39 protein-coding genes are annotated in these 47,308 nt (G+C 69.1%); 21 read left to right on the top strand and 18 right to left on the bottom strand.

Features of this window, described 5'->3' with window-relative positions; translation table 11 throughout:
* Positions 1–72 precede the first annotated feature (72 nt).
* A complete protein-coding gene (locus VM221_07110; GenBank protein ID HUT74587.1) occupies positions 73–381 on the top strand; it encodes a transposase in 309 nt (102 codons plus the stop codon).
* Between the two features lie 327 nt (positions 382–708).
* On the opposite strand, the gene gltA is transcribed toward VM221_07110, so the two are convergent.
* Positions 709–2,112 (bottom strand): NADPH-dependent glutamate synthase, encoded by a 1,404-nt coding sequence (gene gltA / locus VM221_07115; protein HUT74588.1) that lies wholly within the window; start codon positions 2,110–2,112, stop codon positions 709–711.
* The gene (locus VM221_07120) at positions 2,087–2,932 is read right to left on the bottom strand and encodes a sulfide/dihydroorotate dehydrogenase-like FAD/NAD-binding protein (GenBank protein ID HUT74589.1); all 846 of its coding nucleotides are present in this window, start codon (positions 2,930–2,932) and stop codon (positions 2,087–2,089) included. The genes gltA and VM221_07120 overlap by 26 nt, the downstream gene beginning before the upstream one ends.
* 404 nt (positions 2,933–3,336) lie before the next feature.
* Between VM221_07120 and VM221_07125 the strand changes: the two genes are divergently transcribed.
* From VM221_07125 to VM221_07140, 4 genes are all read left to right on the top strand, one after another.
* A complete protein-coding gene (locus VM221_07125) occupies positions 3,337–5,658 on the top strand; it encodes an amino acid permease (GenBank protein ID HUT74590.1) in 2,322 nt (773 codons plus the stop codon).
* A gap of 148 nt (positions 5,659–5,806) precedes the next feature.
* Positions 5,807–6,388 (top strand): zf-TFIIB domain-containing protein, encoded by a 582-nt coding sequence (locus tag VM221_07130; protein ID HUT74591.1) that lies wholly within the window; start codon positions 5,807–5,809, stop codon positions 6,386–6,388.
* Between the two features lie 181 nt (positions 6,389–6,569).
* Positions 6,570–8,036: a DUF6298 domain-containing protein gene (locus VM221_07135; protein HUT74592.1), complete on the top strand. Its 1,467-nt coding sequence runs from the start codon at positions 6,570–6,572 to the stop codon at positions 8,034–8,036.
* A 95-nt stretch (positions 8,037–8,131) separates the two neighbouring features.
* On the top strand, positions 8,132–9,334 hold the full coding sequence (locus tag VM221_07140) for a putative DNA modification/repair radical SAM protein (GenBank protein HUT74593.1): 1,203 nt from the start codon (positions 8,132–8,134) through the stop codon (positions 9,332–9,334).
* 6 nt (positions 9,335–9,340) lie between these two features.
* Here VM221_07140 and VM221_07145 read toward each other — a convergent pair whose 3' ends face one another.
* From VM221_07145 to VM221_07160, 4 genes are all read right to left on the bottom strand, one after another.
* A complete protein-coding gene (locus VM221_07145) occupies positions 9,341–12,229 on the bottom strand; it encodes a glycoside hydrolase family 2 TIM barrel-domain containing protein (GenBank protein HUT74594.1) in 2,889 nt (962 codons plus the stop codon).
* A gap of 112 nt (positions 12,230–12,341) precedes the next feature.
* Positions 12,342–13,382, bottom strand: a complete 1,041-nt coding sequence (locus VM221_07150) for a Gfo/Idh/MocA family oxidoreductase (protein HUT74595.1) — start codon at positions 13,380–13,382, stop codon at positions 12,342–12,344.
* 155 nt (positions 13,383–13,537) lie between these two features.
* Positions 13,538–14,425, bottom strand: coding sequence for a cysteine synthase A (gene cysK, locus VM221_07155; GenBank protein HUT74596.1), 888 nt, complete (start codon positions 14,423–14,425; stop codon positions 13,538–13,540).
* A gap of 473 nt (positions 14,426–14,898) precedes the next feature.
* Positions 14,899–15,558, bottom strand: coding sequence for a zinc ribbon domain-containing protein (locus tag VM221_07160; protein ID HUT74597.1), 660 nt, complete (start codon positions 15,556–15,558; stop codon positions 14,899–14,901).
* A 144-nt stretch (positions 15,559–15,702) separates the two neighbouring features.
* On the opposite strand from VM221_07160, the gene VM221_07165 reads away from it, so the two are divergent.
* Positions 15,703–17,226 carry an FGGY-family carbohydrate kinase gene (locus VM221_07165; protein HUT74598.1) on the top strand — a complete coding sequence of 508 codons (1,524 nt, stop codon included), beginning with the start codon at positions 15,703–15,705 and terminating at the stop codon, positions 17,224–17,226.
* 17 nt (positions 17,227–17,243) lie between these two features.
* Positions 17,244–17,639 carry a YraN family protein gene (locus VM221_07170; protein ID HUT74599.1) on the top strand — a complete coding sequence of 132 codons (396 nt, stop codon included), beginning with the start codon at positions 17,244–17,246 and terminating at the stop codon, positions 17,637–17,639.
* A gap of 116 nt (positions 17,640–17,755) precedes the next feature.
* Here VM221_07170 and VM221_07175 read toward each other — a convergent pair whose 3' ends face one another.
* Together VM221_07175 and VM221_07180 are read right to left on the bottom strand one after the other, a co-directional pair.
* Positions 17,756–19,027: a sulfatase gene (locus tag VM221_07175; protein HUT74600.1), complete on the bottom strand. Its 1,272-nt coding sequence runs from the start codon at positions 19,025–19,027 to the stop codon at positions 17,756–17,758.
* A 17-nt stretch (positions 19,028–19,044) separates the two neighbouring features.
* Positions 19,045–19,560 (bottom strand): malectin domain-containing carbohydrate-binding protein, encoded by a 516-nt coding sequence (locus tag VM221_07180; protein ID HUT74601.1) that lies wholly within the window; start codon positions 19,558–19,560, stop codon positions 19,045–19,047.
* Between the two features lie 382 nt (positions 19,561–19,942).
* Between VM221_07180 and VM221_07185 the strand changes: the two genes are divergently transcribed.
* The 11 genes from VM221_07185 (at position 19,943) to VM221_07235 (ending at position 32,997) form a co-directional block, all read left to right on the top strand.
* Positions 19,943–21,148: a S8 family peptidase gene (locus VM221_07185; protein HUT74602.1), complete on the top strand. Its 1,206-nt coding sequence runs from the start codon at positions 19,943–19,945 to the stop codon at positions 21,146–21,148.
* Between the two features lie 128 nt (positions 21,149–21,276).
* A complete protein-coding gene (lpxC, locus tag VM221_07190) occupies positions 21,277–22,101 on the top strand; it encodes a UDP-3-O-acyl-N-acetylglucosamine deacetylase (GenBank protein ID HUT74603.1) in 825 nt (274 codons plus the stop codon).
* Positions 22,102–22,131: 30 nt separating this feature from the next.
* On the top strand, positions 22,132–22,605 hold the full coding sequence (fabZ, locus tag VM221_07195) for a 3-hydroxyacyl-ACP dehydratase FabZ (GenBank protein ID HUT74604.1): 474 nt from the start codon (positions 22,132–22,134) through the stop codon (positions 22,603–22,605).
* Positions 22,606–22,608: 3 nt separating this feature from the next.
* A complete protein-coding gene (lpxA, locus tag VM221_07200) occupies positions 22,609–23,451 on the top strand; it encodes an acyl-ACP--UDP-N-acetylglucosamine O-acyltransferase (GenBank protein HUT74605.1) in 843 nt (280 codons plus the stop codon).
* A 22-nt stretch (positions 23,452–23,473) separates the two neighbouring features.
* Complete coding sequence (locus VM221_07205) at positions 23,474–24,655, top strand: hypothetical protein (GenBank protein ID HUT74606.1); 1,182 nt, start codon at positions 23,474–23,476, stop codon at positions 24,653–24,655.
* A 4-nt stretch (positions 24,656–24,659) separates the two neighbouring features.
* Positions 24,660–25,211, top strand: coding sequence for an isoprenylcysteine carboxylmethyltransferase family protein (locus VM221_07210; GenBank protein HUT74607.1), 552 nt, complete (start codon positions 24,660–24,662; stop codon positions 25,209–25,211).
* Positions 25,208–27,025 carry an ABC transporter ATP-binding protein gene (locus VM221_07215; protein HUT74608.1) on the top strand — a complete coding sequence of 606 codons (1,818 nt, stop codon included), beginning with the start codon at positions 25,208–25,210 and terminating at the stop codon, positions 27,023–27,025. The genes VM221_07210 and VM221_07215 overlap by 4 nt, the downstream gene beginning before the upstream one ends.
* A 15-nt stretch (positions 27,026–27,040) precedes the next feature.
* The gene (lpxK, locus tag VM221_07220; protein ID HUT74609.1) at positions 27,041–29,542 is read left to right on the top strand and encodes a tetraacyldisaccharide 4'-kinase; all 2,502 of its coding nucleotides are present in this window, start codon (positions 27,041–27,043) and stop codon (positions 29,540–29,542) included.
* On the top strand, positions 29,539–30,474 hold the full coding sequence (locus tag VM221_07225; GenBank protein HUT74610.1) for a lysophospholipid acyltransferase family protein: 936 nt from the start codon (positions 29,539–29,541) through the stop codon (positions 30,472–30,474). The genes lpxK and VM221_07225 overlap by 4 nt, the downstream gene beginning before the upstream one ends.
* Positions 30,475–30,536: 62 nt before the next feature.
* Entirely contained in the window at positions 30,537–31,550 is a 1,014-nt protein-coding gene (locus VM221_07230) for a glycosyltransferase family 9 protein (protein HUT74611.1), read from the top strand.
* Positions 31,543–32,997 (top strand): glycosyltransferase family 9 protein, encoded by a 1,455-nt coding sequence (locus tag VM221_07235; GenBank protein ID HUT74612.1) that lies wholly within the window; start codon positions 31,543–31,545, stop codon positions 32,995–32,997. The genes VM221_07230 and VM221_07235 overlap by 8 nt, the downstream gene beginning before the upstream one ends.
* Positions 32,998–33,020: 23 nt before the next feature.
* On the opposite strand, the gene VM221_07240 is transcribed toward VM221_07235, so the two are convergent.
* The 8 genes from VM221_07240 to VM221_07275 all read right to left on the bottom strand — a co-directional run bounded on the left by VM221_07240 (position 33,021) and on the right by VM221_07275 (position 41,450).
* A complete protein-coding gene (locus tag VM221_07240; protein HUT74613.1) occupies positions 33,021–34,172 on the bottom strand; it encodes a hypothetical protein in 1,152 nt (383 codons plus the stop codon).
* Positions 34,169–35,275: a glycosyltransferase family 1 protein gene (locus VM221_07245; GenBank protein ID HUT74614.1), complete on the bottom strand. Its 1,107-nt coding sequence runs from the start codon at positions 35,273–35,275 to the stop codon at positions 34,169–34,171. Before VM221_07245 ends, VM221_07240 begins: the two co-directional genes overlap by 4 nt.
* 119 nt (positions 35,276–35,394) lie before the next feature.
* Positions 35,395–36,171 (bottom strand): glycosyltransferase, encoded by a 777-nt coding sequence (locus tag VM221_07250; GenBank protein HUT74615.1) that lies wholly within the window; start codon positions 36,169–36,171, stop codon positions 35,395–35,397.
* Positions 36,137–36,943 (bottom strand): glycosyltransferase family 2 protein, encoded by an 807-nt coding sequence (locus VM221_07255; GenBank protein HUT74616.1) that lies wholly within the window; start codon positions 36,941–36,943, stop codon positions 36,137–36,139. Before VM221_07255 ends, VM221_07250 begins: the two co-directional genes overlap by 35 nt.
* A gap of 289 nt (positions 36,944–37,232) precedes the next feature.
* Positions 37,233–38,108, bottom strand: coding sequence for a signal recognition particle-docking protein FtsY (ftsY, locus tag VM221_07260; protein ID HUT74617.1), 876 nt, complete (start codon positions 38,106–38,108; stop codon positions 37,233–37,235).
* A gap of 34 nt (positions 38,109–38,142) precedes the next feature.
* Positions 38,143–39,366 (bottom strand): PDZ domain-containing protein, encoded by a 1,224-nt coding sequence (locus VM221_07265; protein HUT74618.1) that lies wholly within the window; start codon positions 39,364–39,366, stop codon positions 38,143–38,145.
* Positions 39,363–40,838: a zf-HC2 domain-containing protein gene (locus VM221_07270; GenBank protein HUT74619.1), complete on the bottom strand. Its 1,476-nt coding sequence runs from the start codon at positions 40,836–40,838 to the stop codon at positions 39,363–39,365. The genes VM221_07265 and VM221_07270 overlap by 4 nt, the downstream gene beginning before the upstream one ends.
* Before the next feature lie 21 nt (positions 40,839–40,859).
* Complete coding sequence (locus tag VM221_07275) at positions 40,860–41,450, bottom strand: sigma-70 family RNA polymerase sigma factor (GenBank protein HUT74620.1); 591 nt, start codon at positions 41,448–41,450, stop codon at positions 40,860–40,862.
* Between the two features lie 589 nt (positions 41,451–42,039).
* Between VM221_07275 and VM221_07280 the strand changes: the two genes are divergently transcribed.
* The 3 genes from VM221_07280 (at position 42,040) to VM221_07290 (ending at position 45,938) form a co-directional block, all read left to right on the top strand.
* A complete protein-coding gene (locus VM221_07280; GenBank protein HUT74621.1) occupies positions 42,040–43,170 on the top strand; it encodes a trypsin-like peptidase domain-containing protein in 1,131 nt (376 codons plus the stop codon).
* A gap of 382 nt (positions 43,171–43,552) precedes the next feature.
* Complete coding sequence (locus tag VM221_07285; protein HUT74622.1) at positions 43,553–44,254, top strand: glycosyltransferase family 2 protein; 702 nt, start codon at positions 43,553–43,555, stop codon at positions 44,252–44,254.
* 181 nt (positions 44,255–44,435) lie between these two features.
* On the top strand, positions 44,436–45,938 hold the full coding sequence (locus VM221_07290; GenBank protein HUT74623.1) for a Do family serine endopeptidase: 1,503 nt from the start codon (positions 44,436–44,438) through the stop codon (positions 45,936–45,938).
* Positions 45,939–46,099: 161 nt separating this feature from the next.
* Here the strand turns inward: VM221_07290 and VM221_07295 are convergent, their stop codons facing one another.
* Positions 46,100–46,981 carry a M48 family metallopeptidase gene (locus VM221_07295; GenBank protein ID HUT74624.1) on the bottom strand — a complete coding sequence of 294 codons (882 nt, stop codon included), beginning with the start codon at positions 46,979–46,981 and terminating at the stop codon, positions 46,100–46,102.
* Between the two features lie 145 nt (positions 46,982–47,126).
* Positions 47,127–47,308 (bottom strand): LemA family protein (locus VM221_07300; GenBank protein ID HUT74625.1); only part of this gene is annotated, 182 nt, incomplete at its 5' end.

Below are 47,308 nucleotides of genomic sequence, written 5' to 3' on the forward strand. Positions count from 1 at the left end.
GCGCCGGAAGCAGTGTGGCGCTTCTACAACGGGCGCTGCAACGTGGAGAACCTGATCAAGAGCCTGCCCTGAGTGAAACGAAGGGAGGGGCGGCTGGGGTTGGGGATGGACGAGGTGTGCTCGCACTCGTGGGCGGCGAACGCCTTGCACAACTGGCTGGCGCTTTTGGCGGGCAACGTCGTGGGCTGGTTTGGGGAATACCTGCTGGGCTTGGAGCGCCGCCACAGCATCGCCCTGGTACGGGAGCGGTTGCTGCGCATCCCGGCGCGCTTGATACGCACGGGGCGCCAGTGGGTGCTGCGCTTGTCGGCGCAGTATCGGCATCTCAATCTGTTTCTGCGAGCGCATCAGCGGTTGCGTGCGGGACCGACCTTCGCCTGAGCGCGACGGATGCATACCCTTCATCACCAGCCCCGGGCGACCGGGGCTATCGGCGTTGTGCGCGACGCCGATCTGCGGGCACATGGCAGGGGTGGGCGGCCCTCCCCACTCCATTTCCGAGCCACAAAACCCGCATCGCGCCTCCCACTGAAACCATTAACCCACTCACGCCCTGTCCGAATGCTTCCCGGCTCGCGAAAAACGCACACCGGCGGGCCTTACGCATAATCTGGGTTAGAGGGTCGCGCCCGGACGTGCGCGCAGCCATCCCAACGAGAAACGGGCACGCCCTTGCAGGCAGGGAGCGAACTGCTGCGCAGAGCAGCACTAGCCAAGCTCATCGTGGATCGCCGCGGCGGCGCGGCGGCCCGCGCCCATCGCCTCGATCACCGTCGCCGAGCCGGTAACGATGTCGCCGCCGGCGTACACTCGCGGCAGGCTGGTGCGCCCGGTGTCGGGGTCGGCGATGATGTAGCCGCGCTCGTTCACCGCCAACCCCGGGGTCGTGCGCTGGATGAGCGGGTTGGCGGCGCTGCCGATGGCGATGATGACGGTGTCGGCGGCGAGGGTGAACTCGGAGCCGACGCACGGCACCGGTCGCCGCCGCCCGGATTCGTCCGGCTCCCCCAGCTCCATGCGCTGACACTCCAGGCGGGCCGCCCAGAAGTCGCCGTTCGACAGCACCCGGGTCGGGCAGGTCAGGTACTCGAAGCGAATGCCCTCCTCCTGCGCGTGCAGCGCCTCCTCCGCCCGCGCCGGCATCTCCGCCCCCGAGCGCCGATAGACGATCGTCACCTCGCGCGCGCCCATGCGCAGCGCCACCCGCGCGGCGTCCATGGCGACGTTGCCCCCGCCCACCACGGCTACCCGCTCCCCCACCCACAGCGGGGTGTCCACTTCGCCCACGCGATAGGCCTGCATGAGGTTGGCGCGGGCCAGGAACTCGTTCGCGGAATAGACGCCGTTGAGGTTCTCGCCCGGGATGCGCATGAAGTGCGGGGCGCCGGCGCCGGTGCCGATGAACGCCGCCGCGTAGCCCGATTCCAGCAGCGCGGGGAGAGTGAACAGGCGCCCGATGACCGCGTTGGGCCGCACCTCTACCCCCAGGCCGCGCACGTATTCGATCTCCGCGTCGAGCACGGTCTTGGGCAGGCGGAAGTTGGGAATGCCGTAGCGCAGCACCCCGCCCGCCCCGTGCAGCGCCTCGAAGATGGTCACGCCATAGCCCAGCCGGGCCAGGTCGCCGGCCACCGTCAGCCCCGCCGGCCCGGAGCCGACGACGGCGATGCGCGGGCCCTCGGGGACGGCGGGTGATTCTGCGCCGGCGCGCTCGTGCGCCAGTGCATAATCCCCCACGAAGCGCTCCAACCTCCCCACCGCCACCGGCTCGCCCTTGTTGGCGAGCACGCACACGCCCTCGCACTGGCTCTCCTGGGGACATACCCGCCCGCAGATCGCCGGCAGGCTGTTGCGGTCGCGCACCCGCGCCGCGGCCTCGCCGAAGCGGCCGTCGCGCACCAGCGCCAGAAAGCCGGGGATGTCTATGCCGACGGGACAGCCCTCGACGCACTTGGGCTGCTTGCACTGCAGGCAGCGCGATGCCTCCGCGATCGCCAACTCCTCCGTGAACCCCAATGCCACCTCTTCGAAGTTGCGGGCGCGCGCCGCCGGGTCCTGCTCCGGCATGGGCTGGCGCGGCAGGCGCTTAGGCTTCGCCGAGTCGGCAGGCATGCTCGTAAACCTCCTTGGCGCGCCGTTCCGCGTCCACAAATCGCTGCTGGCGCTGCGACAGCTCCTCGAAATCAACCTCGTGTCCGTTGAACACCGGCCCGTCCACGCACGCGAACTTGGTCTCGCCTCCTACCGTCACCCGGCAGCCGCCGCACATGCCGGTGCCGTCCACCATGATGGGATTGAGGCTCACCAGCGTCTTCACCCCGTGGGGGCGCGTGGTGGCGGCGACCGCCGCCATCATGGGCACCGGCCCCACTGCCACCACCAGGTCAACCGCGCAGGCGGGATCGTCGAGCAGCGCCGCAAGCTCATCGGATACGAATCCTTTCCGCCCGCGCGAGCCGTCGTCGGTGGTGATGCGCACCTCGTCGCTGACCGCGGTCATTTCGTCCACCAGCACCAGCAGATCGGCGCTGCGGGCGCCGAGGATGCTGAGCACGCGGTTGCCGGCCTGCTTGAGCGCCCGCGCCTTCGGGTAGAGCGCGGGGACGCCGACCCCACCGCCGACGCACACCACGGTGCCCACGCGCCCGACCTCCAGGTGATGGCCGAGGGGGCCGACGACGTCGAGGATAGTGTCGCCGGCGCGCAGGCGGCTGAGCTGCTGCGTGGTCTTGCCCACCGCCAGGAAGATGACGGTGACGGTGCCCGCCGCGGGATCGCAGTCGGCGATGGTCAGCGGTATGCGCTCGCCGGTTTCATCCGCGCGCAAGATCAGGAACTGCCCGGGCCGCGCCGCGCGCGCCAAATCCGGCGCCGCGATATCGAGGCGCGTCAGGTCCGGCCCCAACTTCCTCGCCGAGACGATGGGAAACACTGGTCATCCTCCGTTGTCGTAAGCGCAGAGGTCACGTCTGATTCTGTTCTACCCAGGCGCCGAGGCATTCACCGGCGCGCCGGTAACATGGTGCTCATCGCGGGCCATCTTCGCCAGCGGGAACGGCGCCGGTGCGCGCTCGAGCGCGCCGTGGATGCGGGCGAGCCGGCGGGCGGGAAAACCCTGGGGATAATCATTACCCGCCGCGAAGGAGAAGTCAAGCTGCCGGCCAGCCAAACCGGACCTGTCCGGGCGGCGACCGAGCCAGGCGCAGATAGTTGCGGCGCAACCAGGAATATCGGCCCCGCGCGTCGCAACCCCATGTCACGGGGCACAATGCACCGACCCTGGAGATCCAACACGAGGTGGTGCGCCGTTTCCCGCGAACCCTATAGGGCAAGCCCATGGCAACCGGCAAAGCGCCCATCGCCCATGACATAGAATTGCAGCGCGGTCTCGGGCTGCGCGAGGCGACCATGATCGGTGTCGGCGCCATGATCGGCGCCGGGGTCTTCGCCCTCACCGGCATCGCCGCCGGCGCGGCCGGGCCGGCGCTGACGGTGGCGTTTATCCTCAACGGCATCGTGGCCGCCATCACCGGCATGTCCTACGCCGAGCTGGGGGCGGCGTTCCCCCAGGCGGGCGGCGGCTACTCCTTCGTGCGCATGGCGCTGCCGCGGGTGGCGGGATTCGTCACCGGCTGGATGTCGTGGTTCGCCACCGCCTTCGCCTGCGCGCTCTACGCGCAGACCTTCGGCGCGTACTTCGGTAACCTGCTGCAGGAGGTGATGGGGGTGTCCACCCCCGGCCTCTCCCCGCTGGTGTTCGCACGTGTGCTGGCGGTGCTGGCTGCCCTCGCCTTCGCCTACATCAACATCCGCGGTTCCACCGAGACCGGCGTCGCCGGCAGCATCATCACCCTGTGCAAGGTGCTGATCCTGCTCGCGTTCGCCGGCGCCGGCTTGTGGGTGATGACCCGCGACCCAGGGTGGTCGGCCCAGCTCGGCCTGGGCGCGGTCGGCGACTTCTTCCCGCTGGGCGCCGCCGGCGTCTTTGCCGCCATGGGCATTACCTATGTCGCCTTCGAGGGCTACGAGATCATCGCCCAGGGCGGCGAGGAGATCCGCGATCCGCGGCGCAACATCCCCCGCGCCATCTTCCTGTCCCTGGCCATCGTGCTGCCCATCTACCTGCTGATCGCCGTGGTGTGTATCGGCGCGGTGCGGCCGCCGGACGACATCCCGTCATGGCGCTACCTGGGCAGCCTGGCGGAACCGGAATTGGCGGTGCTGGAGGCCGCCAAGAACGTGCTGGGGCCGGTGACGGGGATGATCCTGATCATGATCGGTGGCCTCATGAGCACCATGTCCGCCCTCAATGCCACCATCTATTCCTCCTCGCGCGTGGCCTTCGCCATGAGCCGCGACGCCCTGGTGCCGCTGGCGCTGGCGCGCGTGCACGCGACGTGCCGCACCCCCTACGTGGCGATCGTCGTCACCGTCGTCGTCGTCGTCCTGATGGCGGCACTGCTGCCGATCCAGGCGGTCGCCGCCGCCACCAACATCCTGTTCCTGCTGAGCTTCACCCTGGTCAACCTCGCCGCCATCTCGCTGCGTTACCAGCGCCCCGACGCGGACCGCCCCTTCCGCATCATCGCTTTCCCCGTCACCACCATCATCGCCATCGTCGTCTCCCTCGGCATGTGCGTGTACCTCGTCCATTGGGAACCGATGGGGGCTGCGGTTTGCCTGGGGTGGATGGTGCTCGGGCTCTACGTATTCTACCACCACTCGCGGCGGCTGGAGCACGAGGAGCGCGGCTCCAAGGTGGTGCTGGAGGAGCGCGAGGTCACTCGCCGTCCCCATCAGATCGTGGTGCTGGTGTCCAGTCCCGAGAGCGTTGAGCCGCTGATCACGGTGGCGGCGGCGCTGGGCAAAGCCACCGAGAGCGAGATTCTGGCGGTGCGTATCGTGCTGGTGCCGCGCCAGCTCCCCATCGCCGAGGGGCGGCAGTTCGTCAACGAGGCCCGTCCGCTGCTCGACGAAGCGGTGGCGCAAGGCGGGCGGCTCGGGGTGCCGGTATATACCATGGTGCGCGTCGCCCAGAGCCTGCCGCAAGCGGTGCTGGAGACGCTGGAGGAGCGCCACGCCGAGCTGGTGGTCATGGGATGGCGCGCGGGACGGCGCGGGCAGCGCGGGCACGTGCTGGGCTCGGTCTTGGATCCGGTGATCCTGCGCGCGCCCTGCGACGTGGCGGTGCTGCGCCCGGGGCGCGACGGCAAGGAGTTCTCGCTGGACTCGATTCTGGTAGGGGTGACGGCCAGCCCCCATGCCAAGCTCGCGGTGGAGATCGGCCAGGCGCTGGCGCAGCAATCCGGGGGCCGCGTACGCTACCTGCACGTGGTCAAGGAAGGCACCGGCATGGACGCCAAGACCATGCACGACTACCTGACCGACGCCGCCCGCAGGCGCGGCGCGCCCACGGTCGAGATCGCCCACGCCACCACCACCGCCGGGGGCATCCTCGAGTTCTCGCGGGAGGCGGACCTGCTGGTTATCGGCGCGGCGCGCGAGCCGCTGTTCGAACAGTACTTCTTCGGCGACAAGACCCAACGCATCGCGCGCGTCGCCCGCTGCGCGGTGCTCATGGTCAAGCGCCACCCCAGCGCTCCCCGCTCCATCCTCCGCCGCCTCTTCACCCCCGCCCCCGAGGACGTTGACGCCTAGCCCGCCGCGCGACGCCGACCGTGCCCAGTGGACTTGCGAGCACCGGCCTCGCTTGTCAGGCGCCGATCGCGCCCCAATTCCACGCGCCCCAATTGCGCAGCTTGACGGGCCCGCCCGAGAGAATATACCATGAGCGCAGGAGCGCCCCATGGCCACCTGTCCGCGCTGCGGCAACCTGCTGCGGGAGGTGCTGGTGACAGTCGGCGCGGAAACGCGCACGGCGGTCGAAGCATGCCTGGACGGCTGCGCCGGCATCTGGGTCGGGCGCGAAGACCTGGTGGCGGGCCTGCAGCCGGCGATGTCGGACGACCTGCTGCGGGTGCAGGAGGGGACGGCGGAGCCGCGCAGCACGCGCTGGGACTTCCTCGAGGTCGAGGAGGCCCGCCGCTGCGGGCCCAAGATCGTGCTGCGGCCGGAGCAACTGGAGCCGTACATCCGCTGCGTCCGCTGCGGCCGCGAGATGGATCGCTACCGCTGGAACATGACCTCGCCGGTGGTGCTCGACGAATGCCGCGACGGTCACGGCATCTGGATTGACGCCGGCGAGATCATGCAGATGCGCCAGTTTTTCCAGGCCGACGCCGCCGATCCGGTCAAGCGCGACGACCTCCGCGGGCGCCTGGCGGAGGTGCGGGCGCAGTACGAGCGCGCGGTGCCGCGCGATCACCCGCACCGCGACCACTCCCCCCTCGGCTGGCTGTTCGGCGTGCTGTTCGACAACGACTGGTAGGCGCGCCCCCTTCTCGGTGGCGCGGGATCACATCCCGTGCCAGGGCGGGCAGGTTGGACACCCCCTACGGCGAAGGCGGCTCGGCACGCAAGACCCCCTGATTGCGGTCGAACATCCGTGCGGCCGGTGGGTGAGGATCGCGCCGGCCTCGCAAGCGGCCCGGCGGAAGGAGCCATCGAAGATGAGCATCCCCATTCGCGTCCACCCCGACAACCCGAGATGCTTCGAGTTCAGGGGCAAGCCCCTCGCCCTGGTGACCGCGACGGAGCACTACGGAGCGGTCATGAACCGCCCGTTCCGGTTCGAGCGATACCTGGCCGACGCGGCCGCCAAGCGCATGACGCTGACCCGGCTGTTCGTCCTCTTTCGCGAGCTGCAGACCCCGGTCAACCCGTACTCGACCTGCAAGCCGGAATCGCCCGACTACGTCGCGCCTTTCGCCCGCACCGGTCCTGGTACGGCCCTCGACGGCCAGCCGCGCTTCGACCTTGACCGCTGGGAGACCGAGTTCTTCGCGCGCTTGCACCGCTTTCTGTCGCTGGCATCCGAGTACGGCATCGTCGTCGAGGTCACGCTCCTCAGCAACACCTACGCCCCCAACATCTGGGCCCTCAATCCTCTGCACCATGCGAACAACGTCAACGGCCTGGAGCAAGTCGAGTGGCACGACTACCTGACCATGCGCCACCCCAAGCTGCTTGAGCGGCAGTTGGCGCACGTCCGTAAGATCGTTGAAGAGACCAAGCGCTACGACAACGTCATCTACGAAATCTGCAACGAGCCGGGCGGCGGTGTGGAGGGGCGGACCGAGAAGCCCTCGCCCGATGAGATCAATCAGTGGCAAATGGCGATCGCGCAAACCATCCGCGAGGCCGAGGCGGATCTGCCTTGTAAGCACCTCATTGCCGGGCAGGAGGCTTTCACCTACGAGCCGTTCGCGCAACCCTGCGACAGGTCCTTTTCCGAACTCGACCTCGATGTCGTCAACATCCACCCGTTGCCCAACACTACCTGCGGCGGCAAGAGCTATGACATGGGTGAGTTCATGTCCAAGCAGCTCAAGCTGCGCGCGTTCCGCGATTTCTGCCTGGCAACGCGCGACCAGCCCAAGCCCCTCAACCTGGACGAAGACAACGTCGCCAGCCAGTACAAGGACTTCGACGCCTGGACCATCCATCGCAAGCGCGCGTGGACCGCGCTGCTGAGCGGCTGCCACTACGACTACATTGACTTCTCGATCATCAACTACTGTGAGACCGGCACCCCGGACTCGCGGCGGCACATTCGCACCTGGATGCGGCATCTCTCCGAGTTCATTCACACGGTGGACCTCCCGCGCGCGCGACCGCTCGCCGGCTGGCTCAAGGATCCCCCGCCGCATACCCTCGAATCGGTGCTGGCGGTGGAGGGGGAGGACTACTGCATTTATCTCGCGGACGAACGCGAGCTGGGCGACGACGGCGCGGGCAAGAATGTGCGCGGCGAGATCACGCTGCGCTTACCACCGGGGCGCTACCGCGCATCATGCTACTCGCCGCTGACGGGGATGCACTCGCCCGCCACCGAGGTGGCCGGTGGCGAAGACCTGCGCCTTGCCCTGCCCGCGTTCGAGCATGACGTCGCCGTCCGCATCACGCGGGCGGGGTGACCTCGCGGCTGCCCCCCGGCGCCGCGCAGCAACCCCTTGGCAGGAATCAGCTCGGCGCTTGCGGAACACGTGTTTGAGCGTGTGTGGTGGCGACCATGGACTCTGGGGAAAAGCTTGCGGTCCTCGGTTCCGCGGCCCTGTTTGACGTGTGCACGGGCAGCTGCGGCGGGCCGCCGCGCCCGCGAAATGCGCCTCCTCCGGGCCTAGGCGCGAGCGTGATCTATCCCGCAGCTCTCCCCGACGGTCGCACGGTCTCGCTCTTCAAGGTGCTGCAGACCAACGTCTGCCGGCACAACTGCCTCTACTGCGCCAACCGCGCCGATCGCGGGGTGCGCCGCACCCAGTTCCAGCCGGAGGAGCTGGCGGCATTGTTCATGGACTTCCATCGGCGCGGCTACGTGCAGGGCTTGTTCCTCAGCTCGGCGGTGGCGGGGAGCCCCGAGCGCACGATGGCGGACATGCTGACCACCGCCGAGATCGTGCGCCGCCGTTACGGCTTCGCCGGCTACCTCCATCTCAAGGTGCTACCGGGAGCGCCCTACGACTGCGTCGAGCGCGCGGTCGAGCTGGCGGATCGCGTCTCGGTCAACATGGAGGCGCCGACGGAAGCGCAGTTGACCCGGATCGCCCCCGATAAGCACATGCCCGGCGATGTCGTGCAGCGCATGCACTGGATCAAGCGCGCCGCCTCCCGCGCAGGCCTGATGGCGGCGGGTCAGTCAACCCAGTTCGTTGTCGGCGCCGGCCGCGAGACCGACCGCGAACTCCTGACCAGCGTGACCGCGCTTTACCGCGACGTCGGCCTGCGCCGGGCTTACTTCAGCGCCTTCGAGCCGATCGCGGACACGCCGCTGGCGGAGCAGCAACCCGCGCCGCCCATGCGCGAGCATCGCCTCTACCAGGCGGACTGGCTGCTGCGGCGCTACTCGGGGGTCTATGCGTTGGGCGACATCGTGTTCGAGGACGATGGCGACCTGGCGCTCGACGTGGACCCCAAGCTGGCGATTGCCCTGCGCCAGCGCGCGAGATTCCCGGTCGAGGTCAACCGGGCGGATTACGCGGAACTGCTGCAGGTGCCGGGCATCGGCCCGAAGTCGGCGCGGCGGATCGTCGTCCAGCGGCGCGTCCATCGCTTCGGCGATGTGGCGGAATTGCGGCGCGTGGGGGTCGCCGTGCGCCGGGCGGCGCCGTTCGTGCTCATCAACGGCCGCGCGCAGGGCAGCGTGGACGTATTCGCACGCAGGATAGCGGCCAGGCTGCGCGCCGACCACCAACTCTCGCTGCCCTTGGGCGGGTAGCGGCGGCTACATCTTCAGCAGCTCGGTCGCCGCGCCGAAGTCATCGCCTCGCCCGTCGAGCCGCGGGCTGAACAGGCGTAGGAACTCCTTCTTCGGCACCTGCGCGGTCGGCGCGAAGCGCTGGTCGCGGGCGTAGTCCACCAGGCACTGTAGCAGATGGCGCACCTCGATGTGCGCGGCCGCTTCCGGCAGCACGCCCAGGCTGGTGACCAACACCGCGCCCGCTCCGATCCGGAATTCCAGCATATGGGCGTTGTTGCGGTTGGTCGCGTAGTGGTCAATCATGCGAATGATCGGTTCCACGCCGTACTGGCGCAGAGGGCTGAACTCCATCGGCAGGTAGCCCACAAACATCCGCACGAACTGCAGGTCGCACATGTTCTGGTGCGGGAATGCCGCTAGCGCCGGGTGCGGGGCGATGACCGTGCCCGAGTTGCCGCTGTTGCCAGCGTTCCACGGAATCGTCCGGAAGATGGGGTAGAAGCTGGTGGAGCCGTAGTAGAGAATGGTGTTCTCGATCACCGCTCCCTGGGTGAAGAGCACACACTTGCCGCCGCGCTCAATGTAGGCAGCCAGGGCTTCATCAACCGCGTCCGCGATGACCGGCGATGCTCCCTCGGGAATCGGCGCCCCGCGCGCGCCCTCCACCCGCAGAAATAGTCCCGGCGCGCCCGCGGCGGTTGAAAGCGGTGCCGAATCGGGCAGAGCCCACAACGACCACTCGTTGGTATTGACCAGCCTCCCGCCATGATAGAGTGCGACCCGCAGCTCGAACTTGTACCCCCTATCGGCGTGGGGCAGGTCGAACTCCGCGCACCCGGCCGGCGTCAGCTCACCCTGCGGCACCTCCGCCACGCGCAGTTCGCCCTCCTGGGAGGCCGCGCCGCCGACCGCCTTCCACCGCAGAGTGCTGCCGTTCAGCGGGGTTTCACCATAATGGCTGATCGCCAATGGAATGCGCTGCTTTTCCCCCATCTGCCGGCAGCGATTGCCTTCTTGCGCCAGCAAGACTACGGTATCCCCGTTCGACTTCAAGAACTCCTGGGCCGATACGTTCTTCGGCTGCCAGAAATCATCCAGCAGACCCTCCGCGTAGCGCCCATAGTCAATCAGCAGCCACAGGATGTAGCCTTCGACCGTCGGGTTGCGCCGCGCGTATTCGATCCCATCCTTGCGGCAGAGCGCCTGCAGCCACAGCGAGTGCTGGCGGTATGTGGCGAGCGAGTCCTCCTGGCCGTTCTCCCGCGCGGTTCTCTCCAGCATATCCAGCCAAAACGGCTTGAGTTGCGTCGCGGCATACTTTCCCCGATCCGCGGGATCGGGATAGCAGCTCCACCAGTTGTACTCGTGGAGGATTGCCGGGTGGCGCAGGTCGGTGATCATGTCCGTCTCGTCCAGCACTTCCTTCATCCACTTCGGGTGAACCGAAGCGTAGAAATCGGTGTCCCGTTTCCCCTTTTCGGTATCCTCCGAGTTGACATAGCCGGTGCAGTCTATCACCAGCGCGTGCGGGGCGAGGGCGCGCGTTCTCCGCGGCAGCTCGCGACTGTAGAAATCGAAGGATTCCTGGGTCTGGTTGGCAAACTCCAACTCGCTCGACATGCTATACATCATCACCGACGCATGGTTGCGGGTTCCCTTGATCAGGCCCTCCAGTTCCTGCGCATAGTACGCGCGGAAGCGCTCGTCAATCTTGTAGCGGTTGTTTCGGTAGTCTTGGGAAAGCCCGAAGGGCATCTCCTGGATGATCATGACGCCTGTTTCATCCGCGGCCTCGATGAATTCCATCGCCAGCGGCTCCATACAGCCCTTGGCGCCATTGAGCCCATACTCCCTGGCGCGTTTCAAGCGCGACAGGTGCCATTCTTTGTCTGCTGGGCACAGGGTCTCCGGATAGAAGGGGATGTCGCCAAAGACGCGCAATAACAACGGCTTGCCGTTCAGGTAGAACTTGGCCCCCTGCACGGTCAGTTGGCGCATCCCGAAGCGAATCGCCACCCGGTCTATGCACCGGTCGCCCCCGCCCGATGTGACGGAAATATCCAGCACGTAGAGTTGGGGGTGTTCCGGCGCCCACGTCACGTAATCGCCGAGCTTGACCTCGGCCTGTGCTTGCGCTTCTCCGGCCGCCAGCGGCATGGTCGTCTCTCCAACGGTGCGCTTGCCGTCCACTACCCGCAGCATAAGGTTCAGGGGCTCGCTCGCAGCTTCGGACAGCGTGAGATCCACGCGCACCGAGTCGGCGGCGAGCTGCGGCTGAACATAGGCGTCCACCACTGACACCCGATCGGTGATCTCGCACGCTACCGGCCGGTACACACCCGTCCAGTAGACTCCAAGCTCCTCCCATTCGTACATGCCGTCAAGCCGTATCTCGGGGAACTTGGGGATCGCCGTCACCTTGATCGCGGCCAGGTTCCCCCGGCCCGCCCGTACCAGATCGGTAACATCAACGCGCTGCTGGGTGCGCGAGCTCTGGGTGTAGCCGACGTGGGCCCCGTTGACGTAGAGGTCCGCCGCGGGGAAGATGCCGCCCAACCGCAGCCACACGCGCTGGTTGGCGCCGAACTTGGGCAGGGCGAATCTCCTCCTGACCCAGAACGGCTCGTGGAAGAATGTCTTCAGCAGTTGGTTCGGCTCGCCGATACCCTGGGCCTGGGGTGCGCCGGGGATCGTTATCGTCTGGGCGAACTCGCCCTGGCCCTCGTGCCACCCCTGCTGGCAGCCCTCATCCTGCGGGTCGCGGCGAAACTCCCACGCCCCGTTGAGGTCAACCTGTGGGCGTAGGCTGTCCCTGAAAGAGAAGACATCCGTGATGAAGCGACCGCCGTTCCCCATCTGGTTGACTTCCCCTTTCTCGCCCGCCGCGACCAACCGCCGGCGGTGCCACCACATTCCGTGAGCGCGTGTGTGAGCCCCCCGATTGCCTTCGCTGCCATCCCGAGCGCGGCCGGGCATTCGGCCGTGGTTTCCCGCGTGCGCTGGCAGCGCACGCAGGTCCCGTCGCCTACTTGATCGCCACCTCCGCGCCGGTGGCGGCGGACTTGTAGATCGCGTCGAGGATCTGCGTCGCCATCAGCCCATGCTCGCCGGGCACGGGTGAGGGCCCGCCCTCGCGGATCGCCCGCACGAACTGCGCGATCTCCTCAACGTAGGAGCTCGCCTTGGGCAGGTGGGTGGGGGTGACATTGACCAGCGTGCCCTGCTCCTGGCGGAAGATGCGCGCGGGCGACGTATGCAGCCCCGCTTCGGTGCCCATGAGCATGACGTAGCCTTCGTCCTCGGCTATGTGCGCCGCCCAGCTCGCCTTGAGCATGAGGGTGGCGCCGTTGTCGAAACGCACCAGGCCGACGCCGAAGTCCTCGACCGAGAACTTATCCGCATCCCAGGGGCCGAAGCCGCCGAAGTAGTCCGCGCGCTTGCCCAGCTTGGTGTAGGCAGCGCCGCAGGCGGCGACGGGCTTGGGATGGCCCATCAGGTACAGCGCGAGATCGAGCATGTGCACGCCGACGTCAATCAGCGGGCCGCCGCCCGACAGCTGCTTGTCCGCGAACACGCCCCAACTGGGGATGCCGCTGCGCCGCATGTAGGCCGCTTCGCCGTAGTAAACCTCGCCCAGCATGCCGGCGTCGGCGCAACGCTTGAGGTACTGCGCATCGGGGCTCCATCGCATGTCGAAGCCCATCATCAGCAGGCGCTTGGCCTTGCGCGCGGCGGCCACCATCCGCCGCCCCTGCGCGGCATTGATCGCGATCGGCTTCTCGCACAGCACGTGGGCGCCCGCCTCCAGCGCCGCGATGGTCGGCGCCATGTGAAACGCATTCGGCGTGCACACGCTGACGGCGTCCAGCTTCTCCGCCGCCAGCATTTCCGCGTACTCGCAGTAGGTGCGCTTGACGCCGAACTGCTCGGCGGCTGCGCGCACCGCCTCGGGGTTGCTGTCGCACAAGGCGACCACCTCCACGTCGTCGAGCTTCTGGTAGTTGGGGATGTGCGCATACTTGGCGATGCCGCCCGTGCCGATGATGCCGACGTACACCTTTTTCACGTGTACCCTCCTCTGGTTCTCGGCTGACCCCCGCCGAGACCGATGTCGAATGCTGAGTTGCGGCGCTGCCAGGTTCCATTCCCCCGCGATATTTCCCTTGCGGAGGTTCCGCGGCGATGGCGGATCCGCAGTCTCGCAGCAGCCGCGGGGGCGGGCTACAGCAGAGCGGTGCTGAAGTATCGCTCGGCGCGGTCAGGCAGAACGGTGGCGATGTTGCCGGCGATCTTCCGCGCGAGGCGTCGCGCCGCCCATACGTTGGCGCCCGAGGAGATGCCCACCAGCAGGCCATGATCTCGTCCCAGTTGGCGCGTGGTGTCAATGGCGTCCTCGTCGCTCACCTCGATGACGTCGTCCACCAGCGATACATCGAGCACCGCCGGAATGAACCCATCCCCGATGCCCTGGATCTGGTGCAGGCCCGGCTCGTGCCCGAGCAGCGCGGACACGTTCTTCGGCTCCACCGCGACGATGCGCACACCCGGCTTGTGCTCGCGCAGGAAGGTGCCGACGCCCTGCAAGGTGCCCCCGCTGCCGACGCCTGCGACAAAGCAGGCAATGTCGCCGGTCAGCTGGCGCCACAGCTCGCGGGCGGTTTCCTCGTAGTGGACGCGCGGGTTGTCGGGGTTCTCGAACTGCTGCGGCACGAACACGCGCGGGTCAGCGGCGGCCATCTCCTCTACCCGCCGTACGGCGCCCGCAATGCCCTCCTCGTCCGGCGTCAGCACCAACTCCGCACCCAGCGCGCGGATCAGCTTCTTGCGCTCCTGGCTCATGCCCTCAGGCATCACTATGCGCACCTGGTAGCCCTTGAGCCGGCCGACCAGCGCCACGCCGATGCCCGTGTTGCCCGACGTCGGCTCGACGATGATGGACTCCGCCGTCAGGCGGCCGTCGCGCTCGCCGCCCTCAATCATGGCCAGCGCCACCCGGTCCTTGATGCTCCCCCCGGGGTTGAGGAACTCGGCCTTGGCATAGACGTTCTCGCCTTTCAGACGGATGAGCGGCGTCCGGCCGATGAGATCGAGGATGTTGTCGGTCAGCATGCCAACGCCTCCTTGCCCGCTAAGGTAGCACTCCGACGGGCCGCAACGCAAGCGGCAAAGGGCCGCGCGGACTCCGGCTCGCGACCAGCCCAAGGCGGGTGAACTCCTAGAGGCTTGCGCGCCCGCCGCAGGCGGATCAACCTTTGGCGCGGAGTCGCGCCTAAGATGGGCGCGCGGCGCTACCCGCCGCGCGGAGTTCGGCTCGCGACTCCGGTAGAGAGTCGCGCCCACAGAGGCCAGGCCCGCAGGTTTGCGCTTGTGGGCGGCGAGATGCACAGGCAAGGGTGGGCCGGCTGCGCCTGGAGGTGCATCCCGTGGAATGCCCGAAGTGCGGCTACATCCTCGGACCCTTCGACGCGTCTTGTCCCAGGTGCGCGCGCATGGCGCGGACCCCCTGCGCCGTGTGCGGACGCGCTAGCGGCGTAGGGCGCCGGCGGTCGGCGCTGGCGGCGCCGGGATCGGGGGCCGCCCCCCTACATCTCGTACACCTCCGCGTCCATGTGGCCGCCGCAGCCGGGGCAGAACTCCGCGCCGAAGGCGGCCTCCGCCCCGCAGTTAGGGCACCTGCGCGGCGGCGCGATGTCGGGGCTGACCGCCTCCTGTTGGGCGCCGCGAGGGCGGCCGCAGAGGGGGCAGAAGTTGGCGCCGGGCGGGAAGGCCTCGCCGCACTCGCATTTCTCTTCCTCCGTATCATCGGGCGCCCCGCGGCGAGCTGGCATCTCCTCGAGCAGTTGCGGACTAGTCGCCGGGCGAGCTCGCGGCGCGGGCACTACGGGAGAGGGATGCGGGGGCCTGCGCGGGCCCGCCCTCAACGGGGGCACGGCGGGCTCCAGCAGGGCCTCCAGGTAGCAAGTGGTCTCGTCGCGGATGCGCCGCTTCATCTCGGCAAGGTCGGCCATCCGCTGGTGCACCGCGCGTAGGTCGAGCGTGGTCTCGGTCACGGCCGGCAGCGGCTCGGTCCCGGTTTCGGTCAGGAACTGATGGTAGCGGGCGCCCAGCCGGAACAGGAGCTCGTCGCGCCGCTTGCGCAGCGCCGAGACCTCGCGGCCCGCCACCAGCAGCCGCCACCATTCCCGCAATCTGCCCGCGATCAGCCGTCCCAGGTACCGCAGTTCCCTGACCACTCTCTCCATCGGTTCCCCCTATGCCACGCTGGCGGAAGCGCTCCCCTGTCGGAACGCGATCGCGCCCCCGACCGCGCACGGCCCCCTTGGTGGAGGGATTCCCTGTGGCGCGGCGAAATACCCTCCAACTTGGTCGTGACGAGGTGACTTCTCGTGGCCGATCCGAAACCGCCGCTCTTCCTCGGTATTGACTGCGGCACCCAGAGCCTGCGCAGCGGCATCTTCGACCTCGCCGGCAAGCCGGTGGTCGCTGCCGTGCGCGAATATCCCACCGACTTCCCGCGCGTGGCGTGGGCCGAACAGCAGCCGCACGACTGGTGGAACGCCGTCAAGGAGACGGTCGCCGAATGCCTCGACCGCGGCCGCGTCAGGCCCGCCGACATCGCCGGCATCAGCCTCGACGGCACCGCCTGCACCGTCGTCGTCGCCAAGGACAACGGCGAGCCCCTACGCCCCGGCATCCTGTGGATGGATGTCCGCGCGCACGACCAGGCTGAGCGCGTCACCGCCACCGGCGATCCCGTCCTCAAGTACGTCGGCGAGAAGGAAAGCCCGGAGTGGATGATCCCCAAGGCGCTGTGGCTCAAGGAGAACGAGCCGCGGGTTTATGAAAAGGCCGAGCGCATCGCCGAGGTCACCGACTGGCTCATGTTCCGCCTCACCGGGCGCTGGACCGCGTCCCTCAACGTCGCCACCTGCAAGTGGAACTACGCTACCCCCGAGGGTGGTTGGCCGCGGCGGTTGCTCGAGACCCTGGGCCTGCCCGAGATCCTGGACAAGTGGCCGCAGGACGTGCTCGCCCTCGGCGAGCGCGCGGGCGAACTGACGAAGACGGTCGCCGCCGATTTGGGCCTGCCCGCGGGCATACCGGTGGCCGAGGGTGGCATAGACGCCTACACCGGGATGCTCGGCATGGCGACCGTCAAGCCGGGCCGCATGGCAGTGGTGATGGGGTCCTCGACCTGCCACATGGGCCTCAGCGACCGCGGCATCTTCGGCTCCGGCGTGTGGGGGCCGTATCCGGACGCGCTGATTCGCGGCACCTGGGTGCTGGAGGGAGGTCAGACCGCCACCGGCTCGATCGTGAAGTGGTTCCGCGACAGCTTCGCCGCGGGCGCGTCGTATGCCGCGCTGGACGAGAAAGCGGCCGCGATACCGCCGGGGGCGGAGGGGCTGGTGCTGGTGGACTACTTCCAGGGCAACCGCACGCCGATCCGCGATCCGCTGGTACGCGGCGCGCTGTGGGGGCTGGGCCTCAAGCACACGCCGGCCCATGTTTTTCGCGCCATCCTGGAGGGCACCGCCTACGGCACGCGCCACATCCTGGAGGATCTGACCGCCCACGGGTTCAAGGCCGCCGAGCTCTACGCCACCGGCGGGGGCGCGAAAAGCCGCCTGTGGCTGCAGATCACGGCTGACGTCTGCGGGCTGCCCATCTTCCTCTCCGAGGTCGGCGAGGCGACCACCCTCGGCAGCGCCATCGCCGCCGCCGTCGGCGCGGGATATTATCCCGACCTGGCGCAGGCGTCGGCGAACATGGTCACCATCACCGGCGAGGTCAAGCCCGACCCCGCCCGGCGTGACGACTACGACTTCTACTTCCGCCAGTATGTGGAAACCTACCCCGCGCTGGCGCCACTGATGCACGAGGTCTCCCGCCGCGTCCAATCCGGGTAGGGGCGCGCGAGTGCACCATGCCAATGTGGGGCAAGCCGCAGCCGAAGGGCCGTCCCGAGCTGGCCCGCATAGGGGAGGACGCGGCCGCGCGCTATCTCCAGGCGCAGGGCTACGCCATCCTCGAACGCAACTATCGCACCGACCTGGGCGAGGTTGACCTCATCGCGCGCCACGGCGGCGACCTGGTATTCGTCGAGGTCAAGAGCCGCACGCCGTCGGATTCCTTCGCTCCCGGGGAGTCGGTGACGCGCGCCAAGCGCGGAAAGCTGGTGCGGCTGGCGCAGGTTTACCTGGCGGCGCGCGCGCGCCGCGACGAGCGCTGCCGCTTCGACGTGGTCGAGGTCGCCCTGGAGGATACAGGCGAGGTGCTGAGCGTGCGCGTAATTCCGGGGGCGTTCTTGGCCGGCCGGTAGGCGCGGGGAGGGTGATCGGAGCATGGGCGCCCCCGCCCGTGATATCCTGGCCGAGGCGGCCAGGCTTCATGGCGCAGGCGTAGCCCCGCGCTGCCGCGCGAATGCCGCCCGGCCCCCTACATGAGCCGCGATTTGCGCGGCCGGTAGCCGTGGCGGCGGATCCAGGCGTCGAGCTTGCGCTCCAGGTCGCGGGCGAGCTGGGGCTCCTCGGCGATGATGTTGCGTTGCTCGCCGGGGTCGCGCTGGAGGTCGTAGAGCTCCCGCCACCCGCCCCGCTTGAACTGCGCCACCTCACCCAGGCGTGCGAACCGCTCGCCGGCATCGCCCAATAGCTTGTCGAACTTCGCGGCCAGCGGCACGGTGCGGATGAGCTTGTAGCGCGCCGATCGCGCCGAGAAGTGCTCGTACTTGTAGAGCTTCTCATGCAGGGTGTGGGCGAAAACCACCTCCGGTGCCGGGTCCTTTTTCCCGCGGATGCGCGGCAGCAGGCTGCGGCCGTCCATCTCCGGCGGCAGCGGCAGCGCGCAGATGTCGAGGATGGTAGGCGCGATGTCCTGGGTCTGGCACAGCCCGGGCACCGCCTTGCCGACCGGGAGCACGCCGGGCAGGGCCATGACCAGGGGGATGCGCGCGATCTCCTCGTAGAGGTTGAGCTTCTTCTCCAGGAAGCCGTGCTCCTGGAACTCCGTGCCGTGGTCGGAGGTGGCGACGATCAGCGTGCGCTCAGCCTGCCCCAGGCGCCGCAGCTCCTCCAGTATGAGCCCGAAGTAATGATCCACATAGCTGATCTGGCCCTCGTAGCGGTTCTGGTAGCTGCTGCCCCACTTCGAGCCCCAGGGCTCGTTGGCGGCGAAGGGCTCGTGCGTGTCATTGGCGTGGAGGTACATGAAGAACGGCCGCGATCCCGCCAGGCGCAGGCATTGGCGCGCCGGCTCCACCACTAGCTCCAGGCCATTGTTGGTGGGGAAGAGGTCGGTGTAGCTGCGGAAGCCGCGCGCGAAGCCGTAGGCCCACGAGCCGCCGAAGCCGTTCTGATTGGCGAGGCCGAAGGTGAGATAGCCGTTGTCCCGAAAGACCTCGGCAAGCGGCCGGAAACGCGCTGGCAGATGGCAGTCCAACCGCAGATAGACCAGGCCGTGCTTGATCGGCGCGAGGCCGGTGAGCAGCGTCATGTGCTGCGGCAGGGTCCAGCCGCAATTGACAACGGCATCCTTGAATCGCACCCCCTGCGCCGCCAGTGCATCCAGGGTCGGCGACACCTGCTTGGGGTAGCCATAGGCGCCGAGGTAGTCCCGGCGCAGGGTGTCGAAGGAGATGACGATGACGTTGAATGGGCCGCCGGGGGCCTGCGGCCTGCGGGCGCTGCGCGTTCGCTTGACGGGGGACATGGGCGTGGCAGTCCTTTCTATTTCCCTGCGCGCGTGATCTCGATGGCGCAGACGTTGGCGCCGGCGTGCATGGGCAGGGAGACGCCGACGAACCGTACTTCCAACCGGCCGCTGGTCACCTTCGCGGCGAAGGTCTTCTCCCGGGCCGTGTCGTGGCCGACCTCGGCGAAGACGCCGAAGTTCTCCAATACGCGCTTGCCCTGGATGAAGACCTCCTGCCGCTCGGCGGCGTTCGATTCCCAGTAGATCTCCGCGAACAGCAGCCGCACCTGGTAAGTCCCGTTGGGGAGATCAAAGCGATAGCGAATCTCTTCGCCAACACGGAGGGACTGGAACAGCGGAGCATCGTCGGCGTCCGCGATGGCATCCGTCGTGGTCAGAACGTAGGTATCGGGCATATCCAGGCAGCCCCACGAACCAGCGTGGTAGGCCTGGTCCGGCGCCCACAGGTTGCCCTCGCGGTCGCGGAACTGCTGGCCGCCGACGTTGACGCGGACCGCAGCCTTCGCCTTGGTGGCTGCGCGTTGCCTCATGACATCCTACACCGTGCTGCGAGACGAGAATCGGGGCGCAGATACGAAGCGGGGCCCGGATACGCATATCATTGCCGCCTTCGGTGCGTAACCCGTCGGCACCTTCCGGCCGCCGGGAATTCGCGCTCGTCGTGAGCACGGCGTCGGCGGCCGCGCGGAGTGAAGAATCTCGCTGCGGTGGCTAGGGCCGACGAGTCGGCCCGCCACGGCGGCCCAACGGGCCTAGCCGCCTGATCGAGAACTGATGGGTAACCGTCAGGCGCAGTCCGCCTGTGGCCCAGTTCGTCCCCCCCGCTGCGGCTTTACGTGAGCGAGGCCACCTGGTACAATAATTGCTGCCAAGCAAGGCAATGCTGAATCCTGTCGTACCGGGAGGCCCGAAGTGAAGGGAACCGTCGTCAGCCCAAGGGTCATCATCGTCTGCTGTCTCGCGGCCCTGGCGGTCATATTCTTGGCAGTGCCGGCCCCGGCTGCGCCTGCCGGGCAAGGCCCCGAGCGCGCGATCGTGGTCTTCCGTGACTCGTTCGCCGACGCGCCCGCGCAAGCAGGCCTGCTGCGCGCGTTCGGCGGGGAGCCACTGCAGTCGTTGTGGTTGATCAACGGGGTCGCCGCGGCATTGCCGCCGGGGGTAGCGAAGCACCTGCTGGCGCGCGGCGAGGTCGTGCGGATAGACCCCGACGTGGAGGTGCACGCCCTGGCCAAGCCGCCGTGGGCCGGTGGGAACAAGGGCCAGCCGCCGGCGCAGCCACCGCAGGAGCTGCCGTGGGGCGTCAACCGCATTGACGCGGAATGGGCGTGGGGGGCTGCCACCGGGGCCGGGGTTAACGTCGCCGTCATTGACACCGGCATTGACAGCAGCCACCCGGATCTCGCGGCCAACGTCGCCGGCGGCATCAACTTCGTCGCCAAGACGTGGTGGAAACCGGCGGCCCCGAGCAAGTGGGCCGACGATAACGGCCACGGCACCCACGTTGCCGGCATCATCGCCGCGCTCGACAATGACATCGGCGTGGCCGGCGTGGCGCCGCGGGCGACGTTGTGGGCGGTCAAGGTGCTGGACAAGAACGGCTCCGGGTACCTGAGCAACGTCATTGCCGGCATCCAGTGGAGCGTGAGCAACCACATTGACGTGGCCAACATGAGCCTGGGCACCGACTTCGACGTCCCGTCGCTGCATGATGCGTGCGATGCCGCAGCCGCAGCCGGCGTGCTGCTGGTGGCGGCCGCGGGGAATGACGGCGCGGCGGTGGACTATCCGGGGGCCTATTCGTCCGTGATCGCGGTCGCCGCCACCGACATCAACGACCTGCGCCCCTGGTGGAGCAGTTTTGGGCCGCAGGTGTACCTCGCCGCGCCGGGCGTGAGCGTCAAGTCAACCTGGAAGGGCGGCGGCTACGCCTATGCCAGCGGCACGAGCATGGCGGCTCCCCACGTGACGGGAACGCTGGCCCTCAACCTGTCGGCCAATCTGTCCGCTTCCGCGGACGACTTGTCGCCCGCCGGCTGGGACGTCTACACCGGCTGGGGTCTGGTGGATGCGGGAGAAGCCGCGACCGGCGCAGTCAACTACGGCGACGACCTGCCATAGGCCCCCGCTGCGGGCACTCCGGGGCCCTGTCCGGTAGGTTTACACTTCGGGGCGAGCGTGCTATAATCCGGCGTCACGGCCGCTCCCAGCCTGAATCAAACCATGGCCGTGGCGGGCGGAGCAAGCATATGCCGGCTCGAACCACCCTGGCCCGTGCCGTTGCTGCCAACGGCGTGGGCCTGCATTCTGGAAAGCCCTGCCTGATCGAACTCAGCCCCGCGCGCTGCGGGGAAGGAACGGTATTCGCGCTTGAGGGCGCGCCCACGGTGACGGCGGTGGCAAGCCACGTGGTGCGATGGGAGCGCTGCGTGGCGTTGGGCAACTCGGCGGGGTCGGTGTACACGGTCGAGCACCTGCTGGCGGCGTTGCATGGGATGGGCGTTAACGACGTCCGCATCAAGGTTGCCGGCCCCGAGATCCCGGCCTTGGACGGCAGCGCGCTCGGCTTCGTCAAGCTCATTGACGAGGCGGGCGTCCGCGCGACCGGGCGCTTGCGCCGCTATCACCTGAAATCAGCGGTCTGGGTGCAAGAGGATGGCAGACTGCTGATCGCGCTGCCTGCCAACGAGTTTCGGATTAGCTGCGTGGTGGACTATCCGCACCCCCACCTCGGGCGCCAGTTCGCCACCTTCCGTATTGACCCGACCACCTTCCGCAACGAGATCGCGCCCGCGCGCACCTTCTGCTTCGAGGAGGACATCAAGGAACTGCGCGCCGCCGGCCTGGGCATGGGCGGGTCGGAGAAGAACGCGATCGTCATTAGCCCTCGCGGGTACACGTCGCCGCTGGTTTTCCCCAATGAGATCGTGCGCCACAAGGTGCTGGATTTGATCGGCGACCTGAGTCTGGTGGGAGTGCCCTTCAGCGCGCACATCGTCGCCGTGCGCCCGGGGCATCGGCTGAACGTCAGGTTGGCGCGCGAGTTGGCGGGCGCACTGGGCGTGGAAGCGTAAACCCAAACGAGCGGTTCAGAGGACGCTGCAATGCAACTAGATGTGAACCAAGTCTTGGAGGTGCTGCCGCACCGCTACCCCTTCCTGCTGGTGGATCGCATTCTCGAGCTGGAGCCGGGGGTGCGCGCGGTGGGGGTCAAGAACGTGACCATCAACGAGGAGTTCTTCAATGGTCACTTCCCGGGCCGGCCGCTGATGCCGGGGGTGTTGGTGCTGGAGGCGATGGCGCAAGTGGGGGGGATCCTGCTGATAGCGTCCGGCGACAATCACGGCAAGCTGGCCGTGCTCGGGGGCATTGACCGGGTGCGGTTCCGCAAGCCGGTGCTGCCGGGCGACCAGCTCGTGAGCGAGGTCGTGGTGTTGAAGATACACGCGGAGTGGGGCAAGGTGCGAGCGATCGCGCGCGTTGACGGAGACATCGTGGCCGAGGCCGAGTTCCTCTGCATGCTGCTCAAGGATGAGCAGGAGTCGGCGCCAGCCGCCGCTCCCGGCGTCGGAGGGTGAACGGTGAACATCCACCCCACCGCCATTGTCGCCCCGGGCGCCAAGCTCGGCAGCGACGTTACGGTCGGCCCCTACGCGGTCATTGGCCCGGAAGCCGTGATCGGGGACCGCTGTCACATCGGCCCCCACTGCTTCGTTGACGGCCACACCGTCATCGGCGCCGACACGCAGGTGCTGTTCGCCGCCGCGCTCGGCTGTCCGCCGCAGGATCGCAAGTATAACGGCGAGCCGTCGTCGCTCGTCATCGGCGCGCGCAACATCATCCACGAGTACGTCACCATCCACCGCGGCAGTGGCGAGGGCACCACCACCCGCGTCGGCGACAACAACATGATCATGGCCTATTGCCACCTCGGGCACAACTGCCAGGTCGGGTGCGAGGCGACCCTGGTCAACAACGCCGTGCTCGGGGGGCACGTGGTGGTGGAGGATCGCGCCTACGTCGGCGGCCTCGTCGGCATTCACCAGTTCACCCGCATAGGCAAGCTCGCCATGGTCGGCGGCTATTCGCGCGTCACCCAGGATGTGCCCCCGTTCATGATGGTAGAGGGAATTCCGGCGCGGGTTCACGGGCTCAACGTCATTGGCCTGCGGCGGGCGGGGGTGGACGCCGAGACCCGCAACCTGCTCAAGGCCGCCTACCGGTTGCTATACCGCTCCGGGCTCAACCTGTCGCAGGCGCTGGACCGCATTGCCGCGGAACTGGAGGATGCCCCCGAGCTCCAGTACCTGGTGGATTTCTTGAGCGCGCTCAAGAACGGCCGCGTCGGGCGCCAGTATGATCGCCCGCCGTCGGCGCCGCCGGTCGAGGAGGACGTGCTCGAGGATCAAGTAGGGCCCAGTTGACCTCCAGCGGGGAGCCGGCGCCATGGAAGCCTTCATAGTCGCCGGCGAGCCCTCGGGCGACCGCCAGGGAGCGGCGCTGGCGAAGGAGATCTGGCGGCGGGAGCCGCAGGCCGACATCGCTGGCGTCGGCGCCTGGGCGATGGCGCAGGCGGGCGTGAGCATCGCCTTCGACAGCGCCGGCTGGGCCGCCATCGGCGTCGGCGAGGCGCTGAAGAAGGCCCCTGCGCTGTGGTTCGCGCTGCGTGCGCTGCGGCGGCGGCTGTTGACGGGGCCGCCCGCGGTGCTGGTGCTGATAGACTTCGGCGCTTTCAACCTGCGGCTGGCGCGCAGCCTGCAGGGAAGCGGCATTCCCATCCTCTACTACTTCCCCCCACGCTCGTGGTCGCGCGTGCCCGCCACCGGCGGCCTGACCGACTTGGTTGACGCCATCGCCACGCCCTTTCGCTGGTCGCAGGGGGTGCTGGCCGGAGGCCGGGCGCAGGTGCGGTGGGTGGGTCATCCCCTGGTGGATCAGGTGCAGCCGACCACGGCTCCCGCGCCGGCACGGGAGCGCTGGGGAGTGGCATCGGGTGAGCGCCTGGTGGCCGTGGTTCCGGGGAGCCGCCGGCAGGAGCTGCGCTACCTGCTGCCGGAGCTGGCATCCGCCGCCCGGGCGCTGGACGGGCAGCTCCCGGGGCTGCGATTCGCGATCAGCGCCGCCCCGGGCGTATCGCGGGATGAGCTGGAGCAGAGGTTCCGGCGCCTCGGCAGCGAACCCATTATCGTGGACGGCTTGAACCCCGACCTGCTGCAGCTCGCGCAGGTCGCGCTTGTCACCTCCGGCACGGCGACGCTGGAGCTCGCCATCCTGGGGGTGCCGATGGTGGTGGTGTATAAGCTATCGCCCGTCCACCGCCTGCAGTACGCGATCCTGTGCCGGCTGCGCGGGCCGCTGCGGTTCGTGGCGATGCCCAACCTCATCGCCGAGCGCGCCGTCGTGCCGGAGCTGCTGCAGGACCGCGCCCGGGGGGATCTCATCGCCGCCGAGGCGCGCAAGCTGCTGGACCAACCCGCGGCGGCGCAGCGGGTGCGGGGCGACCTGCTGGCGGTGGCCGCTGAACTCGGCCCCCCCGGCGCCGCCGGGCGCGCCGCCGAGATGGCGCTCGCGCTCGCACACAACCGACCGATCAGAGACGACCTTGGGACCGGTGCTGCTGAAGCGTAGGCTGTTGCTGACGCGGGTCACGGCGGTGGCCGTCGTCGCCGCCTTCTGGCTTCCGGGCGCGCGTCCGGCGGTGGGCGGGCTGGCCGCCGGCACGGCGCTTATGGTGGCCGGGCAACTGCTGCGGCTGTGGGCGGCCGGGCACCTGGTCAAGCGCGAAGTCCTGACCACCACCGGGCCCTTCGCGCACCTGCGCCATCCGCTCTACTGGGGGAGCATGTTGAGCGGGCTGGGGCTGTGTGTTGCCACGCGCATCTGGTGGTCGTACCTGGTGGTTGCGGTCGTGTTCACGCTGGTGTACGTTCCGACCCTGCTCGACGAGGAGCGGTCGCTGCAGCGGATCCACGGCGAGGCCTATCGCCGTTATCTCGAGGCGGTGCCGCGGTTCGGCCTGCGCCTGCGGGGATACCGCGCGCCGCAGAACTCGGCCGGCCCGAGCGGCGGCGGTTTCCGCTGGCACCTCGCCGTCGGCAACGGCGAGCACCGGACGATGGCGGCGACGGTGCTGCTGCTGGCCCTGCTGTGGGGGCGTCTGGTCGCGGCCGGAGGCATGCGGTGAGCGACTTCTGGCGAGTGCTGCGCCTGGCGCGACCGCACCGGCTGGTCGTCGTAGCCACCGTCGCCTGCATCGCCGTCGCCACCCTGGTCGAGGTCGGCGTCTTTCCCCTCTTCGCAGGCTTGATCTTCGGCGTGCTGTTTCCCAGTGACGCGGCCAACTCGCAGGTTCCCGCCCTGGTCAAGCATCTGCCGCTGGTTCGCAGCGTGCAGGGCGCCGCCGGCGCCACCAAGCTGCACTGGGTGCTGCTGGCGTGTGCGGGCATCCTCGTCTCCTATCTCGTGCGCTGCGTGGCTCTCTTCGGGGCCATGTACATGAGCCAGTTCATCGCGCAGCGCGTGATGTACACGCTGCGCGAGCGCGTTTACGGCCGCCTGCTGCGGCTGTCGCTTGCCTTCCATGACCGCCACGCGGTCGGCGACTCGATGAGCCGCATCACCAACGACGTGGTGCTGACGCAGAACATGATCAGCGTCCAGCTTGCCGATCTGGTGGCGACCGTCATCACCTTTGTCATCGGCGTCGGTGGGATGCTGATCATCAGCTGGCGGCTGACCCTGCTGTCGGTCATCCTGGTGCCGCTCACGGCCTATACCATCTCGCGCGCCGGCCGCGGCATGCGCCGCGCCCAGACCAACATCCAGCAGCGCCTCGCCCACCTCGCGTCGTGGGTGCAGGAGCGGCTCCACTCCGTGCGCATCATCCAGAGCTTCGCCCGCGAGGACTACGAAGACGAGTGCTTTGCCGAGATCAGTGCGAGCAACGTCGAGGCCAATCTCAGGTCCGCGCGCATCCTCGCGCTGCTGGGACCACTCGTCGAGTACATGGGCATGGTGGGGATGGTGGTGGGCATCGCCTTCGCCGGCTGGCAGGTGATCCTGGGGCGCCTGAGCGCGGAGGAGTTGGCCCCGTTCTTCATCATCGCCCAGCGGGTCGGCCAGCGCTTCAGCAAGATCGGCAACATTCATCTCTCGATTCAGCAAGGCATCGCCGCGGTCCGTCGTATTTTCGAGATCCTGGACCAGGAAGCGACGGTGCCGGACGCGCCCGACGCCGTCGCCTTGCCCAAGGTGCGTGGCCGCGTTCGTTTCCACGACCTGTCCTTCGCCTACCCCGGGGGCGCCGAAGTGCTCAACGGCATCAACCTCGAGGTCACACCCGGAGAGGTGGTCGCCCTGGTCGGCCCCAGTGGAGTGGGGAAGTCCACGCTCGTCAACCTCCTGCCGCGGTTCTACGATCCGAGCTCGGGCCGGGTGGAGATAGACGGCTGGGATCTGCGTCGGGTGACGGTGCAGTCGCTTCGCGCCCAGGTCGGCATTGTGCCCCAGGAGACCATCCTCTTCAGCGGCAGTGTTTACGATAACGTCCGCTACGGCAAGCTGGAGGCGACGCCGGAGGAGGTGTACGCCGCCGCGCGCGCGGCCAACGCCGAGCAGTTCATCCGCGCGCTGCCGCAGGGATACGATTTCGACGTCGGCGAGCGCGGCCTGCGCCTGTCGGGCGGCCAGCGCCAGCGCATCGCCATCGCCCGCGCTCTGCTCAAGGATCCGGCCATCCTGGTGCTCGACGAGGCCACCAGCTCGCTCGACATGGAATCCGAGGCTCTGGTGCAGGAGGCCCTGGAGCGCCTGATGAAGGGCCGCACCACCTTCATCATCGCCCATCGCCTGCCGACCGTGCGCAACGCTGATCGCATCCTGGTGCTGGGCGACGGCCGCGTCATCGAGCAGGGCACCCACGAAGCGCTGGTCGCGCGCGGCGGCCTCTACCGCCGGCTGTACCAGATGCAGTTCCGCGAGGCCCCGGCGCGCGAGTAACCCGGGCAACTGACGATGGCAGTCCAAGACGTCGTGAGCCAACACCAACGCCCGCCACGAACGTGGCCCGCCCCACCGGCGGAGCCGGCGCCGGCCTTTGACTGGCGCCTGCTGCTGTACAATATCGCTCTGACTCTGCTCGCACCCCTGCTGGCGGCGTACCTGCTGTGGCGAATGGCCGGCCGCGGCAAGTCGCACGGCGGCTGGGGCGAGCGGCTGGGGCGCGTTCCCCCGGCGGCGCGCTACCGGCCGGGAGGCCCGCGGGTATGGATTCATGCCGTCTCCGCCGGTGAGGTCGCGGGCGCCGCGTGCTTGCTCGACGCCATCAAGCGCGTCCTTCCCGAGGCCCAGGTGCTGGTCTCGACCACCACCGCCACGGGACGGCCCATGGCCGCCAGGAGCTGTGCCCGCGCCGATGCCATCTTCCATTTTCCCCTCGACCTCCTGCCCGCCGTGGAGCGCGCCCTGCGCCTGACGCGCCCGGACCTGTGCCTGCTGGTCGAAGGCGAGCTGTGGCCGAATTTCCTATCCGCCGCCCGCAGGCACGGCATACCTACGATGGTGGTCAACGGGCGGGTGTCGGATCGCACCACCCGGCGGCTGCAGGTGCTGGGACCGCTGTTCAGGTGGGTGGTCGGTCGGGTTGACCGGTTCTGCATGCAGTCGCGAAGGGATGTCCAGCGCATCGTCGCGCTGGGCGCTCAGCCCGCGCGCGTCGCCCAGGTCGGCAACGTCAAGTTCGACCAGGCAGGCGCGCGGGTCGCGCCGGGGGAACGCGAGCGGCTGGCGCGCGAACTGGGGGTCGCGGGGGCGCAGACGGTGGTCATTGCCGCCTCCACCCATCCTGGGGAGGAAAGGATCGCGCTCGATGCCTTCAACGCGGTGCGCCAGGTGGATGCCGCCGCGCGGCTCATCATCGCCCCCCGGCACATCGGGCGCGCCCGCGAGGTCGAGCAGGTGGTGGCGCAAGCGGGGTTACGCTCCCGGCGCCGCACCCAGGGGCCGCCCGGCGCCGCCGAAGGACCCAACACGGTCATCATCCTCGACACCATCGGCGAGCTCGAACGAGTCTACTCAGTCGCCGCCGCGGCCTTCATCGGCGGCAGCTTCGCGCCCATCGGCGGGCACAACCTTCTCCAGGCGACGGCGCAAGGGATCCCCTGCGTCTTCGGCCCGCACATGCACAAGTCCCGCGATATCGCGGGTGTGATTACCGAGGCCGGGTTGGGGGTTCAAGTGCGCAGCCCGCAAGCGCTGGGCATGACCCTGGCCTCGCTGATCCGGGATCGCAAGCGCCTGGCGGCGATCCGGCGCAGCAGCGGCGAGGTGCTGGCGCGGCACCGCGGCGCCGCCGACCGCAGCGCGCTTGCCGCCGCCGAGATGCTCGGCTACCGGCCGCCGGGGACGCAGTCCACGCCCGGCGCCGGGCTGCGGGCTTTCGTCGTCGGGGCGCTGTCCGGGGCCGATCGCAGGCCGGCGGCGCGGGCGCTGGTTGGCATGCTGGCGCCCGCCTCCGCGCTATACTGGATCGGCCTCAAGCTGAGTCGGCTGGCGTATGCTCTGGGCCTGGCGCGCGTGACGCGCCTGCCCGCCCGGGTCATCAGCGTCGGCAACCTGACCGCCGGCGGCACCGGCAAGACCTCGGCGGCGGCGCTGCTGGCCGCGGACGCCGTCGGCGCCGGCAAGCGTACCGCGGTCCTCAGCCGCGGCTACGGGCGGCGGTGCGGGGGAGGCAAGGCCGAGCTCGTGTCCGACGGTAGGCAGGTCATGAGTGACCACCTGAGCGGCGGCGACGAGCCATTGCTGCTGGCCCGCGAGGCGGCGGGCGCGGCGGTGCTCGTGGGCAAGGATCGGCGGCAAACCGGACGGCGAGCGGTGGAGACCCTGGGGGCGGAGGTGCTTATCCTCGACGACGGCTTCCAGTACTGGCGGCTGGCCAAGGATCGCGAGATCGTCTTGATTGACGCGCTGTGTCCGTTCGGCAATGGCTTGCTGGTGCCCGCCGGCATCCTGCGCGAGCCGCTGAGCCACCTGCGCCGCGCAAGCGCGGTGTGGATCACCCACACGGATCTCGCGGCGCCGCAGCGGGTGGCGGAGCTACGCCGCCGCGTGGGGCGCGTCTTTCGCGGGCCTATCCGCGAGACCGTCCATCGTCCGCTTGACTTGCGCGCCCTGGAGGGCGAGGAAGCGATGGACCTGGGGCGGCTGCCGGAGCAACCGGTGGCTGCCCTCTCGGGCATCGGCAACCCGCGGGCCTTCGAGCTGACCCTGGAGCGACTGGGTGCGCGCGTACTGCCCCTGCGCTTCCCGGATCACTACCGCTACCGCGGCGCGGACTGCGCGGCGATTGAGCGCTTCGCGCGGCGCCGGGGCGCGCGTATCGTGACCACGGCGAAGGACGCGGTGCGGCTGTGGCCGGGAGCATTCACGCAACCAGTGTGGGTGCTGCGCGTGGAGATGGCGGCGGCGCAGGGCGGCCTCGGGCTCGAGTGGGAGGGGGAACCGGAGCAGCCGTGATTCACCTGCGCTACAGGCGGATGCAGCAGTTCGTCGGCCGCACGCTTCTGCTCTCCATGGCGCGCTGGGCGCATGTCATTCCCCGCCGCGCGGTGGGCGCGCTGGGGGCGATGCTGGGGATGCTGGTGATGGCGGGCTCGCCCCGCCACCGGCGCATCGTCATGGACAACCTGCGCACCGCGTTCGGCGACGAGAAATCCGAACTCGAGCTGCGGGTCATCGCGCGCCGCTTCTATCGCAACTTCGCGCGGGGCCTGATCGAGTTTCTGCGCATGCCCGCCATGGGCGCCCGGGAGATCGTTGACGCCAATCGCCTCCAGGGCCAGCACTACATAGACGAGGCGCTGAGCCGCGGCCGCGGCGTCATTCTCATTACCGCGCACTTCGGCAACTGGGAGACGGTCGGCGCGCGCCTCGCGCTCGCTGGTTACCGTCCGCTCAACGTCATCGCCCGCGACCAGCGCGACCAGGAGGTGACGGAGCTGCTGACGTCGCTGCGCCGCCACGGCGGGCTGCGGGTTATCCCGCGCGACGGGGCGATCCGCGCGTGCATGCGCCGCCTGCGCGCCAACGAGGTGCTGGCGATGTTGATTGACCAGAACGCGGGCGAGCGCGGCGTGTTCGTGGATTTCTTCGGCAAGCTCGCGTCCACCGCGGCGGGGGCGGCGGTGCTCGCGCAGCGCACCCAGGCGACGGTGCTGCCCATCTTCTGCGTGCGCCAGCCCGACGGCATCCAGGTCGGTGAAATCGGCCCGCCGGTCGAGATCCAACGCACCCATGACCTGGAAAGCGATATCATCGCCAACACCGCCATCTTCACCAAGATCATCGAGCACGCCGTGCGGCGGCGCCCGGATCACTGGTTCTGGCTGCATCGTCGCTGGAAAGCCCGCCCCCCGTGGGAGCGCGGCGAAACGGAGGGCCCTTCGTAGTCCGCGGCGCGCCCGGCCGTTTCGCGCACCTGTGACTGCCGACCGCGGACCGCGCACCAGCCATGGCGCTCACTCGCATCCTGATAGTCAAGCTCAGCTCGCTGGGTGACGTGGTGCACGCGCTGCCCGTCGCCGGGGCGCTGCGCAGGCGCTTCCCCGGCGCGAGCATCTCCTGGCTGGCGGGCCCGGCCGCCGCTCCGGTGGTGACGATGTGTCGCCATGTGCATCACCTGCTCGTCTGGCGCCCGGGGCGGCGCCCGCGGCTGCAGATGTTGTCGGAGCTGCGCGCGCTGCGGCCCCAGGTATCGCTCGACCTGCAGGGCCTGGTTCGCACCTCCGGCCTGGCCTGGCTGAGCGGGGCGCGCTGGCGCGTGGGCTTTCGCTCCTGGCAGGAGGGGGGCTTGGCGCTATGCAACTTGCCCGCCATTTCCCCGCGCAGCGACCTCCACGCGGTGGACGCCTACCTGGAGTTCGCGCGCTACCTGGGAGCGAACCAGGCAGGGGTGGACTACGGTCTGCGGTTGCCCGAGAAGGCGCGCGAGTATGGAGCGCGGGCCATCGGCTCCGGCGGCAGCGAGAAGAGGACGCCGGCGGTCGCCCTGCTGCCGGGTGCCAGGTGGGCGACGAAGAAATGGCCGGCACGCCACTTCGCCGCCGTCGCCGCCATGCTCGGGGAGCGCGGCGTGCGGTGCGTGGTGCTCGGAGGGCTTGATGAGCGCGAAGCCGGAGCCAGGATCGCGGCCGCCGCGCCCGGGACGGTGTGCGATTTCAGCGGCCGCACGTCGCTTGCCCAGTCGGCGGGAGTGATGATTAACTGCGCGCTGGCGGTGGGCAACGATTCGGGGCCGATGCATCTGGCGGTCGCGCTGGGCGTGCCCGTGATCGCCCTCTTCGGGCCGACCGATCCGGTGCGCACCGGCCCCCACGGCAGCGGACATACCGTGCTCCAGGCCGCGGTGAGGTGCGTCGGCTGCCGGCGTCGGCGATGCCGAGTGCCGTGCATGGAGACCATCTCCCCGGAGCGCGTCCTGGAGGCCGCGCTCCAGCGGCTGGCGCGAAGCCGGGAACATGCCTGAACTGACGATCCTACATCTGCTGCCCGCGCTCGAGTGCGCCGCCGGGAGCTACGTCGTCGGCCTCGCGGCGGCCTTGCGGGCGCGCGGTCATCGCTGCGTCATCGTCTCCGGCGGGAGCAAGCCGCCGGAGCAGGCAGGGGCCGCCGGCGCGCGCCACCTCCATCTGCGCATGCGCGGCCTGCACGCGCCCGCCGCGGTGCGCCGCCTGGCGTGGATCATTGACCGCGAGCAGGTGGACCTGCTCCACGCCCACAGCCGGACCGTGGGCGCCGTGGGTTCCCTGGCCGCGCGCCTCGCGCAGATCCCCCACCTGCTTACCGTCCACGGCCTGCACAGCCCGGCGCCGGGTGGGCTGGAGCGCGCGGCTGCCGAGGTGGAGCGCATCTATCGCGAACTGCTGGCGGGAGCACCGCCGCGGCGCATCGCGGTGTTTCACCTCAACCAGGTGGGGGATCTCATGTTCTCGCTGCCCGCGCTGGCTGCGCTGCGGGCGCGCTTCCCGGCCGCGGAGATCGTCAGCATCCTGCGCCCGCACCTGCGGGAGCTGCTGCAGGACAGCCCCTATGTGGACCGCTTGATCCTACGTCGGGGCGGGCTCGCGGCCGAGGCGCGACTGGCACGCGGGCTGCGGGGCGCCGGGTTCGACCTGGTCGTGGCGCTGTCGCAGTCCGCATCGTCCGTGCTGCAGGCGCTCGCCTGCGGGGCGCCAAGGCGCGTGGGGTTTGTGGATGCGGACCTGAGCTTTCTGTTCACGCGCAAGGTGCATGTGCGCGGCGTGGTGTGGCCGGGCAAGCTGGCGCGCCTGCCCGTGTGCCTCGGCGCCGACGCGCCGCCGCTCAGCTACGTCGGCATGCTGGCCATTGCCGAGGCATTGCGGGCGCGCGCGCGCGGGCTCCTGGAGAAGCGGGGAGTCGCGTCCGGTCAGGAGATGGTCGCGATTGCGCCGGGCGCTTCGGGGCGCCGGCGGCACAAGGCGTGGGAGGCCGGCAGGTTCGCGGCGGTGGGCGACCATCTGCACCGGCGCTGGGGCGCGGCGGTGGTGATCGTCGGCGGGGCCGGCGATGCCGCCGAGGCGGGGCGCATCGCCGCCGCGATGTCGGCGCCGGCGGTCAACCTGGCGGGTCACACGACCACCGGCGAGCTGGTTGCCGTGCTCGAACGCGCCCGGCTGCTGGTCGGCATTGACGCCGGGCCCATGCACGTCGCGGCGGCCATGGGCACGCCCACCGTGGCGCTGTTCGGCCCCACTGATCCCCGGCGCACCGGACCCTGCGGCGACGGGCACGAGATCGTCACCGCGGGTCTCGACTGCGCCCCTTGCCTGCGCGGGTGCGAGACCCGCGCGTGCATGACCGGCATCACCGTGCGGCACGTGACGCAAGCCGCGGACAGGGTCATGCGCGGCGCCGTGCCTAGCGCTGGGGATTCCGTGGACGGCGCGGGCTGAGCCCATGCGCATTCCGAGCGGGCTCATCTCAGCAATTCGGCGAGCCTTGCGCTGAGGCGCGACAGGCTCACGCGCTCCCTCGCCGCCAGAAGGTTAGCCCGCTGCCGCGCATAGCGAGCGACCGGCTTGGTGCGCAGTATGTCGAGGATGACCTCCTGCATCTCTTTGTAGCTGTCGCACAAGTAACCGATGTCCCCCATCGCCTCGAAATGGTGGGCGAAGAACGGGGTGCGCAAGGCGATGACCGGTTTGAGGTGGGAGAGAGCGTCGCAGAAAACACCGCTGGCTCTCAGGGCGTATGACTGCGGCCGGTGAAAGAACACCGCGTAGTCGACGCCGGCGGCGCGGCGATCGAACTCGGCGCGGCGCAGCGGCTTCGCCGGCGACGGCACCACCACGGGGTGCGCCGCCATCCTCTGCATCCTCCAGTCAACTATCGGGCCCAGCACGGTGAACTCAGGCCTGCGGTCGCAATCAAGCGCCTGCATCTCGCTCGCCATCCTGAACAGGGCATCGGTGCCCTTGTCCCGGTGGCCAACCCCGAACGCGCCAAAGCGAACGACATCGCCCGCAAACGGCTCGTGAGGCTGCGGGGCGGCGTAGAAGTAAGGGAGATCCATGAACATGACCTGGTCCGCGATCGCCGGCATCTCGCGGCACAGCTCGTCCGCGATCGGCTGGCCCATGACCAAATAGGCGATGCGATCCGATGGGCGGAACCGCAGCGCGCGGCGAAACCAGAACACCCGCCGCAGAACCCGCCTTGGGCGCTGGGTTATGGTCGCCAGGATGGCGTGCATCGCCGCCACGCAGCGAATCTGCGGGAACGACGGCAACACCAGCTTGACGGCGAACAAGCTCTCACTGGTGATCGAGGAATAGACTACCCAGCGCGCCTGGTTGCGCGCGGCTGCGGCGAATGCGGCCTTGCACAGCGCGAGCTCCTGGCAGAACCGGATCAGGTGCCCGCGCTGCCGCGGCAGGCGGATCTGCAGGAGCTCGATGGGGGCGATTGCGTGCTCGCGCAGGGTCTCGCCCACCTCGGCCAGATGCTCGCCCTCGGCGAGGAACATTATTCGCTGGCCGGGAAACGCCGCCCTGATCACGGCCAGGAGCGCGGCGTTGACCTGCGCGTGCACGAACCCGGCGCACTGCGGCTCACACACGACGATCATGCGTGACTCCGCGCCGCGAGCACCCGTTCCACCTCGGCGAGGAATGTCTCCGCCGATGCCCTCCACGAGAACTTCGCTGCTTGCGCCATGCCTTTGCCCCTGAGCGCTTCGCGCAATTGGGGGTCGCCCTCGATCCGCACCAGCGCGTCGGCGAGGTCGCGGTCGCGGTCGGGGTCGACGTAGAGGGCAGCATCGCCGCACACCTCGGGGATCGCCGCGCACCGGGTGGTGATCACCGGGCAGCCCACCGTCATCGCTTCTAGCGGCGGCAGACCAAAGCCCTCGTACTTGGAGGGATACACGAGGGCCTGTGCGTGCACCAGCATATGGAGCAGATCGGCGTCCGCAACATACCCCAGCTCCTCCACCGCCCCCTGTCGCGCGGCCTCCGCGATCACCTGCTGCAACCGATCCGAGCGACAGTCCGGGCTTCCGGCCAGCAGCAGCCTGCTGCGGAGACGCTGGCTCCGGCGCAGATCAGCGACCACCGTGACGAGGCGCTCGATGCCTTTGCGCAGATCATAGCCGCCGACGTAGAGAAAGTAGTCGCCGCGCCCGTGGATGCCCTGCGGGAGCACATCCCTTGCGGCCCGCAGATGGGTGGCGAGGCGCACCACGACCGGCTCGACCTGCGTGCGGAAGTGCTTCACTATCTCGCACCTGGAGTAGTCCGAATCCGTGACTACGAGGTCGGAGTGATCGAGATCGCGCTGCACCTGAACGCGGTACTGATCGCGCGCGCGGTCGGTCGTGAAATAGTGCGGGATGACCAGCGGCAGGATATCGTGCATGGTCGTCACCACCATCGCGCGCGAAAACAGCCGCGGCACGCCGCCGTTGAATGGAAAATGAACGAGATCGGGGCGATGACGCGCCACGTGCAGCGGTAGCGCGAACCGCCGCCAATGCTGCCGCGAGAAGCGGCGGCCAATTCGCGCTGCGCTCACGCCGGACGGGAGGTCACACTGAAGCGGTTTGCGGTGGGCCGCCGTGACGGTCCAGGCCGGCACCAGGTCGAGGCAGGCGCGCCACAGCCCCACCGTCGCCTTTGCGATACCGGTGGCGGGCGCCTCCAGTACGGTTGCATCAACCAGCACCTTCATGCTCGACTCGCGCACCCACAACAAAGTGGTTGCGGGGGAGCAGGCGGCCCCCACGGGCCATGCCCGTCACCCGGAAAAACAGCGCCCGGTGCCGCCCCCAGCGAACTTTCGCTCTCTCACTAGCGCGGAATCTCGCGCCCCTGCCCCCGCAGCATGTAGGCCAGCTTGACCCCGCGCCATTTCTGCTGCGCATACCACCACGCCAGCGGGCGGGGAGCCCGATGGCGGGCGTGAAACGCCTGGTTGGCCTGCTCGCGCTCGCGGTCAGCCGGGCCGTGCGCGCGGGAGAGGCTGCGGTCATGAATGCGGTACTGGTAGAGCAGCTCCGGGACCCGCCGCATCGGCCAGCGGCGGGCGATACGCAGCCAGTAATCGTGGTCCTCTTTGTACTTCATGTCGGGGTCATAGTCGCCGACTTCGTCGCGGCACTGGCGGCGGTACATGAATGACGCGCGGATGTAGTTGTGGCGCAACAGCACGAGCGGGTCGTAGTCCAGCGTCCGCACGGCGCGGATGATCTCTCCCGCGTCGCCGATGTCATACCAGTCGGAATAGACCATCCCCACCTCGGGATTCCCATCCAGCGCGGCGCTCAGCGTCTCGAGCATGGATGGGAGCATGATGTTGTCGGACGAGGTCCAGGTCAGGTGTGCTCCCTGGGCCTGGGCGAAACCGACGTTAAGCGCGGTCGGCAAGCCCGCATGGGCTTGCCGGCACAACTCGAAGCCCAGGCGCGACTGGTAATCGGCTAGCACCTGCGGCGTGCTGTCGGTCGAGCCGTCGTCCACGACGATTAACTCGAAGTCGCGAAAGGTCTGGTTCGCGATTCCGTCCAGGCTGTGGGGGAGGTAGTCCGCCTGGTTACGCGTCGGCAGGACGATGCTGATCTTGGGCATGCTCGCTCTCGGGCGCGGTCGGCAAGGTTGGGCGCCCCAGCTCCCACAGTTTCGCCTCTCTTGCCGCGGCCTGCCACGCATCGAACAGCGCCAGGATGAGGCCCTGCGGGCCATCGAGAAACCCGGCGCGAAGAATGTAGTCGCGCGCGAATATCGCCGGGCCGCGGACCCCCATGCTTGGCAGCGAGGGCCGCCGGCCGCGCCGCAGCCACTCCAGCGCCCCCCATTCCGCGTAGCGGCGCATCTTCACGAAGCAATCGTCCAGGGTGAGATACGAATAGTGCAGGATCGCTCCCCGGCAGCGGCCGACGCGCCCCTGCACCTGCGCCGCCTCGTGCACTGCGCGCTCCGGGTAGTGCGTCAGGTCGCGCCGGAACAACCGCAGCTTGCGCTCTCCGCGCCATGCGCCGTAGCGCATGCGCCGCCCCAGGAAGTAGCCGTGGATGGGGATGAAGTAGCCATCCGCCGCTCGATCAGCGACGAGGAGGGCGCGCATCTCGCGGCGCAGCTCAGGGGTCACGCGTTCGTCGGCGTCGAGCGACAGCACCCACGGGTGCGCGGCCTGGCTCAGCGCCCAGTTCTTCTGCGCTGCCGGGCCGCGAAACTCGTGTTGCAGCACGCGCGCCCCCAGTTCGCCCGCGACGGCGGCGGTGGCGTCCTCACTCGAGTCGTCCACCACCAGCACCTCATCCGCCCAGGCGACCGATTGCACGCACTCCGCGATGTTGTGCGCCTCATTATGGGTGGGGATGATGACGCTGAGCTTGTCCATGCCGAGCGCACCGCGGCCTTCCGCGTCAGTCTCCAGTTCGAGCCGCGCCCCCGCCTGTCCTGCCGAACAGGTGCCTCGCGGTCGGCATCGAATCCATCCCCACCCAAGAAGGTCACCCCCCGCGCTCGCCGGGTGTGTTCGGAGAGTGGCGATCGCCCTTGCGCGCGACCTCCTATAGAGGTCGCGAACCTCACGCCACGCCCTGACAGGTCGGGGCGCGATTGCTCGCGCCCTCCACGAGAAGGCGCGCCCGGTTGACGCCTGGCCCGGCGCGGCGCGGGAGCGCTCATTACCCCGGTGCGAACAGCTCCTCCACGAACGCGCGGGGATCGAAGTCCCGCAGGTCGTCGGCCTGCTCGCCGGTGCCGATGAGCTTGATGGGGAGGCCGGTTTCGTGGGCGATGGTCACCACCGCGCCCCCGCGCGCGGTGCCGTCGAGCTTGGTGAGGACGATGCCGGTGACGGCGACCGCCTGCGCGAACTGCTGCGCCTGCGCCAAGGCATTCTGACCGACGGTGGCGTCGAGCACCAGCAGCGCCTCGTCGGCAGGACGGCCGAGCGCGCGCTCGCTCACCCGCGCCACCTTGCGCAGCTCCTCCATCAGGTTGCGCTGCGTGTGCAGGCGGCCGGCGGTGTCGGCGATAACGACCTCGACCCCGCGCGCGCGCGCGGAGGCGACCGCGTCAAACACCACCGCCGCCGGGTCGCCGCCGGGCTGCTGGGCGATGGCCTCGACGCCGATGCGGCTCGCCCACACCTGGAGCTGCTCCGCCGCCGCCGCGCGAAAGGTGTCGGCGCACGCCAGCAGCACGCGCTTGCCCTGGCCGCGAAAGCGATGGGCAAGCTTGGCGATGGTCGTGGTCTTGCCGGTGCCGTTGACCCCCACCATCAGGTAGAGGAGCGGCTGGCGCTCGTCGGTCATCAGCGGGCGCTGGTGGCGGGACAGAACCTCCGTCAGAATGTCCTTGAGGGCGTCACGGGCGTGGGCGGCCTGTGCGATGTGCTGGGCGAGGATGCGCTGACGCAGTTGCCCTACCACCTCCTGGGCGGTGCGGACGCTGACGTCGCTCGCCACCAACAGCTCTTCGAGTTCTTCCAGCAGCTCTTCATCCACCACGTCGCGCAGGAAGAGCTGGCCGATGCGGCTGAACAGTCCCTTGAGCATGGATCCTCCGGAAACCAATGATCTCGCGTCGAAGCTAACGCATCGAGCGGGCGGTTTTCAGCATCGCCTCGCGGCCGAGGGCGCGCGATTGCAGGGACACCGCGGTTTCGCCGCGGGCCCACGAGAGGACCGCTTGCGCGCCCGCGCTGGTCAGCGTCCCAGTCGCGGCGCCGATTGCGACTCGCGCTCCCAACCCGGGGGCCGGAGCCGGCCCGGCGGTGCTGCGCGCTCCCGCCTGGGTGATTATCAGCAGCGGCTTGCCGGCCCCCGCGTACAGCAGCCGCGCCTCCACGGGCTTGCCGTTACGCGTCAGCGCGCTGAGCGTTAGCAGCCCGTAGCCGGGCGGCAGCCACTGCGGCGCCAGCAGGACGAACGGCATGACTGCGCGCGCCTGGGCCAGTGTCATATCCTCCACATCGTAGAGCGGCAGGCGCACTCGCTTGAGCGTCACCTGCAGGGGAGTCGTGCTCCCGGCGCGCGCCACCGTTAGCTTCACCGATGTGCCCGGCGCCCCGCGCAGCAGCTCCATCATCGCCGGCAGGTGGAGCAGCGATACGTCGCGGCCGTCTGCGGCGACGATGGTGTCACCCGGCCGCAGTCCCGCGCGCGCCGCCGGCATGCCGGGCTCGACCGACAAGATGGTTGTCGGCATGCCGGGCGTGAGGGCGAGGCCTACTCCACCGCCGGGGAGGTCGGCGGCGACGGAGCGTCCCCACCCCCGCCGGCGCGCCGCCGAGGGAGCACCCATGCGCGCGCCGGGGGCCGCCTGCACCGCCGACCCCGCGAGCTTGAGGAGCTCCTCCACGCGCAGCTCGGCTGTCAGCCCGAGCTGCGTATCGCCTTGGATCCACTCGACCGTGACCCGTCGCGGCCCGGGGCCCTGCGCTGCCCATCCCGCACGGTCGCCGAACCTGAGGGGAAACGAGGGTTGGGTGAGCGGCTGACCAAGATTTGGCATCTGCCACAGGGTGATGCCGTTGGCATAGGTGACGTAGACGCGGTCGGGCACATAGACCCCCTCGATCTGCTGTGCGGGCGCAAACAGGATACGCGGGGTTCCGGCGTCCGCCGGCGGAGCCGTGGGAAGGCAGATGACGAAAGAGGCGCGTTCCTGCGCCTCGGTCAACGACATGACTCCCGCTCCCGGCGCCGAGACGACGGCGGGAACGCGCGATTCGCGAGCGGCAATCGCCGGCGCCAGCGCGCACGCGCCCAGCGCTACGCCCAGGCCCCTGGCGATCAGCGATGCCCGGGTCATGGATGGGACCGTTTCGCGCGACCCGGAGTAGCAGGAGGTTGGGGCACCGGCCATATCGTCAGCGTCCCCTCTCCGCCGCGCAGCGCGTAACCCATCCGCTCCAGCGCCTTCGCTATCGTCTTCTGTGCGGGGCGCGCGCCGAGGCCGGCCCGGCGGCCGGTCGGGAAGCCCTCCGGCGCCAGGACGTACACGCCTTGGCCCGATGCCAGACCTTGCAAAACCTCGTCCCACGTGGCCGAAGCGGTCGGTTTCCCTTTGCTCACTCTGGTCATCGGCCCGGGGGGGCCGGAGGGCCCGGCAGCACCGGCAGGCGCCGCTTCCGTCCGCTCCGCGGAGACGGGCGCGAACACGTAGTAAGCCTGCGGCTGCACCTGGGCGCCGCGTATGACTAGCTGCTGCGTTGCCATGTCGGGGCCCGGCGCCGCCACCTGCACGTCCACGTTGTTGACTCTGCTCTTGTCGAGTCGGCCCTGCCACAGCACGACCTCGGGCGATCGCGCATCGGCACTGCGCAGCGACACCTGGGCGTCCTCCACGTCGTCGTTGGGCTTCAACTGCAGCGTCAGGTTCCGGTTGGACAACTGCGTGTGACTGGCCTGGGCCGTCACCGCAATCGAGGTAGCGGCCCGCTCGCCGAACCGCAACGCATCGTCGAGATCGGCGGCAGGCGCACGCTTGCCCTCGCCCGGGGTAGCGACGGCTGCGCGCGCGGCGCGCAGCGACGGGGTCGCCGGCTCCGCCGCGACCGATGGTGCCGCGGAGGAGGGAACGTGCTCCTCCTGCTCTGCGGCCGTCCTGCCTTTGGTGACCGCGCTCTCGGCGCCAGCCCCGGACGCGCGCGGGGACTCCGTCCCCATGGGCGGCGGCCCTGTAAGAGTCAAGGGCGACACGGCCGGCGCTTCAGCCTTCGTTGGCGCGTACCCCGCGGACGGGCGCGATGGTTCGCGCCCATTGGCGCCGCGCGGTTGGGCCGCGGTCGCCGCCGGCACGCCGGGGTGGACCGGTGGCGCCGGGCGCTCTGCGGACGGCGCGGCCGCACCAGTCATGGGAGCGGGAGTCCGCAGGGGTGGTTGACGCAGGGCGTCACCCGAGTCGTCGCGCAGCCGGGCGGGCGCCTGTGCGGCGGTTCGGCTGCGGAATGACGGTTCTTCACGTGTCGTCAGGTGCATGACACCGAAGGCAGCGACCGCCAGCAGGGCCGCGGCGGCTACCGGCACTGCCCAGCGCACCATCACCGCACGCGGCCCGTCGCCGCGCGCCTGCAGGCGCGCCCGCACCGCGCCCACCAGGGCCGGCGGCGCAGGCTCCGCTTGCAGTTCGCGCAGGGACCGCAGGACCGCCTCCAACGCGGCGAACTCCTCCCGGCAGCGGACGCAGGCCCCCAGGTGCGCCTCCAGCTCGCGCCGCTCGCCCGCTCCCAGGTCGCCGTCGCGGTAGCGGGAGAACCGGTCTATGACATCACGGCATCGCATGGCATACCCTACTGTTTGACCTCAGTCTCCGCGCAGAAGTTCCAGGTGCGGCTGGAGGGCCTCCTTGAGCGCCAGGCGAGCCCGGTTCAGCCGTGACTTCACGGTGCCGACGTTGGCGCCGGTAATCGTCGCAATCTCCTCGTAGGAGCACCCTTGCAGCTCGTACAGCACGAGGGGCAGCCGATGGTGCACGGGCAGCGACGCGATCGCCCGGTGCACGACCTCGTGGCGCTCCCGCCTCTGCACGCGCTCCTCCACGCCGGGAGCGGGGTCCGGGGCATCCGCCGGGATCGCCTCGTCAGTGATGAGCGAGCTGGCGGGCGGTGGCCGCCGCTGGCGGCGCTTGATCTCGTCGAGGCAGACGTTTGTCGTCACCCGGTACAACCAGGTCGAGAACGATGACCCGCGGCGAAACCGCTTGATCGCGGCGAAGGCGCGCACCAGTGCTTCCTGGGCGATGTCGCACGCTTCGTCGCGATCGCCGATCATGCGGTAGGCGAGGTTGTACACCCACTGGCCGTGCCGCTCCACCAAGCGATCGAAGGCCAGCGTATCTCCCCGCTGACATCGCTCGATCAGCACGTTCTCGGCGGCGAGCGCGTCTTCCGTCACCGCTCCTGGGGGCGCGAGTCGCATGGCTTCCAGGATTATATCGCGGTCAGTGGCACTGGGCAAGGGCCGAGACGAGCGGGGGTGTGACCTCGGAGTCTTGGCATGCCGCACAAATCACTCCTCTCCCTTCCAGAGCCTGCCCTGAGTGGCTAGGTCGCGCGCGACCGCCACCCCGGCCCAGCGGGCTTAGGGGCCTGTCGAAGGGGAGAGGACGAAGGTGAGGGTAAACAGTCCCGCCGTCCACCCTCACCCGGCGGCTAAGTCCCGATTCTCGGGACCGCCGTGGCGGCCTTCAGGCCTAGCCACTCGCCGCAGGCTCGCCGACCTCTCCCTTCCAGGGAGAGGGGTGCGCACCGTCTGCGGCCGCACCAAAGAAAGAAGGTCACACCCGCGAGCGGGGGTGCGGTTCGCAAACCACCGGTGGTCACCACGCGCCGCGCCGATGATGCCGGTCGCTGCTGCGGGCTACGGTGTGACGAACAGCAACGTGGGTGTAGCAACACCCGCACAGCGCTCGCCCGCCGCCGCCCTTGACGCGCCGCGGGAGGCATGGGACAATACGGCAGCCAACGCAAAGAGGTGAGCGGGAATGAGCGACGGAACGGTGTTCAGGCTGCGTTGGGCGCCCCTGGTGGGAGCGGCCCTGGCGGGGTGCGTGATCGGCGCCGCGTTAACGGCGCTGGTGACGGCGCCAGGGGGCGCCGGCTTGGCCGCTCCGGCCTATGCGCGCGCGATCGCCCCGGAGTCACAGAGTGCGATCGTCGAGGCGATAAAGAAGGTTGGCCCCGCGGTCGTCAACATCAACACCATCGTGCAAGTCCCATCCGCGCCGGTGCCGGAGATCTTTCGGCCGTTCTTCGAGGGGCCGTTTCCGCGTCAGGGCCAGGCCTCGGGCGTCATCATCGATCAGAAGGGATTGGTGCTGACGAACAACCACGTCCTCGAGGGTGCGACGGCGGTCAAGGTCACTCTGGCCGACGGGCGCACCTACGACGCGACCGTCGTCGGCACCGACCCCTTGAGCGATATCGGCGTCGTGCGCATAGCGGACGGCGGCTTGCCCTTCGCCGAGCTGGGCGCCTCCGAGGAGAAGCCCATCGGCTCGTGGATCATCGCCATCGGCAACCCCTACGGCTACGAGAACACGGTGACGGTGGGCGTGCTGAGCGCGCGCGATCGGAGCCTGCGCGCCCCCAACGGGGTGGTACTTGACCATTTGCTGCAGACCGATGCGGCCATCAACCCCGGCAACAGCGGCGGTGCGCTGGTGGACATCGAGGGCAAAGTCATCGGCGTCCCGACGGCGATCATTCCCTACGCGCAGGGCATCGGCTTCGCCATCTCCGCCGAGAGCGCGCGCAAGGTAGCCACGCAGCTGATCGCGACCGGGCGCGCCATCCACCCCTGGCTGGGCGTGGGGGTGGTGCCGATCACGGACGAAATCCGACAGCAGCTCAAGCTGCCGGATCGCGGCGGCGTCCTCGTCAGCGGCGTCGAACCGGACAGCCCGGCCGCGCAGGCCGGGATCCAGCCCCGGGATGTGATCGTGCGCGCGGGAGAGCGCGCGGTGACCGACCTGCAGGTGGTTGCCGACGTGGTGCGGGACAGCACAGTGGGGCAGGAGCTTCCGCTGACCATACTTCGCAATGGCGCCCAGATCGTCGTCACCGTGACCGTCGGCGAGCGGCCCGCGCCAAAACCGGGCCCCGAACAGCCATAGACACCCGGGAGGCGATGTCGGCTGAGCCTGCTCTCAGGAGGGCGAGCCGCGCGACGGCTCCGCTGAGCCTGCGCCCCCGAACCCGGTTCGTGCGCTGTGGCTTTTCCGTCAGGCAGCAGCCCTCTCATCGGCCGCAGTGAACCACCGGTCGCCGGTTTCCCCGCCCGCGCTTTCTGCGCCCGCGCGTCTCGATCGCGCCCAGCGCGCCGAAGCCCAGCGGTTCCCGCTTGGCGCTGCCGTGAAGGCTCACAACGGAACCAACGGCCGGAGACATTCGTCACACAAGACGGGAATGATGCTGCCGCGGTGGTGCCCGTGCGTCACTGGCGGGATATGGCGCGGCGTGCTATAATCCCGCACAATAGCGACGCACAGGAGGCCAGTGATCAAGGTAGCAGCCATCATTCCCGCCTACAACGAGGAGCGCCGCATCGGGGCGGTGCTGTCCGTGGTGGAGCGAGCGGGCCTGTTTGACGACATCGTGGTAGTGGACGACGGGTCCACCGACCACACGCTGGAAAAGCTGCCCACGAATAACGGCGTGCGCGCCCTGCGTCTGGCTGAGAACGTCGGCAAGGGTGGGGCGATGTGGGCAGGGGTTCACGGTACGGACGCTGACATCGCGCTGTTCCTGGATGCGGATCTCGTGGGCCTGCAGCGCGAACACCTGCGCTCGCTGGTCGAGCCGGTGGCCGCGGGCGAGGCCGACATGTGTGTCGGGGTGTTCCGCCACGGGCGCTACTGGACCGATCTCGCCCAAAGGCTGGTGCCCTACATCTCGGGGCAACGCGCGCTGCGCCGCGAGACATTCTTGAGCGTGCCGCGGGTGCGCTTCGCGCGCTCCGGCGTCGAGGTCGCGCTCACCTATCATGCGCGGGTGCAGGGCTGGCGCGTTACAAGCGTTCCGCTGGTGGGAATAACGCATGTGATGAAGGAGGAGAAGATGGGCGCGCTGCGCGGGCTGTGGGCACGCACAGGCATGTACTGGGAGATCGCCAGCTACATCTCCAGCGAGCGGTGCAGACGCAGCGCGAGCGGCGCGCTGCGCTCCCTGCGCAGGTTGCTCGGAGAGCAGCCCGAGTAGCCATTCGCTGCCGGCCGCGGCTGCACGGCGCCGGCGGCGCGAGGCGCCCGCGACCGCCGCCATCATCCCCATGCGCCCCTAGGCGGCGAAGCCGCCGGGGTGGCGGGCCGATGGGTCGGCCCTAGCCACAACGATCCGATTCACGATTGCAGGCCATGAGAGCAGGAGGAGGTTGTTGGGAATGCGCAACCGCAGATACGCCGTAACCATTTCGATCGCGTGGCTCGTCGCGCTCTTGATCGTGCTGGCCGCCGCGGCGGGAGTGGCCTATCGCTACCACGGGCTCGTGGGCAGCGCCGCGGCCGCCACGCTGGAGCCGCCGAAGGAGCTGACGACGCTGCAGCAGGGCTTCATCGCCTTGGCCGAGCGCGCGAAGCCGTCGGTGGTCAACATCAGCATCGAGCAGAAGGCACAACCGCCATCGGGCGAGCAGTCAGTCCCGCCCGGAATGGAGGAACTGTTCAAGTTCTTTCGGCGTCAGTTCGGCGACCAGTTCGATTTTCGCACCGAGCCGCCGTCGGCCCAGCCGCGCAAGAGTCTGGGCTCGGGCGTCATCATTGATCCGCGCGGCTACATCCTCACCAGCGCCCATGTCGTGCGCGACGCGGATCGCGTGACGGTGACGCTGGGCGACGACAAGGAGCGCAAGGCGACGATCGTGGCCAGCGACCCCCAGACCGACCTGGCGGTGATCAAGATCGAGAACGAAGCACGATTGGTCGCGGCGCCGCTTGGCGACTCGGACCGCGAGCGCGTCGGCTCCTGGGTCATGGCCATCGGCAGCCCGCTGGGGCTGGAGCAGACGGTCACCGTCGGCGTCATCAGCGCCAAGAAACGCTCCTTCGAGAATCCCAACGTCAGTGAGCGCCGCTTTCGCGACATGATCCAGACCGACGCGGTCATCAACCCCGGCAACAGCGGAGGCCCGCTGCTCAATCTCAAGGGCGAGGTCATCGGCATCAACACTATGATCGTCAGCGGCACCGGCTTCAGCATCGGCTTAGGCTTCGCCATCCCCATCAACGGCGCCACCAGGCGGGTGATCGAGACCCTCAAGTCGGGGGGAACGCCGACGCGCGGGCTGCTGGGGGTGCACGTGCGGGCGCTGGATGAGGCGTTGGCATCGAACTACGGCGTGGATAAGGGCGCCTACGTCAATGACGTCGTCGCTGGCAGCCCGGCCGAGCAAGCCGGGATCAAGGCGGAAGACATCATCGTCCAGTTCGGCGACACCAAGATCGGCGATGCGGACGAACTGGTGGGTGCGGTGGAGCAAACCAAGCCCGGCAGTCGGACCCCCGTGGTCGTCGTCCGCAGCGGCGCGCACAAGACCCTGCAGGTCACCGTCGGCCAGGTCCAGGGCCAGACCGCCGGCGCGACCGTCGCCTCCGCCACCGGCAAGCTGGGGGTCACGGTCAGCGACATCACGCCGGCGCTGCGCGAGCGCTATCGCCTGCAACGCGACCAGGGAGTGGTAGTCACCAAGGTTGATCCCAACGGTGACGGCGCTCGCGCCGGACTGGAGCCGGGCGACGTGATCGTGAAGATCAACCACGCGGAGATTACGGCGGTGGCGGATTACGAGGGGGCGGTCGGCCGCCTCAAGGCGGGCGACGCGGTGGTGATCCGGATGGGGCGCGGCAGTGGCGTGTTCACCCTCACCATCCGCAGCCTCGGCGAGTAAACAAACGGCCGCGGGCCGCCCCCAGGCCGGCCCGCCCTATAGCTGGATGAGTGCGCTGCCACGCTGGCTTGCCCGTCGGCGTGGCAGCGACGCTTTCGGGTCGGCCCGTCCCCCGGGGCATCGTCGCTGCCGGCGCATGCCGGCAGTCCGTCATCTTCCCCTCACATCTCCCGCAGCCGGCGGATGCGGTCTTGAATCGGCGGGTGGGTGGAGAAGAGGCTATTGATCTTCCCCTTGTGCTCGGTCAGGGGGTTGATGATATAGAGGTGGGCGGTGGCCTTGTTGGCGACCTCCAGCGGCTCGGTGTCCGCCGCCAGCTTCTCCAATGCGCTGGCCAGCCCCTCCGGGTAGCGCGTAAACATCCCCCCCTGGGCGTCGGCCAGGTATTCGCGCGACCGCGACAGCGCCAGCTGCATCAGCACCGCCACGATCGGCGCCAGGATCGCCAGCGCCAGCCCTACCAGCGCGATGATCCCTGAGCCGCCCCCTCGCCGCCGCGAACGCCCCCCGCCCCAGTAGAAGTACCGCATCATCCAGTCGCTGATGAGCGCGATCATCCCCACCATCACCGCGACGATGGTCATGAAGCGGATGTCGTAGTCGGCGACGTGCGCCAGCTCGTGCCCGATCACGCCCTCCAACTCGTAGCGATCGAGCTTGGTCAGCAGGCCGGTGGTAACGGCAACCGCGGCGTGCTGGGGATCGCGCCCGGTGGCGAAGGCGTTGGGGGCGGAATCTTCAATCACGTAGAGCCGCGGCATGGGCACCCCGGCGGCGATGCTCAGCCCCTCGACCGCGTTGTAGAGCTGGCAATACTGCTCCTTGGTGGCGGGCCGGGCGCGGCTCATCGCCAGCACGATGCGATCCGAGTAGTAGTAGCTGCCGAAGACGGAGATGATCGCGAACACCAACGCCACTGCGGGCGCGGCGTAACCGAAATCGGTCAGCTCGCCGAAGACATAGCCCAAGCCGACGATGATGACCACGAACACGATCATCACCAGCAGCGACTTGTTGCGATTGGCGGCGATGGCTTCGTACATGGGAAAGAATGCTCAACCCCAGAGATCGCGGAGAACGCAGAGAGGAATGTGGCCCAGCCGCCCGCGGCTGGGCTGGGGCGCGGCGTGCCGCGCCCTCAATCCGCCTCCATCTCCACTGTCGCGGCGGCCGGCTGGCATCCGGCGCCTACTGCTGCTCGCGCGGCGGCTCGGCGGGCGGCCCCTCGCGCGCGAAGTCCACCCGCACCGGCTCGCGCGCGGCCGCCTCCTCGATCTCGAAGTAGTCGCGCGCGGTGAAGCCGCTGGTGCCGGCGACGATGCTGGCGGGGAAGGTCTGGATCATGGCGTTGAACGTCGCCACCACGTCGT

Source organism: Armatimonadota bacterium, assembly GCA_035527535.1.
Classification (GTDB): Bacteria; Armatimonadota; Hebobacteria.

Coding starts and splice junctions, on each gene's coding strand:
- gltA (HUT74588.1), bottom strand. CDS start 2,112: ATGCCTGCCGACTCGGCGAAGCCTAAGCGCCTGCCGCGCCAGCCCATG.
- VM221_07125 (HUT74590.1), top strand. CDS start 3,337: ATGGCAACCGGCAAAGCGCCCATCGCCCATGACATAGAATTGCAGCGC.
- VM221_07130 (HUT74591.1), top strand. CDS start 5,807: ATGGCCACCTGTCCGCGCTGCGGCAACCTGCTGCGGGAGGTGCTGGTG.
- VM221_07135 (HUT74592.1), top strand. CDS start 6,570: ATGAGCATCCCCATTCGCGTCCACCCCGACAACCCGAGATGCTTCGAG.
- VM221_07140 (HUT74593.1), top strand. CDS start 8,132: ATGGACTCTGGGGAAAAGCTTGCGGTCCTCGGTTCCGCGGCCCTGTTT.
- VM221_07145 (HUT74594.1), bottom strand. CDS start 12,229: ATGTGGTGGCACCGCCGGCGGTTGGTCGCGGCGGGCGAGAAAGGGGAA.
- cysK (HUT74596.1), bottom strand. CDS start 14,425: ATGCTGACCGACAACATCCTCGATCTCATCGGCCGGACGCCGCTCATC.
- VM221_07160 (HUT74597.1), bottom strand. CDS start 15,558: ATGGAGAGAGTGGTCAGGGAACTGCGGTACCTGGGACGGCTGATCGCG.
- VM221_07170 (HUT74599.1), top strand. CDS start 17,244: ATGCCAATGTGGGGCAAGCCGCAGCCGAAGGGCCGTCCCGAGCTGGCC.
- VM221_07175 (HUT74600.1), bottom strand. CDS start 19,027: ATGTCCCCCGTCAAGCGAACGCGCAGCGCCCGCAGGCCGCAGGCCCCC.
- VM221_07180 (HUT74601.1), bottom strand. CDS start 19,560: ATGAGGCAACGCGCAGCCACCAAGGCGAAGGCTGCGGTCCGCGTCAAC.
- lpxC (HUT74603.1), top strand. CDS start 21,277: ATGCCGGCTCGAACCACCCTGGCCCGTGCCGTTGCTGCCAACGGCGTG.
- fabZ (HUT74604.1), top strand. CDS start 22,132: ATGCAACTAGATGTGAACCAAGTCTTGGAGGTGCTGCCGCACCGCTAC.
- VM221_07205 (HUT74606.1), top strand. CDS start 23,474: ATGGAAGCCTTCATAGTCGCCGGCGAGCCCTCGGGCGACCGCCAGGGA.
- lpxK (HUT74609.1), top strand. CDS start 27,041: ATGGCAGTCCAAGACGTCGTGAGCCAACACCAACGCCCGCCACGAACG.
- VM221_07230 (HUT74611.1), top strand. CDS start 30,537: ATGGCGCTCACTCGCATCCTGATAGTCAAGCTCAGCTCGCTGGGTGAC.
- VM221_07235 (HUT74612.1), top strand. CDS start 31,543: ATGCCTGAACTGACGATCCTACATCTGCTGCCCGCGCTCGAGTGCGCC.
- VM221_07240 (HUT74613.1), bottom strand. CDS start 34,172: ATGATCGTCGTGTGTGAGCCGCAGTGCGCCGGGTTCGTGCACGCGCAG.
- VM221_07245 (HUT74614.1), bottom strand. CDS start 35,275: ATGAAGGTGCTGGTTGATGCAACCGTACTGGAGGCGCCCGCCACCGGT.
- VM221_07250 (HUT74615.1), bottom strand. CDS start 36,171: ATGCCCAAGATCAGCATCGTCCTGCCGACGCGTAACCAGGCGGACTAC.
- VM221_07255 (HUT74616.1), bottom strand. CDS start 36,943: ATGGACAAGCTCAGCGTCATCATCCCCACCCATAATGAGGCGCACAAC.
- ftsY (HUT74617.1), bottom strand. CDS start 38,108: ATGCTCAAGGGACTGTTCAGCCGCATCGGCCAGCTCTTCCTGCGCGAC.
- VM221_07265 (HUT74618.1), bottom strand. CDS start 39,366: ATGACCCGGGCATCGCTGATCGCCAGGGGCCTGGGCGTAGCGCTGGGC.
- VM221_07270 (HUT74619.1), bottom strand. CDS start 40,838: ATGCGATGCCGTGATGTCATAGACCGGTTCTCCCGCTACCGCGACGGC.
- VM221_07280 (HUT74621.1), top strand. CDS start 42,040: ATGAGCGACGGAACGGTGTTCAGGCTGCGTTGGGCGCCCCTGGTGGGA.
- VM221_07290 (HUT74623.1), top strand. CDS start 44,436: ATGCGCAACCGCAGATACGCCGTAACCATTTCGATCGCGTGGCTCGTC.
- VM221_07295 (HUT74624.1), bottom strand. CDS start 46,981: ATGTACGAAGCCATCGCCGCCAATCGCAACAAGTCGCTGCTGGTGATG.